General features: G+C 44.0%; 35 protein-coding genes (2 of these 35 only partly in view). 30 read left to right on the plus strand and 5 right to left on the minus strand.

The features are described from left to right. Together aroA and BO18_RS13295 are read right to left on the minus strand one after the other, a co-directional pair. On the minus strand, positions 1-944 hold the 5' portion of the coding sequence (aroA, locus tag BO18_RS13290; RefSeq protein ID WP_034446746.1) for a 3-phosphoshikimate 1-carboxyvinyltransferase. 385 nt of this gene lie to the left of the window's left edge; the window shows 944 of its 1,329 coding nt (coding positions 1-944); the start codon lies at positions 942-944; the stop codon falls past the left edge of the window. 17 nt (positions 945-961) lie between these two features. Further along, positions 962-2,059 carry a prephenate dehydrogenase/arogenate dehydrogenase family protein gene (locus tag BO18_RS13295; RefSeq protein WP_242856559.1) on the minus strand — a complete coding sequence of 366 codons (1,098 nt, stop codon included), beginning with the start codon at positions 2,057-2,059 and terminating at the stop codon, positions 962-964. Positions 2,060-2,267: 208 nt separating this feature from the next. On the opposite strand from BO18_RS13295, the gene BO18_RS13300 reads away from it, so the two are divergent. From BO18_RS13300 to ltrA (BO18_RS13375), 16 genes are all read left to right on the plus strand, one after another. Then, positions 2,268-4,358 carry an elongation factor G gene (locus tag BO18_RS13300; protein ID WP_034446750.1) on the plus strand — a complete coding sequence of 697 codons (2,091 nt, stop codon included), beginning with the start codon at positions 2,268-2,270 and terminating at the stop codon, positions 4,356-4,358. A 136-nt stretch (positions 4,359-4,494) separates the two neighbouring features. Beyond that, complete coding sequence (locus BO18_RS13305) at positions 4,495-6,423, plus strand: EAL domain-containing protein (protein WP_034446751.1); 1,929 nt, start codon at positions 4,495-4,497, stop codon at positions 6,421-6,423. Between the two features lie 150 nt (positions 6,424-6,573). Further along, the gene (locus BO18_RS13310) at positions 6,574-8,007 is read left to right on the plus strand and encodes a 2-isopropylmalate synthase (protein ID WP_034446752.1); all 1,434 of its coding nucleotides are present in this window, start codon (positions 6,574-6,576) and stop codon (positions 8,005-8,007) included. Between the two features lie 12 nt (positions 8,008-8,019). Then, a complete protein-coding gene (locus tag BO18_RS13315) occupies positions 8,020-8,703 on the plus strand; it encodes a GntR family transcriptional regulator (protein WP_034446754.1) in 684 nt (227 codons plus the stop codon). Positions 8,704-8,724: 21 nt separating this feature from the next. Continuing rightward, positions 8,725-9,927 carry an NADP-dependent isocitrate dehydrogenase gene (locus tag BO18_RS13320; RefSeq protein ID WP_034446755.1) on the plus strand — a complete coding sequence of 401 codons (1,203 nt, stop codon included), beginning with the start codon at positions 8,725-8,727 and terminating at the stop codon, positions 9,925-9,927. Between the two features lie 113 nt (positions 9,928-10,040). Further along, a complete protein-coding gene (locus BO18_RS13325) occupies positions 10,041-11,354 on the plus strand; it encodes an MFS transporter (RefSeq protein WP_034446756.1) in 1,314 nt (437 codons plus the stop codon). A 169-nt stretch (positions 11,355-11,523) separates the two neighbouring features. After that, positions 11,524-12,390: a glycerophosphodiester phosphodiesterase family protein gene (locus BO18_RS13330; RefSeq protein ID WP_034446757.1), complete on the plus strand. Its 867-nt coding sequence runs from the start codon at positions 11,524-11,526 to the stop codon at positions 12,388-12,390. 100 nt (positions 12,391-12,490) lie between these two features. Then, on the plus strand, positions 12,491-15,349 hold the full coding sequence (gene ppdK / locus BO18_RS13335; RefSeq protein ID WP_034446759.1) for a pyruvate, phosphate dikinase: 2,859 nt from the start codon (positions 12,491-12,493) through the stop codon (positions 15,347-15,349). Positions 15,350-15,438: 89 nt separating this feature from the next. Continuing rightward, complete coding sequence (locus BO18_RS13340) at positions 15,439-16,299, plus strand: PHP domain-containing protein (protein WP_034446760.1); 861 nt, start codon at positions 15,439-15,441, stop codon at positions 16,297-16,299. Between the two features lie 80 nt (positions 16,300-16,379). Further along, complete coding sequence (locus BO18_RS13345; protein WP_034446762.1) at positions 16,380-17,714, plus strand: GGDEF domain-containing response regulator; 1,335 nt, start codon at positions 16,380-16,382, stop codon at positions 17,712-17,714. A gap of 15 nt (positions 17,715-17,729) precedes the next feature. Beyond that, positions 17,730-19,784 carry a hybrid sensor histidine kinase/response regulator gene (locus BO18_RS13350; protein ID WP_034446763.1) on the plus strand — a complete coding sequence of 685 codons (2,055 nt, stop codon included), beginning with the start codon at positions 17,730-17,732 and terminating at the stop codon, positions 19,782-19,784. Next, complete coding sequence (locus BO18_RS32765; RefSeq protein WP_051688716.1) at positions 19,785-23,228, plus strand: DegV family protein; 3,444 nt, start codon at positions 19,785-19,787, stop codon at positions 23,226-23,228. Positions 23,229-23,253: 25 nt separating this feature from the next. Continuing rightward, on the plus strand, positions 23,254-24,777 hold the full coding sequence (locus tag BO18_RS13360; RefSeq protein ID WP_034446764.1) for an alanine/glycine:cation symporter family protein: 1,524 nt from the start codon (positions 23,254-23,256) through the stop codon (positions 24,775-24,777). A gap of 35 nt (positions 24,778-24,812) precedes the next feature. Then, positions 24,813-25,592, plus strand: a complete 780-nt coding sequence (locus BO18_RS32770; RefSeq protein ID WP_051688717.1) for a response regulator — start codon at positions 24,813-24,815, stop codon at positions 25,590-25,592. 149 nt (positions 25,593-25,741) lie between these two features. Next, positions 25,742-26,116: a hypothetical protein gene (locus BO18_RS35630; RefSeq protein WP_242856505.1), complete on the plus strand. Its 375-nt coding sequence runs from the start codon at positions 25,742-25,744 to the stop codon at positions 26,114-26,116. Beyond that, entirely contained in the window at positions 26,100-27,494 is a 1,395-nt protein-coding gene (gene ltrA, locus BO18_RS13375) for a group II intron reverse transcriptase/maturase (protein WP_034443583.1), read from the plus strand. Before BO18_RS35630 ends, ltrA (BO18_RS13375) begins: the two co-directional genes overlap by 17 nt. A 76-nt stretch (positions 27,495-27,570) precedes the next feature. On the opposite strand, the gene BO18_RS34890 is transcribed toward ltrA (BO18_RS13375), so the two are convergent. The 3 genes from BO18_RS34890 to BO18_RS13385 all read right to left on the minus strand — a co-directional run bounded on the left by BO18_RS34890 (position 27,571) and on the right by BO18_RS13385 (position 30,643). Further along, positions 27,571-27,738, minus strand: a complete 168-nt coding sequence (locus BO18_RS34890; protein WP_185752429.1) for a hypothetical protein — start codon at positions 27,736-27,738, stop codon at positions 27,571-27,573. Positions 27,739-27,873: 135 nt separating this feature from the next. After that, complete coding sequence (locus BO18_RS13380) at positions 27,874-29,439, minus strand: 2-hydroxyacyl-CoA dehydratase family protein (RefSeq protein WP_034446766.1); 1,566 nt, start codon at positions 29,437-29,439, stop codon at positions 27,874-27,876. Then, positions 29,432-30,643 carry a 2-hydroxyacyl-CoA dehydratase family protein gene (locus tag BO18_RS13385; RefSeq protein WP_034446767.1) on the minus strand — a complete coding sequence of 404 codons (1,212 nt, stop codon included), beginning with the start codon at positions 30,641-30,643 and terminating at the stop codon, positions 29,432-29,434. Before BO18_RS13385 ends, BO18_RS13380 begins: the two co-directional genes overlap by 8 nt. Positions 30,644-30,949: 306 nt before the next feature. On the opposite strand from BO18_RS13385, the gene BO18_RS13390 reads away from it, so the two are divergent. The 14 genes from BO18_RS13390 to BO18_RS13455 all read left to right on the plus strand — a co-directional run. Then, positions 30,950-33,466 (plus strand): DUF342 domain-containing protein, encoded by a 2,517-nt coding sequence (locus tag BO18_RS13390; RefSeq protein ID WP_034446768.1) that lies wholly within the window; start codon positions 30,950-30,952, stop codon positions 33,464-33,466. Between the two features lie 143 nt (positions 33,467-33,609). Next, on the plus strand, positions 33,610-34,998 hold the full coding sequence (gene argH, locus BO18_RS13395) for an argininosuccinate lyase (RefSeq protein ID WP_034446770.1): 1,389 nt from the start codon (positions 33,610-33,612) through the stop codon (positions 34,996-34,998). Positions 34,999-35,027: 29 nt separating this feature from the next. Continuing rightward, positions 35,028-36,113: an aspartate-semialdehyde dehydrogenase gene (gene asd / locus BO18_RS13400; RefSeq protein WP_034446772.1), complete on the plus strand. Its 1,086-nt coding sequence runs from the start codon at positions 35,028-35,030 to the stop codon at positions 36,111-36,113. A gap of 9 nt (positions 36,114-36,122) precedes the next feature. Continuing rightward, positions 36,123-37,499 (plus strand): ATP-binding protein, encoded by a 1,377-nt coding sequence (locus tag BO18_RS32775; protein ID WP_051688718.1) that lies wholly within the window; start codon positions 36,123-36,125, stop codon positions 37,497-37,499. A 101-nt stretch (positions 37,500-37,600) separates the two neighbouring features. After that, on the plus strand, positions 37,601-41,092 hold the full coding sequence (locus BO18_RS13410; protein WP_034446774.1) for a DNA topoisomerase III: 3,492 nt from the start codon (positions 37,601-37,603) through the stop codon (positions 41,090-41,092). A gap of 753 nt (positions 41,093-41,845) precedes the next feature. Continuing rightward, on the plus strand, positions 41,846-42,313 hold the full coding sequence (locus BO18_RS13415) for a glycoside hydrolase family 16 protein (protein WP_051688719.1): 468 nt from the start codon (positions 41,846-41,848) through the stop codon (positions 42,311-42,313). Between the two features lie 535 nt (positions 42,314-42,848). Further along, entirely contained in the window at positions 42,849-44,132 is a 1,284-nt protein-coding gene (gene ltrA / locus BO18_RS13420) for a group II intron reverse transcriptase/maturase (protein WP_034445975.1), read from the plus strand. A 191-nt stretch (positions 44,133-44,323) separates the two neighbouring features. Beyond that, positions 44,324-45,355 carry an HD-GYP domain-containing protein gene (locus BO18_RS13425; protein WP_034446775.1) on the plus strand — a complete coding sequence of 344 codons (1,032 nt, stop codon included), beginning with the start codon at positions 44,324-44,326 and terminating at the stop codon, positions 45,353-45,355. 3 nt (positions 45,356-45,358) lie between these two features. Continuing rightward, positions 45,359-46,153: a response regulator gene (locus BO18_RS13430; protein ID WP_034446776.1), complete on the plus strand. Its 795-nt coding sequence runs from the start codon at positions 45,359-45,361 to the stop codon at positions 46,151-46,153. Between the two features lie 48 nt (positions 46,154-46,201). Beyond that, on the plus strand, positions 46,202-49,699 hold the full coding sequence (locus tag BO18_RS32780; protein ID WP_051688720.1) for a response regulator: 3,498 nt from the start codon (positions 46,202-46,204) through the stop codon (positions 49,697-49,699). Between the two features lie 139 nt (positions 49,700-49,838). Next, positions 49,839-50,531: an iron-sulfur cluster assembly scaffold protein gene (locus BO18_RS13440; RefSeq protein ID WP_034446778.1), complete on the plus strand. Its 693-nt coding sequence runs from the start codon at positions 49,839-49,841 to the stop codon at positions 50,529-50,531. Between the two features lie 25 nt (positions 50,532-50,556). Continuing rightward, positions 50,557-51,576 (plus strand): GGGtGRT protein, encoded by a 1,020-nt coding sequence (locus BO18_RS13445; RefSeq protein ID WP_034446779.1) that lies wholly within the window; start codon positions 50,557-50,559, stop codon positions 51,574-51,576. Between the two features lie 235 nt (positions 51,577-51,811). Further along, complete coding sequence (locus tag BO18_RS13450) at positions 51,812-52,651, plus strand: GNAT family N-acetyltransferase (RefSeq protein ID WP_034446781.1); 840 nt, start codon at positions 51,812-51,814, stop codon at positions 52,649-52,651. Between the two features lie 46 nt (positions 52,652-52,697). Further along, positions 52,698-57,671: the 5' portion of a hypothetical protein gene (locus tag BO18_RS13455; protein WP_034446782.1), read on the plus strand. It continues 1,260 nt past the right edge of the window; 4,974 of the gene's 6,234 nt are visible here — the first part of the coding sequence; it begins with the start codon at positions 52,698-52,700; its stop codon lies off the right edge, out of view.

A 57,671-nucleotide genomic window follows, 5' to 3' on the forward strand; every position in this document is an offset into this window, starting at 1 on the left:
TTCTCGTTACCGTGAAGCTCTGAGTACTTAACCAGAATGTCTGCCTTAGGTTCACCTGACTCATCAAGGTTAAGGAGAGTTATGTCTGCCCCCATCTGATTGAGAACTGTAAGGATACCGGCTCTTGTTTTGTTGATTCCTACATTTCTGATAAGGAGCTCTGAACCAGGGACCATCAAAGCTGCGACGATAAAGTAAGCAGCAGAGGAGATATCTCCCGGAACATTTATCTTGTTTCCGTGAAGTGGCATTCCTGGATGAAGGATACATACAGCGCTTCCATCACGGGCTACTTCGTTGTGAATGTCAGCACCAAAGGCTGAGAGCATGATCTCTGTGTGATTCCTGGAAAGGGCCGGTTCATAAACTACGCTGTCCCCTTCGGCATAAAGACCTGCAAGCATGATGCAGCTCTTTACCTGAGCTGAAGCCACAGGATTTCTGTAGGTTATACCACGAAGTGACTTTCCTCCGGTGAATCGCAGAGGTGCACAGTCGTTGCCATATACGGAGATGACATCAGCACCCATCTGGCCAAGAGGCTTCATGATGCGCTTCATAGGCCTTTTTTCAATGGAATTGTCACCGGTGATCATGGAATCAAAGGGCTGAGCAGCTAAAATGCCTGACATGAGCCTGGTTGTGGTTCCACTGTTGCCGGTATAAAGGGTGGAAGTGGGGGCTGAAAAGTTATGCAGACCTCTTCCATGAACAGTTATGGTTGGAACCCCGTTTGTGGGGCTTATGGAATGCTCGATGAGAACTCCCAGTTTTTTGAAGCAGTCAATAGTGGAGAGGCAGTCAGCACTCTCAAGGAAGCCTGTGACCTCAGTTGTTCCCTGAGCAAGGGCTCCAAACATGATACTTCTGTGGGAAATGGATTTATCTCCCGGAACGAAAACGTCTCCTTTCAGGGGACGGGATGCTTTTTCAAGGGCGATCATGGTTTTCCTCCGCAAAATCACTTTACATAGAAACTATAACCTGAAGAAGAGAGTATCTCTTTTGACTTATCAAGCTCTTCCTGACCCGGAAGCTCGATGCGCAGAGTTCCTCTTTCATACTCTCTGTTGTGAACAATGCCCATATTCTTGATGTTGATAAGGTTGTCTGAAAGAAGTGTGGCAACCTTGGCAAGATTACCGGGCTTATCATCAATTTCAACGTGAATGTCGTAGACCTTTTTGATAGGTCCGCTGCCGGCATCAACAAAGGACTCGCGGTATTCTCTGGCTGAAGAAAAGAACTCCAGCACCTTTTTCTCATTATGCTCGTCGATGGCCAGCTTTATGTCACAAAGGGAATCTATATATCTTCCCAAGAGCTCTGAAATATTGAAGGAATTAGTCATGCAGATCTGATCCCACATGACAGGGGAAGAGGAGCTTATTCTGGTGATATCCTTGAAACCACCTGCTGCGATGGTCTTCATAAGCTGATCCTCTGAATCGCTGTTTTTTACAAGATTAACAAGGGAAGCTGAGATCACGTGTGGTACGTGGCTTATGGCAGCTGTGATATAGTCGTGCTGCATGTAGGGCACAACCAGTGGCAGAGCCCCAAGGTTTTTGACCAGTTCCACGTAGTCTGCAAGCCTCTTTTCATCAGTGGCCTCAGTCTTGGTGAGGATGTAGTAGGCATTTTCCAAAAGCTTCGCCTTGGAGTTGCTAAAGCCGATCCTCTCCGTGCCGGCCATCGGGTGTCCTCCGATGAACTGGGATTCCAGCGAAAGCTCTTTTACCACCTCATGGATACAGGTCTTGACGGAGCCAATATCTGTGATGGTGGTCTTTTCGTTAATATAAGGCAAAAGAGCCTTAAGATTCTCGTTATTTATTTCTACCGGGGCGCACAGGAAGATGTAATCGCACTGATTAAAGTCCTGGCCGATCTCGTACAGGGGCTTGTCGATTATCTTCTCCTGAAAAGCAGCATCAACAGTGGAAGCGTGTGGTGTATATGCAATGATCCTGGACTGGGGTGAAAAGAGCTTTATGGCCCTTGCTATGGAACCTCCTATGAGTCCAAGACCGATAAAACCGTAGGTTTTTGGGTCCAATTGTGAAAAACCTCCCATTTAATCAAGAGTGTCGTATCTCACTATATCACTTTAAAGTGCAAAAATCAACAACAATATATTTGTGCAAAACTGCCTATTATACTTGTTTTGGGACATGTTTTTTAGTAAAATGGTTATATGATTTTCTTGGGGGACTGTATCATATCTCATACATTTTACCCAAAATAGCCAAACTGGAGGACTAGATATGAACGTTTACACAACGGACAAGATTCGTAACGTAGTACTGTTGGGGCACGGCGGAGCAGGAAAGACTACTCTCGCAGAAGCAATGGCTTACCTTGCAGGCATAACCTCCCGCATGGGAAAGGTTGAGGACGGAAACACCTTAAGTGACTTTGATAAGGAAGAGCAGAAGAGAGGTTTTTCAATCAGCACAACCACAATCCCTTTGGAGTGGGAAGGCCATAAGATCAACCTGCTTGATACACCCGGTTTCTTCGATTTTGTTGGTGAAGTAGAAGAGGCTATAAGCGTAGCAGACGCAGCCATCATCGTTGTTTCCGGTAAGGCTGGAATAGAAGTTGGAACAGAGAGAGCATGGGACCTTTGCGAAAAGTATAAGCTTCCACGTATGTTCTTTGTAGCAGATATGGATATCGATGACGTTTCCTACAGACAGGTAGTTCAGGATCTTACTGATAAGTACGGTAAGAAGATGGCTCCATTCAATCTGCCTATCCGTGAGAATGAGAAGTTCATCGGTTACGTAAACGTTATTCAGGAGAAGGGCTTTAAGTGGCAGGGCAAGGAAGTTGTTGAGATTCCTGTACCTGATTACAATGAGGCAAACCTTAAGCTCTTTAGAGATACTCTTATCGAGACAGTTGCTGAGACATCAGAGGAGTTCATGGACAGATACTTCAATGGTGATACCTTCTCAGAGGCTGAGATCAGAGCAGCAGCTCGCAGCAACGTTTGTGACGGCTCCATCGTTCCTATCGAGATGGGTTCCTCCACACTTTGCCAGGGCATCTACACACTGCTTGATGATATCGTAAAGTATATGCCAAGCCCAGAGAACCGTAAGATGGCTGGTATCAATACAAATACGAATGAGATCTTCGAAGCTGACTTCGATTTCTCAAAGCCAAAGACAGCTTTCGTATTCAAGACCATGATCGATCCTTTCATCGGTAAGTATTCACTTATCAAGGTTCGTTCAGGTGTCCTTAAGCCCGACGACACAATGTTCGTTGCAAGCAAGGATCTTGAGGTTAAGATCGGTAAGCTCTATGTCCTTCAGGGCAACAAGGCAACTGAAGTTACAGAGCTTCACGCTGGTGATCTTGGCGCTCTTCAGAAGCTTGATATTGCAACAGGCGACACTCTTTCAACAAAGGCTACACCTGTTCAGTATGCTAAGATGGATATCTCACAGCCTTATACATACATGAGATATCACGCTCAGAACAAGGCTGATATTGATAAGATTTCTCAGTCTCTTGCAAAGCTTGCTGCTGAGGATCAGACCATCAAGGTTGTGAACGACGCCGAGAACCGTCAGACACTTCTTTATGGTATGGGCGATATGCACCTGGATGTTATCCAGAGTAAGCTTGCAAACGTATACAAGGTTAACATCGACCTTACAAAGCCAAAGGTTGCCTTCAGAGAGACAATCCGTAAGAAATCTGATGTAGAGTACAAGTATAAGAAGCAGACCGGTGGACACGGCCAGTACGGACACGTTAAGATGCGCTTCGAGCCATCAGGCGATCCACTTACACCATATGTATTTGAGCAGGAGGTTGTAGGCGGAGCAGTTCCTAAGAACTACTTCCCTGCAGTAGAGAAGGGACTTGCAGAGTCTGTTCAGAGAGGACCTCTGGCAGCTTATCCTGTAGTAGGTGTTAAGGCCGTTCTCTATGATGGATCATACCATCCTGTAGATTCTTCCGAAATGGCATTCAAGGTTGCTGCTTCAGGTGCCTTCAAGAAGGGCTTCATGGAAGCTGGCCCTGTTCTCCTTGAGCCAATCGTTTCTCTTAAGGTTACTGTACCTGACAGCTTCACCGGCGATGTAATGGGTGACCTTAACAAGAGAAGAGGACGTGTTCTTGGAATGAATCCTTCACTTACAGGTAAGCAGGTCATCGAGGCTGAGGTTCCTATGATGGAGCTCTTTGGATATTGCACACAGCTTCGTTCCATGACCGGAGGTGCAGGAGACTTCGAGTACGAGTTCGCAAGATATGAGCAGGCTCCTTCAGATGTTCAGGCTAAGGAAGTTGAGGCCAGAGCAGATAAGGTTGCTGCAGCTAACTCAGAAGAATAATAGATTCATATATACATTAGACTCCCTCGGAAACCCATCCGGGGGAGTCTTTTTGTGCGAAAAAATGAAAATTTATATGGTTTTTATGTTCGGGTTGACGGTTTTGTGATAATATTATGTCATGCAGATGAATGCGATGTATATTTACAATTACATAGGTGAATTTGCAAGCTTGCTTTTGGCAGGCCTTTTGGTGTTTGTGATGATATATTCAAAACCCCGGAAGACCTACGTCTACAAGTTTCTTTTTGTTGGAGTAATCTGGTCTATAATCGCCTTAATCCTCCAGATATCTATTCTTTCAATTGCCAATAATCCCGACGATTATAGCAAGGAACTGTTCATGAGCCTGTTGATACTGTTCCTTCTTGCTTATGATGGGGTCCTTTATTTTATCTTTGCTTATGTAAACATGATGTCCATGGTAAGGAGAGGCCAGCGAAAAGAATTTAACGCCATGTCTAGTGTGTTGTCCCTTATGTATGTTACGGGCATTGTTGTTGAGATAGTTGTAACCGGCCTGTATTCCTACACGGTAGATGGAATAGATCTTTCGCACTTTACCAGATTTTACTGTACTGCCGGAATTATATGTGCCATTATTTGTTTTTATGCATCAGTGACTAATAGGGCACAGATTTCCAGAGTAATCTGGCATACGGTCTGCATAATGGTACCTATAGAGATAATAATCCTTGTGGCACAGATGATCGCTATTTCTGTCAACAGGACAGTTTTTTCCGGACTTACGTATGTGCCTACATTTACGCTGGCGTTTCTTTTGTTCCACAATATACCTTACGATGAGGAGTCAGGCTGTCAAAGCAGCAACGCACTGGATGAATTTCTAAAGAAACATACAGGGAAGAGAGATTTCTACCTTATGTATGTTGAGTTCAGGATGCCCTCCAGCGAGAACTTTATCAATGAGTCAAAGGATGTGGAGTACATTGGACTTAACGCCTGCAGAACCATTGAGCGTATCAGCAATAGGATCAACATGTACAGACTCGAATATCAGAAGTTTATAAATGTTATCGATATTTCTGATGAGAAAAAAGCTCTTTTCTATGCGGATCAGATCCGGGCAGTCTTTGACGGGGTAAAGGCAGAGCTTAAGGTGCCGTTTAACTACTACATAATAGTAGAGAAGGTTACTCCTGACCTGGATTCCCCAAAGAAGGTCAGACAGCTTAATGAGTTTGTAGAAAAGAAATTCCTGGATAAGAATGCCTGCTGTTACTATGTTGTACAGCCGGCAGATTATGATAACTTCGCCGAGTTCTTTGAGATCAGTGTTTGCCTCAAGGATATCAGGGATAAGATGGACTATGATGATGACAGAGTAATCGCCTATGCGCAGCCCATCTACAGCGTAGAGCATGGGGGCTTCAGGGTTGCTGAAGCTTTGATGAGACTTAAGGTTGGGGACAGGATCATATCTCCTGAAAAGTTTATTCCGGTGGCTGAGAAGACCGGCTGTGTACATGCCCTTACCTGTATCATTCTGAATAAGGTCTGCAGAGCCATTGAAACCCTTGAAGATTACTACGATTTCGATGCCATTTCCATAAATGTTTCGTCAAAAGAGCTATCTCACGATGAAATGTATCAGGACTTCCTGGATATTATTGAGCGTTATGACATTGATATCTCAAAGATCAGAATGGAGATCACAGAAACGGCCATGTTCGAGGATTCAGATATTGCTGACAGGAACATGAAGATCCTGGACAACGAGGGAATTCAGCTTTATCTTGACGATTTCGGAACAGGTTATTCATCTCTGGAGAGAGTTATCAACTGTCCTGTTAAGACCGTTAAGTTCGACAAGAACCTGCTTTACAAGTCTCTTGATGATAACAGGATGGATGACATCCTTACCTATATGATAGAGGTTCTGAAAAAGAACGGTTTCGTGACTCTTGTAGAAGGTGTAGAAGATGAGAGTCAGAGCCAGTTCTCTGTAGATCGAGGCTTTGATTATATTCAGGGTTATCATTACGCTAAGCCTGCACCTATCGAGGATCTGAAGAAGTTCTTTAACAGGAAGAACCAGTTTTGATAAGCACCTTGGGCTGTCACACTTAGTGTGGCAGCCTTTTTAATTGCCGTAATTTCGCTGCCTTGACAGTGATGGTATGATTGTATACAATTATGCACATAGTACATGCTTTAGTACAATAATTTGTGAATGTGAGGTTTTGCTGCAGTTATGAGTAATCATGATACTTTCCAAAATCGGCCGGTAACTATGAACAACAAGAATAACCTGCTTCAGATCGAGGAGCACATGTATATTCTTGATGACGTAGCAAAGCCAAACGTCTTTAGAAATATGTTCCCCTATGAGGAAGTTCCCAAGATTCCATTCAATGACAGGATCGTTCCCCACAACATGCCAAAGGATATATGGATCACTGATACAACCTTCAGGGATGGTCAGCAGTCAAGAGCACCTTATACTACTGAGCAGATAGTAAGGATTTTTGACTATTTCCATGAGCTTGGCGGCCCTAACGGAATGATCAGACAGAGTGAGTTCTTCCTTTATTCCAAGACTGACAGGGATGCTGTTTATAAATGTATGGAGAGGGGATATGAGTTCCCTGAGGTAACCAGCTGGATCCGTGCCAGTGAAGAGGACTTCAAACTGGTAAAAGAGATAGGTATGAAGGAGACAGGTATCCTGGTAAGCTGCTCTGACTACCATATTTTCTTAAAGCTTAAGATGACCAGAAGACAGGCTCTTGAGCACTACCTCAGCATAGTAAGGTCCTGCCTGGAGGAGGGCATCAGCCCAAGATGCCATCTTGAGGATATTACAAGAGCTGATATTTACGGATTTGTTGTACCTTTCTGTATCGAGCTTATGAAGCTTAAGGATGAGTACCAGATCCCTATAAAGGTTAGAGCCTGTGACACCATGGGCTATGGCGTTAACTTCGCCGGAGCAGTTATTCCAAGAAGTGTACAGGGAATCATATATGCTATCAACACCAACGCCAGTGTGCCTAGTGAACTTATTGAGTGGCATGGACACAATGACTTTTACAAGGCAGTTACCAATTCCACAACAGCCTGGATCTATGGCTGTGCATCAGTTAATACATCACTGTTTGGAATCGGTGAGAGAACAGGAAATACGCCTCTGGAGGCTATGGTATTTGAGTATGCTCAGCTTAAGGGTCACCTTAACGGCATGAACACCCAGGTTATCACAGATCTTGCTGAGTATTATGAGAAGGAGATTGGCTTTACTGTACCTGCCAACACTCCTTTTGTAGGAAAGAATTTCAACGTCACAAGGGCCGGAATCCACGCAGATGGTCTACTAAAGAACGAGGAGATCTACAATATCTTCGATACAGAGAAGTTCCTGCGTCGTCCACCTGTAAGCGCAGTTTCAAATACATCCGGACTTGCAGGAATTGCCCATTGGATCAACATTCATTATAAGCTTAGGGATGAACATGCACTTACCAAGCAGTCTCCACTTGTAGTAAAGCTTAAAGAGTGGGTTGATGGAGAGTATGCCGGCGGAAGAGTGACGGTAATGACCGACAACGAGCTTGTAAAAAAGATCGAGGAAGTTGGAAAAGAGCTTGGAATAGTTGTGAAGGAAGGAGAAGTGGTTACTTCAAAGTAACCCTGGTGAAGTATGGACAATCGGGATTTGAAGCAGGAAGTTACAGACAAATACTCACTAAGAGGCCGCGTTTTCCATAGGATCAGAGAAGATATATTAAACGGTAAATATAAGGATCACGAGGAGCTTAAGGAGGTTGCCATCGGACAGGAACTGGGAGTGTCCAGAACACCTGTAAGAGAGGCCTTCAGACAGCTGGAACTGGAAGGACTTATACAGATTATCCCCAACAGAGGTGCCTATGTTACCGGTATCAAGGTGAAGGATATCCAGGACATCTACATGATCAGATCAAAGCTTGAAGGGCTTTGCGCAAGATGGGCCTGTGAGAATATCACTGACGAGCAGCTGGAGGAAATGGAGGAGATTATTTACCTTGCAGAGTTTCATGCTGCCCGTGGCCATATGGAGCAGATGGCTGAGCTGGACAACAGATTCCACACCATCCTTTATGAAGCTTCTGGCTCTAAGATGCTTGAGCACCTTCTTAAGGACTACCACCAGTACGTTTGGAGAGTAAGGCAAAAGACACTTTCTTCAAATCGTGGTGCTGTCTCAAACGTTGAGCACAAGTACATCATGGAGGCTATCAGGGAAAAAAATCCGGATAAGGCCGAGGAACTTGCAAACCAGCATATGTTAAATGCCTATGAGAATATGATCGATAAAGGCCTTTTAGATATGTTTGAGTCATAAAGAGTAGAAAGGAGCACTACATTGGACAAGATTCAGATGACAACTCCCATCGTTGAGATGGATGGGGATGAGATGACAAGAGTACTCTGGCAGATGATCAAGGATAAGCTTATCCTTCCCTTCATCGACCTTAAGAGTGAGTACTATGACCTGGGACTTAAGCACAGAGATGAGACAGATGATCAGGTAACTGTTGATTCTGCCAAGGCAACACTTAAGTATGGAGTAGCCGTAAAGTGCGCTACCATCACTCCCAATAACGAGCGTGTAGAGGAATACAACCTCAAGAAGATGTGGAAGAGCCCTAACGGAACCATCAGAGCTATTCTTGACGGAACTGTTTTCCGTACTCCTATCATGGTAAAGGGAATCGAGCCTAATGTAAGAACCTGGGCAGAACCGATTACACTGGCAAGACATGCTTATGGTGATGTTTATAAGAATGTGGAGATCAAGGTTCCCGGTCCCGGAAAGGCTGAGCTTGTCTTTACAGGAGCAGACGGAAAAGAGATCCGTGAGACAATCCATGAATTTGACGGCCCCGGCATTATTCAGGGTGTTCACAACCTTGATGCATCTATACAGAGCTTTGCAAGAGCCTGCTTTAAGTATGCTCTTTCTGAGAAAAAAGAGCTTTGGCTTGGAACAAAGGATACCATTTCAAAGACCTATGACAGAAGATTTAGAGAGATTTTTGATGAGGTATATGAGGCTGAGTTCAAGGCTGACTTTGAAAAGGCAGGAATCACCTATTTCTACACACTTATCGATGATGCTGTAGCCCGTGTAATGAAGTCCAAGGGTGGCTTTATCTGGGCCTGCAAGAACTACGACGGCGATGTTATGAGTGATATGGTATCATCAGCCTTTGGTTCACTGGCCATGATGACATCAGTCCTTGTATCTCCAACAGGAGTTTACGAGTACGAGGCAGCTCACGGTACAGTACAGAGGCACTACTACAAGTACCTTAAGGGTGAGCCTACATCTACCAACCCTGTAGCTACAATCTTTGCATGGACAGGGGCTCTTAGAAAGAGAGGAGAGCTGGATGGAATAAAGGGGCTTATGGAATGGGCTGATAAGATGGAGAAAGCAACTCTTTCTGTTATCGAATCCGGTCGCATGACAGGAGATCTTGCCCTTATTACAACCCTTCCAAATCCTGTTAAGCTTGGAAGTGAAGAGTTCCTTGATGCAATTGCAGAGGAATTTGCAAAATAATAGTGTATTAGTATTTAAAAGAGCTTTGGACCACGCGCCGAAGCTCTTTTTTGTCCTATATTCGCATGGTATAATTACTTGGGATAAATCTATGAAAAAAGGGGATTTGGGGAATGAAACTTAACTACAAACGTACTATATTAATCGGATTTGCTTTTCTTTCTATCTGTGCATTCTGGCAGTTCTATGACAATGAGATCCCAAAGATACTGAAATATTCCTTTGGACTGGGTGAAACCGTGACAGGAGCAATAATGGCTCTTGATAACGTGCTGGCTCTTTTCCTGTTGCCACTTTTTGGAGCATTGTCAGACAAGACAGATACCAAGATTGGAAAGAGAACACCGTTTATTTTAGTGGGCACGGCTCTTTCTGTTATTTTCTTTTTTGTACTTATTCAGATTGCTCGCCCTAGTGGAAACATCGGCTTTTTTATTCTTATTCTTTTGCTTCTTTTACTATCTATGGGAATTTACAGATCTCCGGCTGTTTCAATGATGCCTGATCTTACACCGGCGCCTCTTCGAAGTGCAGCTAATGCCGTTATCAATCTTATGGGAGCGCTGGGCGGCGTATTTACTTTGGTTATGACCATGCTTCTTTTAAAGAGCAACGGTGATGAGAGTCAGACAAACTATACACCACTTATGCTCAGTATAGAATTATGCCTTATTATTTCCATAACTATCATGTTCCTTACAGTTAAGGAAAAGAAGATAAAGCAGCAGATAGAGGCTGAGGGAGGACTTCAGTCCCTTGGAGAAGAGATGGACCAGGAGGTAAAGGACGTCCTTTCAAATGTTGGAAAAAAGCTTCCAAAGGACGTGTATAAGAGCCTTGCGTTTCTGCTTATGTCAGTAGCCTTCTGGTTTATGGCCTACAACGCAGTGACAACAGCATTTACCAGATACGTGACAGAAGTATGGCACCTGGAGGGTGGAAGCTACGCAGGAACCATGATGATCGCCACAGTAGCAGCTGTTCTTAGCTATATTCCAATAGGTAAGATCTCCAGCGTATTTGGCAGGAAGAAGGTTATCCTTTCAGGTATAGTTCTCATGAGTATATGCTATATGGCCATCGCCTTCATGAACACCTGCTCAGGAATTATCAACATCTTCTTTGCACTTATCGGTATTGGCTGGGCTGCCATCAATGTAAATTCTTATCCGATGGTGGTTGAGATGAGTAAGTCCGGGAATATAGGAAAGTATACCGGAACCTATTACACCTTCTCCATGGCAGCACAAGTTTTCACACCTATACTGTCAGGCTTCCTGTTAGAGCATGTATCCTACAGGACTCTGTTCCCATACGCCTTTGTGTTCTCTACTCTGGCATTCTTCACAATGCTCATGGTAAAGCATGGAGATTCAAAGCCTGCAGTTAAAAAGAGTGTTCTGGAGCATTTTGATGTGGATGACTAAGGTTTACGTCCGCAGATTTCCCAGGCTATCTGGCCCAGGAAATCTGCGGACGTTATAATTTAACATAATTTTTATCATCTTAAACGACTTTATTTGTTGCGAAATTGAACAAAGCAATGTACAATAATTGGCGGACAAGTTACAAATTTATCAATTGGAAGTGGTTTAGATGCTTATAGTCAAGGTTTTATGCGTAGTTCTGGTGGTTTTATCGTTGCTTTATCTGCTTATGATAATGCCTAGGATGACAGGCAGACCTGACAGGAGACCACATCTTGATGTCCTGTATGCCCACAGAGGTCTTCATGATAATGCTTCAATGGCTCCCGAGAATACCATGGCAGCCTTTAAGAAGGCCGTAGATGCAGGCTTTGGAATCGAGTGTGACGTCCAGCTTTCAAAGGATGGAGTTCCTGTTATATTCCATGATTTCACCCTTCAGCGCTGTGCAAGATGTGCAGATGGAAGTATTCCGGAGGGGAAGGTCATAGATTACACCTATGAGGAGCTCATGAAGTTCCACATCCTGGATTCCGATGAGAAGATACCTAGGTTTGAGGATTTCCTTAAACTGGTGGATGGAAAGGTCCCTCTCATTGTTGAGCTGAAGATTGAGCTTAAAGACTTGTCTGTATGTCCAAAGGTTGATTCACTACTTAGGGATTATAAGGGAGTTTATTGTATTGAATCCTTTAATCCACTTGGAGTTTACTGGTATAGGAAGCACAATCCGGGGGTAATGCGAGGACAGCTTTCTGATGAGTTTCACAAGGATTCACCTGAGGAGTTCAAGGGGATTCTTTACGTTATCTTAACAGGACTGTTGTTAAATTTTATTACCAAACCAGATTTTATTGCATTTAATCGCAAGTACCCTGACAGCTTATCACTTACGCTGTGCAGGAAGCTTTATGGCTGTACCTGTGCTGCCTGGACCATCAAGGATCAGCAGCAGCTCATGGAGGCAAAGGACAAGTTCGATATTTACATTTTCGACAGTTTCCTTCCGGAGCAGAAAGCTCTTTTCACAAGGTAATTTCCACATTCCGGATTGGTCCGGTACTTAAATGTGGTAGTTATAAATAATGTATATATGAAAGGTTACCGGACGAAAAGCCGGTAAGAAAGGTAAAAACATGGCGAACAAATGGGTTTATATGTTTAGCGAAGGCGACATGACAATGCGTAACCTTCTTGGTGGTAAGGGTGCTAACCTTGCTGAGATGACAAGCATTGGCCTTCCAGTACCACAGGGCTTCACAATCACAACTGAGGCTTGCACACAGTATTATGAGGATGGCCGTAAGATTAACGACGAGATCATGGCTCAGGCTATGGAAGGCGTTAAGAAAATGGAAGAGATCAACGGTAAGAAGTTTGGTGATCTTCAGAATCCTCTTCTTGTATCCGTTCGTTCAGGTGCTCGTGCATCTATGCCAGGTATGATGGACACAATCCTTAACCTTGGTCTTAACGACGAAGTTGTAGCAGCTATGATCAAGGGAAATCCTGATCCTGCTTTCGAGCGTTTCGTTTACGATTCATATCGTCGTTTCATCCAGATGTTCTCAGACGTTGTTATGGAAGTTGGTAAGAAGTACTTCGAGCAGCTTATCGATGCAATGAAAGAGAAGAAGGGTGTTAAGTTTGACGTTGACCTTACAGCAGCTGACCTTAAGGAGCTGGCTGAGCAGTTCAAGGCTGAGTACAAGAATCAGCTCGGCAAGGACTTCCCTTCAGATCCTGTAGAGCAGCTTAAGCTCGCTATCGAGGCAGTATTCCGTTCATGGGATAACCCTCGTGCTAACGTATATCGTCGTGATAACGATATCCCTTATTCATGGGGAACAGCTGTTAACGTAATGCCTATGGTATTCGGTAACCTTAACAATGAGTCTGGTACAGGTGTTGCATTCACTCGTGACCCTGCTACTGGTGAGAACAAGCTTATGGGTGAGTTCCTTATCAACGCTCAGGGTGAGGACGTAGTTGCTGGTGTTCGTACACCTATGCCAATCGCTCAGATGGAGAAGGAGTTCCCAGAGGCTTATGCAGAGTTCATTAAGGTATGTGAGACTCTTGAGAATCACTACCATGACATGCAGGACATGGAGTTCACTGTAGAGAACAAGAAGCTCTACATGCTTCAGTGCCGTAACGGTAAGAGAACAGCTCCTGCTGCTCTTAAGATCGCTTGTGACCTTGTTGATGAGGGACACAAGACACCTGAAGAAGCTGTAGCAATGATCGATCCTCGTAACCTTGATACACTTCTTCACCCTCAGTTCGATGCTGCTGCTCTTAAGGCTGCAACACCTATCGGAAAGGGTCTTGGCGCTTCTCCTGGAGCTGCTTGTGGTAAGATCGTATTCACAGCTGATGATGCTGTAGCTTGGGCAGAGAGAGGCGAGAAGGTTGTTCTTGTTCGTCTTGAGACATCACCTGAGGACATCACAGGTATGAAGGCTGCTCAGGGTATCCTTACAGTTCGTGGTGGTATGACATCACACGCTGCCGTAGTTGCTCGTGGTATGGGTGAGTGCTGCGTATCAGGTTGTGGCGACATCAACATGGACGAAGAGAACAAGAAGTTCACACTTGCTGGAAAAGAGTTCCACGAGGGAGACTTCATTTCAATCGATGGTACAACAGGTAACATCTATGATGGTCAGATCGCAACAGTTGATGCTAAGATCGCTGGTGAGTTCGGACGTATCATGGCTTGGGCTGATGAGTTCAGAAAGCTTAAGGTTCGTACAAACGCTGATACACCTGCTGATGCTAAGAAGGCTAGAGAGCTTGGTGCAGAGGGTATTGGTCTTTGCCGTACAGAGCACATGTTCTTCGAGGAAGACAGAATTGCTGCATTCCGTGAGATGATCTGCTCAGATACAGTAGAAGAGAGAGAAGCAGCTCTTGAGAAGATCCTTCCTTATCAGCAGAACGACTTCAAGCAGCTCTATGAGGCTCTTGAGGGATGCCCTGTTACAATCAGATTCCTTGATCCACCTCTTCACGAGTTTGTTCCTACAACTGAGGACGAGATCAAGAAGCTTGCTGATGCTAAGAACAAGAGCGTTGACGAGATCAAGGCTATCATCAACTCACTTCACGAGTTCAACCCTATGATGGGTCACAGAGGATGCCGTCTTGCAGTTACATATCCTGAAATTGCTAAGATGCAGACAAAGGCTGTTATCCGTGCAGCTCTTGAAGTACAGAAGGCTCACTCAGACTGGAACGTTAAGCCTGAGATCATGATCCCTCTTGTATGTGAAGTTAAGGAGCTTAAGTACGTTAAGCAGGTAGTTGTTGAGACTGCTGATGCTGAGATCGCTGCTGCAGGCGCTAAGCTTGAGTACGAAGTTGGTACAATGATCGAGATCCCTAGAGCTGCTCTTACAGCTGATGAGATCGCTAAGGAAGCTGATTTCTTCTGCTTCGGTACAAACGACCTTACACAGATGACATTTGGATTCTCTCGTGATGATGCTGGTAAGTTCCTTAACGCTTACTATGACACAAAGATCTTCGAGAACGATCCATTTGCTAAGCTTGACCAGGCAGGTGTTGGTAAGCTTATGGAGATGTCACTTAAGCTTGGTAAGCCAGTAAATCCTAAGCTTCATGTTGGTATCTGCGGAGAGCACGGTGGAGATCCTTCATCAGTTGAGTTCTGCCACAAGATTGGACTTGACTATGTATCATGCTCACCTTTCCGTGTACCTGTTGCCAGACTTGCTGCTGCTCAGGCTGCAATCGCTGAGAAGGCTGAGAAGGCTGAGAAGAAGGCAAACGCTGGTTCTGAGTCTACATCAAAGTCTTTCGTAGACGAGGAGACAAAGAAGAAGCTCAACGAGTATGCTGAGAAGATCCAGGAGATCGCAAAAGAGCTTGCTGAGCAGTCTGCAGATGTAGCTAAGGCAGGTCTTGAGGGACTTAAGGCTGGTGCTGAGGCTGCTGCTAAGGCTTACAAGGATACAAGAAACAAATAATTAACTCTTTAAAGGAGTGCTATAAGGAACTGTCCTACGGGGCAGTTCCTTTTTTATGGTAGAATGGTGAGTGATAGGGGGAGATAAATATGCGTGCTATAGATTTACATACTCATTCAAACTGCTCTGATGGAACTCTTACGGTAAAAGAGCTAATGGACCTGGCTCATGCAAAGAACCTTGCTGCCATTGCGCTTACTGATCACGATACTGTGGACGGACTTGATGAGGCTATCAGCTACACAAAGGAAAAGTATCCTGATATGGAGCTGGTGCCGGGCATTGAGTTTTCTACAGTAGAGGAGGGGAAGGATGTTCATATCGTAGGTTTGTATATAGATCATCACAATGAGTCCTTTGTATCCAAACTTACTCAGTTTATCGAATCCAGAACCAACAGAAACGTGAAGATGTGCGATAAGCTAAGGAAAGAAGCTGGGATTCCAATAACCTATGAAGAGCTTGTAAGCTCTTTTCCCGGGGCTGTTATCACAAGGGCCCACTATGCCAGATTCATGGTGGAGAGGGGATATGTGAACAGCAGACAGGAGGTCTTCGACAAGTATATAGGCGACAACTGCCCATATTATGTGGAGAGGGAAAAGATATCACCGGAGGAAGCAATCGGATATGTTCTCGAAGCCGGCGGAGTTCCTGTTCTGGCGCACCCAATCCTGTATCATTTTTCTGACAGAAAGCTGGAAGCTCTGGTTAGTAGGCTCAAGAATGCAGGGTTAAAGGGAATAGAAGCCATATATTCCACCTACAGCCCTTCAGAAGAGCGTCAGATAAAAGAACTGGCATCCAAATATGAGCTTCTCATCAGCGGAGGCTCTGACTTCCACGGCGCCAACAAGCCAAAGATAGACTTGGGCTGTGGAATGGGGAAACTCTTCCTTCCGGAAGACCTGTTAGAACCTATCAGAAGAGCTGCTGGTACAGTTAATTAACTTTTCAGATATTAAAACACGAATCTATGATAAAATTAATATGCTCAGCCGTAAATTCTGCTTTGATATGGGAGGGCTGGATGGCATATTGGATTGTAGTAGTAGATGATGATGCTATTGAACTCAGAAACGCAAAAATGCACCTGGAGGGTGCGGACTTGCGTGTTAGTTGTCTGCGCTCAGGTGCGGACCTTTTAAAATTTTTGGATAGTAACACACCGGATCTGGTGCTGCTGGATATCCTCATGCCTGAAATGGATGGATTTGAGACCTTCCATTTACTCAGGGAGCTTGAGGAGAAAAAAGGCAGTAGAACCACTCCGGTTATTTTTTTGTCTGGAGATACTGACAAGGAAACAGAGAGAAGAGTACTTAAGGATGGGGCTTCGGACTTTATCAAAAAGCCCTTTGACAAAGAGGCTCTTATAAGCCGTGTCAAGAAAGCAATTGAGAACCAGAAGACAATTGAAATGCTCACTGAAAAGGCTTCTGTGGATAAGCTGACAGGTTTCCTGAATAAGGCCTCCGGAACAGAAAAGATAAAAAAGATGTGCCTTGACAGCAATGGCGCTCTTATGCTGTTTGACCTTGATAACTTTAAGCTTGTGAACGATATCTATGGTCACGATATGGGAGACCAGGTGCTTATTGCCTTTTCAGAGATACTCCGCCACAGTACCAGGGTGGATGATGTCATCAGCAGGATTGGTGGAGACGAGTTTTTGGCCTTTTTCAGCAATCTTACTTATCAGACTGCTGTTAAGGCTTTGGTAGACAGAGTAAATGATCAGATTATAGGTAAATGCATTGAACTCATGGGGCAGGAGTTCAATATTCCTATAGGTATTTCTGTGGGAGTAGCTTTTGTTCCGGAACACTCCAGGGATTATCAGGCTCTTTTCAGATACGTGGATTCTGCCATGTACAAGGTTAAGCAAAATGGTAAGCATGGAGTCCGTATCCACGATGAGAAGACAGTGGTAATGGGATCAAAAGTTGAAGGCAGCCTTGATGTGGATATGGCCCATATAAATCAGATACTGGAGGAGAGAGGGGATAATGACGGGGCCATGGTTATGGGTAAGGATACCTTTATTCAGGCCTATCGTTTTGCTTTGAGGTTTCTTAGAAGATATGAGAAGGGAGCTGGAAAGGTCCTTCTTTCCTTAGCGGAAGAGGGAACAGGAGGCACCCTTTCTGAATTTGCTCCAAAGTTTATCGAGGTACTTCAGAAAAAACTCCGAAAGAGCGACATCATCATGCAGCTTCGCCTGGATCAGATAGTAGTATTCTTGCCTCTGGTCACTATTGAGGAAGGGGAAATGGTTGCAGGAAGGCTAAAGCAGGCATTTGATGAAATGGGAGCTGAAGGCGTTTCACTTAGGTATGTAACAGATCATATTTCTTTTGAATGAATATGAGGGATTTATATGACTAGTACAAATAATGAGAGATTCATTCTTTTGCTTGTGTCCCTGGGGGGCATTGGACTATCAATAGAGAGCGTTCTTTTACATTGGGAATTCTGGGTGCCGCCAATTATTATCCTTGGAATTATTTCTATCTGGGCAATGAACATTACAGGGAACCCTGAATACAAGGTCCGGAAGGTGGCATATTTTGCTTATACCATGCTTATTATCTTTTATCATGGTGTCCACAGAACATCATACTATGATGTGGCACTGGTGATGGTATTTGCCCTGACAGTCATGTCCTTCATGGATGATGTATATATGATGAATCTGCTTTTGGCAGAGTATTTTATTTTGTTTTTTGTGCAGATCTTTTTCCTGGCCAGAAAAGGAGATTCTGCTATAACACTGGATGTGATCAATATATCCAGGATGCTTCTTTACCTGGTTATTGTTTTTGCTGTGTTTTTCTGCTGCATCAAGGCCATAAACGACAGGGCAGAAAGACGGCTGTCTGAAGAGGAAAAGACCAATCGCATCGAGGCAGTTGATGCAGATATGGAGGATTTCCTTTCCAATATTTCCCATGAGCTGAGAACCCCTGTAAATGTGGTCCTTGGAATGTCAGAAATGCAAATAAAAAAGAAACTGGGAGAAGAGGCTTTTTCTATCAGAAATGCCGGAACCCGTCTGGCTTATCAGATTGAAGATATCCAGGACTATACCGAATGTAAGCGCAATAAGTGCATCCTTGAAGAAGATGAGTACATGAGCACCTCACTTATCAATGATGTGGTCATGAACTTCAGACTTCTTGATAATGACAGGAATCTTGAGCTGATCGTGGATCTGGACCCTAAGGTTCCAACTAAAATGCGAGGTGACGTAAAAAAGCTCCACAAGATATTCCGTCATCTTTTGGAAAATGCCCTGAAGTTTACCAGGAAGGGCGGCATCTACGTAAAGATGTTCGCAGAGGAAAAGGACTATGGAATAAACCTTTGCATAGAGATGACAGATACCGGTATAGGTATGGATGCCAGATCAATTGCAGCTATCTCAGAGGGAATGTATCAGGTTAATAAAAAGAGAAATCGCAGTTCCGGAGGAATCGGACTGGGACTGTTTATTGTTTACGGTTTTGCCCACAGTATGGGCGGCTTTGTTAAGATCGAGAGCGAAAAGAAAATTGGTACTACTGTAAGGGTAACCATACCTCAGAAAGTAGTTGATAAAACTCCATGTCTTTCAATCTCCAGGAGTTTTGTGGGAGATATCATCTTCCATGTTCGTTCTGATAAATACAAGGTTCCAAAGGTTAGGGATTTCTATCGTGCCATGGCCACCAATCTGGCTATTGGTATAGGTGTTCCTCTGTATTCGGCACAGAGCATAAAAGAGATTGAAAACCTTCAGGAGAAAATGAATGTAACTCTTATTTTCATGGGCCAGGAGGAGTACGAGGACAATCCTGCTTACTTCGATGAGCTCAGTAAAGGAGACGTTGTTGTGGCTGTATCAGCTGCTCCGGGATTTAAGCCAAGGCCCGGAAGTGGCGTTCTTGTAATGCCTAAACCTCTTTATGCATATCCTGTCATCAAGGTTATTAACGAGGGCAGAGATGCCAAGGATCTGGCAACTATGAATAATGGTGAAAAGCCAAACTTTGGCGGTATTAAGGCACTTGTAGTTGACGACGAACCAATGAATCTGGTGGTGGCAACAGGTCTTTTGACTGAATATGACATGATAGTAGATACAGCTGATAGCGGAAAAGAATCAATTCTTAAATTCCGAAATGCTGATTATGATGTAGTATTCATGGATCATATGATGCCGGAGATGGACGGCGTGGAAGCCATGAAGCTTATTAAGGCAGCTGCAGCAGAGATGAATAAAAATGTCATAGTGATCGCTCTTACGGCAAATGCTGTATCCGGTGCAAGGGAGATGTTTATAGCCGAGGGCTTTGATGGATTTATTGCGAAACCAATAAATATCGCGGACTTTGAGAGAGTTATGCTCAGGGAACTTACCAAGTCTGGAAAAGGTAAGGGAGGGCAGAAGTAAATGAAGAAAAACGGTATTATTCAAAGTGTAATAAACGCCATATTGGATCCGGAGCGTGATTTTGTAGAAAGAACTTATCTTGTGCTTTCACTGGTTTCTGAGGTGACAGTAACCATAGCCCTTATAGGTGACCTGATCTTAAAAGAAAATCCCTGGGAGATAGCCGTAATTGTTGGAACTCTTATTTTTGTTCCCTCACTGATGATCTTCTGTCTTAAGAAAAATAAGCTGAAGCTGGCTATTAAGATAACAGTTATTGGCCTTGCCTTCATCATACTTCCGGGACTGTATTTCTTTGGAGGCGGAGTACAGGGTGGAGGCGTGCTGTGGATAATCTTTACCTTTACCTATGCAGGACTTGTACTTACCGGGACCTGGCGTGCTGTTATGTTTGCCATAATGTTTGCCATGTCGCTGCTTTGCTATTGTCTGGAGTATTTCTTTCCACAGCTTGTTTATGAGCATTCAAGACCTGTTTTCTTTGTTGATTCCTTCCTGTCCATTATCCTGGTAGGCATCATCTGCTTTATCATGACCTGGATCGAGAACTGGCTTTTTATGGGTGAGAACAAAAGAGCCAGGGAGGCAGCCAAGAAGGCTGAGGAGCTGACTATAGCTCAAAACCGTTTCTTTTCAAGCATGAGCCATGAGATCAGGACTCCCATAAACTCTATTCTGGGTCTTAATGAGTTGATACTCCGTGATCAGAGTGCCTCTGATGAGGTTGTATGGGATGCCCTTGGAATACAGGGGTCAGGAAAGATGCTGCTGGCCCTCATAAACGATATCCTGGATTTTTCCAAGATGGAAGCAGGCAGCATGGATATTGTCCCGGTGGATTATAAAGTAGGGGACTTTTTATCTGAAATAGTAAATATGATCTGGCTTAAGGCCAATGAAAAGGGCCTTCGGTTTGATGTGAGCATAGACCCTAAGGTTCCGTCAGTTCTTTATGGCGATGAAGTAAGGATGAAGCAGATCATTATTAACCTGCTTAACAACGCTGTAAAGTACACAGCTGATGGCACAGTGGAGCTCCATATTGAGAGTGAAGAAAAGGATGAAAAAACTGTCAAGCTGACTATTTCTGTATCAGATACTGGAATGGGAATAAAGAAAGAGGTTATTCCCTATCTTTTCGATGCCTTTAAGAGAGTGGATGAGGAAAAGAACCGCCACATAGAGGGAACCGGCCTTGGCCTTTCCATCGTAAAGCAGCTGGTGGAACTGATGGGCGGAACCATTACTGTGAACAGTGTATATGGCGAGGGTTCAACCTTCACAGTTGTTTTGAATCAGGGAGTGGCTGATGCAGCCCAGATAGGTGAACTTAATATCCACAACCAGAGAATTTCTGACAGAGATGCTTACGAGTCCAACTTCAGGGCCCCTGATGCCAGAATCCTCATCGTTGATGATAACGAGATGAATCTGGAGGTTGAAAGTAAGCTTCTTATTGAGACTCAGATGACCATAGATAAGGCTCTTAGCGGAGCTGAAGCACTTGAGATGGATCTTAAGTACCACTACGACGTTATCCTTATGGATCATCTCATGCCCGAGATGGATGGCATAGAGTGTCTGGAAAAGATCCGCAATCACACAGGCGGTCTTAACAGGACTACTCCTGTTATCATTCTTACAGCTAATGCAGGTAGTGATAACAAGGAATTGTATAACAGAGCCGGATTTGATGGCTATCTTGTTAAGCCTGTTTCGGGAGAAGCTCTGGAGAACGCTCTTATGAGGCATATCTCCAAGGATAAGATGATCCTTAACAGCAACAAGGTTGTTGATATGAAGGGAGATATTGATGCTTCCACAGGTTATTCCGGAAAAATGCCTGTTATCATCACCTCCACAAGTATGTGTGATCTCCCTGACGCGATCATCAAAAAGCTCCATATCCCTATTCTTCCGTTCAATATCATTACGGAAGAGGGCACATTCAAAGATGGTGTTCAGATGGGAGCAGATGAGCTTATACGCTACCTGGTGTCAGGAAGAAACGTGGAATCTTCACCACCTGATGAGGCAACCTATACAGAGTTCTTTGCAAAAGAGCTAAAGAAGGCTCACCACCTTATTCATATAGCCATAACTACCAGCATGAGTAGGGACTATGAAAGAGCCTGTGAAGCAGCAAAGTCATTTGACAACGTGACTGTTATCAATTCCGAGTGCCTTTCATCATCTACAGGTATTCTGGTGCTGATAGCTTATAAGCTAGCCCAGATCAATGACAACGTGGATGAGATCGTGGAAGAGCTTGAGATGGTGAAGCAGCGCTTGAAGTGCAGCTTTGTCATTGATACCACCCAGTATATGACAAGGAGAGGTCTTGTAAGTCCTACTGTGGACAAGATAGCCAGAAGTCTTAACATGCATCCTTGCATGAGAATGAAGGATGACAGGTCCGGAATTGGAGGAATCTGGTTTGGCTATAGGAGAAGGGCCTACAAAAAGTACATTGCAAAGGCATTTCCTGTGGATGTTATTCCTGATCCTGAAGTGGTTTTCATCACCTATGCTGATGTGCCTGTGGATACCCTTTTGTGGATCAAGGAGGAGATAAGCAAGATTGCTTTCTTTGAAAATGTTGTATTTAAGCAGGCTTCCGCGGCTATTTCTTCAAACTGTGGACCGGGAACCTTTGGAATACTGTACTTTGTTAAGTCTAATAAATCCTATAATCTCACATCACTCTTCGAGGGAGAGAATCTTCTTCTGGCTGATACAGAGCAGGAGGAAGAGGAGGAAACAGAAGCTGTAGAAGTTGAAGATGAGGAAATGGAAGCTGGCACAGAGCTTCAAAGCGATGAGACTACAGCTCTGGAAATGCCAGAAGAAAAGAAGTGGTATGATTCTCTTGAGGGAATAGATGGCAGCATTGCTATAAAAAACAGCGGCTCTGAGGATGCCTTCAAGACTGTGCTTAGGATTTTCTATGGCTCCATTGAAAGTAAGTACGAGGAGATCCAAGGCTACTATAAGGAAGGCGACTTTAAGAATTACACCATTAAGGTCCATGCCCTAAAGAGTTCCTGCAAGCTAATAGGAGCTATGGTTACTTCAGAAAAGGCTCAGCTTCTTGAGAATGCCGGAAAAGAAGAGAACATAGACTATATCAGGGAAAATCATGAATCCTTTATGGAAGAATATCTGAAGTATAAGGAAATTCTTGGGCCTGTCTTTGATGAAGGAAGTGAAGGAAAACAGGAGATTATAGATAAGCCTGTGGCTGATGAATTCCTCATGGAAAGTGTCTATGATGGTCTGAAAGAGGCGGCTGATTCCATGGACTGTGATGCAGTAGATGCTGTATTTAAGGAAATTGAAGGATATGCAATTCCTGAGAGCGAAGCAGAAAAGTTTAAGGCTCTTAAGGAGAAGGCAGATATGTTTGATTATGATGGCATGCTGGAGATACTTAATGCCAACTAATTGCGGATGGTTATGGAGGTAATGCATGGAAACTATCATCCGGATAAATGATGCGGTGAATGGATTTGCCTGGGGAACTTTTGGCCTCTCGTTGTTATTGGGAACAGGTATAATTTGCTCCCTTATCACCGGCTTTTTTCAGATAACACATATAAGGCACTGGATGAAGAACACCTTTGGGGTTCTGAACGGAAGAGGACGGATAATAAATGACGCCGGAGCATTGTCGCAGCGAAGAGCTTTTTGGACATCCCTATGTGCCACCATTGGAACCGGAAATATAGCCGGTGTGTCTACTGCCATATGCCTTGGCGGCCCCGGAGCAGTGTTCTGGATGTGGGTTGCTGCCTTCTTTGGAATGATGGTCAAGTATTCCGAGAACCTCCTTGGAATCTATTACAGACGAAGAAATTCAGAAGGTGCCTGGGTAGGCGGACCTATGTATTATCTGGAGGATGGCCTTGGATCCATAAAGCATTGCAAGAGGTTTGGAAAGATACTAGGTATTCTGTTTTGTATTTTTACGGCCCTGGCTTCTTTCGGAATAGGCAATATGGCACAGATAAATAAGATCACCATCAACGTGGGGGCAACTTTTTTAGCTGACAGGGAAATGGGATATTATAAGGGAATATCCAATGTTAACTGGGCAATAGGAATTGTCCTTATGGTGGCTATGGCAGCCATTATCCTTGGTGGTTTCAGAAGAGTTGCCCTGGTTTCCGAGACTCTGGTGCCCTATATGTCCCTGATATATGTTGTCGGATGCTTTCTGGTAATACTTATGAATGTCAAAGGGATACCACAGGTGTTTGAATCCATATTTAAGTTTGCGATGGGACCTGAGGCGATAAAAGGCGGAGCAGCAGGCACAGCTGTTCAGATTGCCTTTAATACAATAAAAAATGGATGTAAGCGAGGAGTCTTTTCAAACGAAGCAGGCCTTGGTTCTTCGGTAATGGTACACAGTACCAGCTGCACCAGAGAACCGGTCAGACAGGGGCTCTGGGGTATAGCAGAGGTCTTTCTGGATACCTTCATCATATGTACCTTTACAGCTGTAGTTATTCTGAATTCAGGAGCTATTGATCTTACTAACGGGCTGACAAAACCCGGTACCAATGATTCTATTCTGGTGGCACAGGCCTTTGGTGCTCATTTTGGAAAGCCTGGAGAATGGTTTGTGGTTGTGGCCATAACTCTGTTTGCGTTTACCACGGTAATGGGATGGTCCTTCTATGGAGCAAAAACTGTAGAGTATCTTTTGGGAGTAACCGTTGCTAAGATTTACAGACTTATTTTTATAGGACTTGTAATATGTGGTGCTGTTATGGAATCCAACCTTGCCTGGGATGTTTCAGATACCTTCAACGGCCTTATGATGATTCCAAATCTCATTGGACTAGTGGCACAGATTCCACTTATAATAAAATTAACACGAAATTACATAGACAGAAGGATCAAGGGAAAAGAGATAACACCAATCCTTTCCTATGATCCGGACATCCAGAGGGATGCCCTTAGGGCAGTTCAAAAGGGAGCAGATTAAGGACAGAGTAAGTATTATTTTAGCGGAGGTCAATAATGGAAATTACGAACCTGAACATTGTAATGCTTATGTTTCAGCCAAGTGTTGTAGCAAAGGGGCTTGAAAAGAAACTGCAGGAGCAGGGGAATACAGTTTCCGCTGTAGTGGGGAATGTGAATCAGATAGATCAGTATATGGACAGCGCTGATCTGTTTATTCTTAATCTGCCTGGAAAGATCACTGACGATACTGTGGAACTCAAAGCTCTAAAGCTGCTTTGCAAAAAAATGGACACCAGTGGCAAAAAGATGATCATGGTGGGAGAAAAAGAAGTCTACCAGGATCTTATCGGGATTTTCAAAGCTGCCGGTAACTTCGAATGGGTATTCAGGCCTGTACAGATGCAGGAACTGGAGATTGCAATTGATAAGGCCTTTACAGGTAAGCCAAAGCCTGAAGGTGCCAGAAAGAGAATTCTTATTGTAGATGACGATCCTGACTACGCAAAAATGGTCAGGGAGTGGATATCGGAGAAATATAAAGTTGATATTGTTACAGCAGGAATGAAGGCTATCGCATTCCTTCTTAAGGTTCCGGAGGATGAAGGTGTGGATCTTATTCTTCTGGATTATGAGATGCCAATTGCCGACGGCCCACAAGTACTTCAGATGCTTAGACAGGAACCTGCAACGGCCCATATTCCAGTGGTATTCCTTACAGGAGTGGGCACCAGGGAAGGCGTTGCCAGAGTAATGGAACTTAAGCCTGATGGATATATCTTGAAGTCAACAACCAGAGATGATCTTTTACAGTTTTTAAGTGGCAAACTGGATTGATAATCAGGGAAGGGATACAATGAAAAATGCCCGGAGCAAAGACTCCGGGCATTAAATATGTGCGCCTAGCGGCGCACGTTTCTAACGGGTTAAAGTCCCGAATCCGCCCGGTAGTGGGAAGGATATAGCCGAAGGCAAGGGTGTCCATCGTGAGGTGGAATCTGAAGGAAGCCGGATGTGAGGAACATACTAACTCACGGGCAAATCTCTGGTCTGACGAACAGAAATCTCATAAGAGGTCATGCATGAGGGTAAGACTGCATATCAAGCCGAAGCCCGATAACTACACGGAATCATGCATGATAGATGAGGCAGACGGATGGAGAGGAAGAAACGTGTGGTACCTAGGGAGGTCTGTGCGAAATGCTCTGAAAGGAGTAACCACTGTACAAGGAAACGAGGCGGTGCTGAACGCACAGAAGTCAGCAGAGGTCATAGTAGCCAAGAGGCGAAGGACCAAATCAATAGGAGTCTTGAGTATGACCGAGAAAGGAGGAATGACCATTTATGGCAGAAAACATTGAAAACAATGGCTGTTCGCAAAGAGATAATGCGGAACATGAAGGGTATGCGAAAGCGCGTAGGTCATTCAATCGGATATGGAAAGAAAGAGACAGTGCACAGCCGAAACTTTTAGAAGCGATACTGTATAAAGACAACTTTAACAGAGCGTACAAGAGAGTAAAGGCAAACAAGGGAGCGGCAGGAATTGATGGCATGACTATCGAAGAGGCACTTCCTTATCTCAAGGAACATCAACAGGAGCTAACCGACCGTATATTTCGTGGAAAGTACACTCCGTCGCCGGTCAGGCGAGTTGAGATCCCAAAACCAGATGGTGGTGTGCGTAAGCTTGGCATACCTACCGTGATAGACCGTACACTCCAGCAGGCAATAACCCAACAGTTAGTGCCTATCTATGAACCACTGTTTGCGGATGGAAGCTATGGTTACCGTCCAAACAGAGATGCAAAAGGAGCCATACTAAAGGTCAAAGAGTACGCAGAGCAAGGATACACATTTGCGGTGGTGCTTGATTTATCCAAGTATTTCGATACTCTGAACCACGAAATCCTTATAAATCTTCTCCGAAAGAATGTGAAGGACGAACGTGTGGTACAGCTCATAAAGCGCTATCTGAAAAGTGGAGTTATGGAAGACGGAGTGGTCATTGATACAGAGGAAGGTTCGCCCCAAGGTGGTAACCTATCGCCACTACTTGCGAACATCTACCTCAATGAGTTCGACCAAGAGTTTCTAAAGAGAGGTGTTCCCTGCATCAGATATGCGGATGACATAGTTCTCCTTGCCAAAAGCAAGCGGGCGTCGGAAAGACTCTTGGAAAGTAGTACGAGATATCTTGAAGAGAAACTAAAACTTACAGTTAACCGAGAGAAAAGCCGTACTGTAAGTGTGTTTGCAATCCGAAATTTTAAATTCCTTGGCTTTGCATTGGGAAGGAACGGAAGTGGCATATATGTCCGAGTTCATCCAAAGTCATGGAAGAAGTTTAAGTCCAAGCTGAAAGACTTATCTTCCCGTAAGTCTGTACAGTCCATCAAGCCAAGCCTAGAGAAAATCAAGGCATATGCTAGAGGGTGGCTTAACTATTATGGGATTGCCAGCATGAAGAACAACTTAGATGACATCAATGGATGGCTCTATCACAGAATACGCATGTGCATATGGATACAATGGAAATTGCCTAAGACTAAGAAGAGAAATCTGATTCGGATGGGTATACCAGAGTACTATGCACACATGGCGGCGAATTGCCGTAAAGGACATTGGTTCTGCTCCAACCTTTCTGCGGTGAAGCGAGCTATGTCAAAAGAAAGACTGATAAGCAGTGGCTTCTATGATTTAGCCACAGCCTATCAGTCTGTGCACGTCAACTATTGAAAGCGCCGTATACCGAACGGTACGTACGGTGTTGTGAGAGGACGGCGGTTAGCCACCGCCTCCTACTCTATTTGGATCAAAGGTGCTGATCTCTCTTTACTTTGTCGTACTGCTTATCAAGCCATGGATAGATAGCTGCTGTGAGCTTCATGTCCAGGTTGAAGAAGTATACGGTAAAGGTGAGAGCGAAGAGGGCTACGATTACGATAGCCACTATTTTTAATACGTGTAAAAAAACGGTCATTTTTGTGTTCTCCTATGTTTCAATAATATGTATGGGATGCTGCACTGGGATGCTGCACTAGACTCGACAGTACCTCGTCAAGTGCACACCCATGGCTCGCACTAGGTTCGTGAAGAACCTCACCAAGTGCTCTGCTCACCAGCTCTTTTCATCAGGAAGTACTTCAAGTGAAGGATCAATAGGCTCTTCCTGCATTACAGTACGCATGAAGGAATTGATCTGATCACGAACGCCCTGACGGGAGATGATACGTGGATCAAACAGGTCGTGGGATACCCATACAAGAGGAATACCTTTTTCACGGGCCTTCTCTTCAAAGAGACCATGCATTCCATCAAGGGCCTTGCAGCTCATGTGCTCCCAAAGGATTACCATGTCTGCGTTGAACATCTCAACAAACTCCCAAAGCTCATCAAGAAGAACCTTGTAACCACCGTGAGTTCTGTTTCTCATGATCATGTTCTCTGTAAGCCATGCCATATCGTAAATGGCCTGTTCTCTGTTTTCAGGAGTGTCCTCTGTAACCAGCATCTTGGTTGATACCATTGAAAGCATATCTGTAAGAGGAACGATACCCCAGCAGTTAAGGAGCCATACCAGGAAGTCCATGTAGAAGTGGGACTGTACACCCCAGACGATGGCACGATGTCTGTATTCCTTAGCCGCCATCTTTTTCTTAGCGTAAGCCTGACGGGCAAGCTTTGTGATCTTACGGTCAGCCTTCTCAAAGGCAGGAACTCGTCCGCAGATAGCCATGTAGTTAGTCTCTGTGTAAAGAGCCAGGTTTGAACCAAATACCTGAGGATAAGGTGTACGGTTCATTTCAAGCCACTCCATACGACACTGGGTAGCATAGTTTACACGCTTAGCACACTCGAAGTATGCCTTCCAGTCCCATTTATGACCTGTGTGCTTCTCTACAAAGGCGATGGCATTTCTGATCTCCTGAGCAGCGTATTCCTGAACATCATCTTCTCTGTGACGAAGAGGAGCAGCCAGCTGGAATACAGGAATTCCGTCCTCGTGCTCAAGACGCTGGGAGATAACACCGTTTCCTAAAAGTGAACCGTCGCAGGTGGTGTTGCACTGGATAGCGCAGGCACCAAGCACCGGTGCATCATCGTCAATTGAAACTCCAGCCTCTGCCTCAGGCATAGGGCAAACATCACCTGCAAGACCATACTCCTGAGCTACGTCAATGTAGTGGCAGGCGGCGTACTGATTAAGAAGAACGGATACATAGGTTGATGGAGTCTCACGGGACAAAACCTTGAGGTTTGGGAAACCCATCATTACAGCTGTCATCTCGTTCTCATCTACAAGAACTACTTTGTCGGAAAACTTCTTGTCATTACCGATCCTGCGATCGCCCCTGAAAAGAGAATCAAGGAGCTTGGCAACGTCATCAATGACCAGATCCTGTTCCTCGTGACAGATACGAAGGTACTCGCCGCGAAGACCCTGTGTATGTCTGTCAACCATCATGGGAACTGCCAGATAGTTGGCCATCCAGCGATAGCGGAACATGGCTTTAACATTTCTTGGCTTCATAACGAACTTGCCAAGGGTCATCATTATCTTAAGCCATCTTGAATAGTCGTACATTGTGTCCACAAGGCCACGCCACTCACGGCGTTTTCTGACCCTGGAACCCTCTTTATAAAAATCACCGAACCTGTCGGCTCCAATCTGCTTAGCCATTTGCTACTCCCTTCTGACCTTTTTGAATATTCTTGATCTCTATGCTCTCCACAAAGGCCTGAACTCTAGTCTGCATCTGGCCTGAAACACCAATGGAGTATGGCCTGTCAACTGCAAGAACAGGATAGCCATATTTATTCCTAAGGATCTGGGAGCCCATCATCTTCTCATAAGCCCATGGATCGCAGAACTTCATCTGCTCGTAAATGATTCCGTCAGCCTTATATTCTTTAGCAAGCTCAGCGACATAAGCCCTTCTGTGATCCATCTTGTCGGTGTTCATGAACCTTGGGCACTCGCCCTTGTTTATGTAAGCACGGCATATCTGGGTAAGAGCATCTTCTTCATCATTGAGATAAATAGGATTTCTTCCGGGAAGAGAGCCGTAGCAGAAACGGTCTGCGCATACGTATGCTCCGCTGTCCTCAATAAGCTTAACGAAATCAGTATCATCAACCTCAGAACCTACAACCATTACACGGGCTCTGAAGCGGCTCTTTTCATCAGGTTCTCTGACCTTTAATTCTTCCAAAGTCTCTTTTAACTTATCAAGTAAAAGATATTTAGGTGCTACATAGGTTGCCAGAGTAATTACATTAAATTCGTAGCCTGTGATCCTTGGGTTATCCTCCTTGCGGAAATCGCCGATGGCACGGATAAGCTCGCAGACCTCGTTGTGCTCAGCAACTGCCTTTCTGATAGCCTGCTCTGAAACGTCGATGCCATAGTTTCTGGAAAGAGGCGTGAGGATGTGGTTCTTACACTGGAGCACATAGAGATTAAGACCGTTGTCATCGGCCTTCATTGGAACTTCCATATACTCGAAGAAGAACTTGTCCTTTCCTTTGCCAAGGGTTTTTAACAGTTCCATATTCTCAATGCATCTGTTCATCATTGAGCATCCGTCGGGAGTAATTATGCAGTCGGCAAAATTGTAACCTCCCTCTATGGCACGCTCAAGGAGAGCACGGGTGTACTCACAAAGGAAACTTGTCATGTAATATGTGGAAATGTCCAGAGATCCTGTTCTGGGCGCTCGAAGACGAGTAGAAAAACAACCCCCAAGATTAAGAAGTGGTTCCGGGGTGTTTTCACAGGTGTAGGCAACACAGACTTTGCCATCAGCCTGAGCCTTCTGAACCAGCTCATTGTTAGCCTCAAGGAGCAGGTTTTCGAAGTAGATGAGGTGTTTTAGATCCTTCAATTGTTAGTTTCTCCTTACCTAAATATTAATACGAAAATCTATAAAATAGTCTAAAGGATTGGGCTCTGATTGTCAATTTTTTGTGCAAATTACATAAAACAAGTAATAAAATAATGTTATAACGTAAGTGGAGAATTACCTTTTTACTTAATAAACTGTTTGACAGTTGTTATCACAATTCCTTTCTACACTGCGTAATCTACAATGGTGTGCAGGTGTTTATAAAAATGTAATAATAAATACACGTTATTTTGTTGTATAATAATATGTAGTATTTGTCGTTACTATGCCTATTTTGAGGTGACTATGTCTGTTTCTGAAATGGAACAAGAGAATAGTACCACCACCTACTCCGGACTTGATGTGTTCGGGGGTAATTCCTATGAGAAGGAACTTCAGCTGCTAAAGGAAGCTGGCGCAGATGTGGAGAAACTCAAGGCTATGAAGTTCAATGCCCTTCAGCTTGCTGAAATAAGGAAGGGCATAGTGGACAAGGTGGATGTCAGTAAATACCTGGACCGTTCTTTGTCCTGGTCTGCAATGGAGGAGATCAGGCTGGAGATGTTTCAGGGTATTGATATGTCCAAATACAGAGCAGCGGGCTTTGATGTTTTGCAGCTATCACAGATCAGACAGGGTATTGCCAGTCAATTGGATGTTTCAGCCTACGCAAAGAAGGAATATTTTGCAGACCAGATGAGGGAACTCAGACTGGGACTTTCTTCAAATGGCAAGGTCCCAATTATCTTTTATCAGGATCCTGCTTTTGATGCTCTTCAGATGAGAGAGATAAGAAAAGGTCTTGAGGCAGAGATCGATGTTTCCCTTTATGCAAAGGTAAATATACCGTCATTGAAAATGAGGGCTGTCCGTAGAAGTGCCCAGGACGGCCTGGTTTTTGATGAAAACACCATAAACAGGTTTAATGCAGGTGTCCTTAACGAGCTTCACAATGCTTATGTGGACAAGGTAGATATAAGGAAATATATAGCTGCCAGATACGATGAGGATCAGCTTGAACAGGTCAGGATTGCTTTAAAGAATGGTATTCCCATTGATCAGTACATCACCGGGGACATGAGGGGCGATGCCATGAAGGAGATCCGCCTGGGGCTTGAAGCAGGCCTTGATGTTAAAAAGTACGCCAACGTGGCTTTCGGCTGGCAGCAGATGCATGAGATGCGCCTGGGTCTTGAGCATCAGATAGACATAACTCCTTACTGCAATGCTTACTATAGGGCCACCCAGATGAGGCAGATCAGGCTTGGTCTGGAGATGGGCCTTGATGTTTCCAGGTATTCCAGCCTGATGTATACGGCAAAGGATATGCGCCGTATCCGCGAGCAGCTTCTGGTTACACAGTTTGAAAACGGCGGTGATGAAGCTGCAGCTGCAGATGTTGTGCCAACAAAGGCAACCACGCTCTCAACAGAGGATGCTTTTGTAAACGATATGATCGTCCACAGGGATACTTATATTGCCTTTGAAGATAATAATATGAAGTGCTTCCTTTCTCTTCCGCAGAGAATGGATGGAAAGAAGTATACCCAGGAGATACTGGAAAAGTTCCTTGATAAGATGAAGGTCAAATTTGGCCTTGATAAGGATACCTTAACTGTTCTGTCCCAGTCGGATAAGCCTGTGATCAGGGCGCTTGTGGCTGAGGGAAGAGAAGTTGTTCACGGAACCAATGGCTATTATGAATACTTCTTTGATACTGAAAGAAAAGAAGAGCCTGAGATAATGAAGGACGGTACGGCAGATCTTTCCAATATCACCAAGATACAACAGGTGAGGGTGGGAGACAGGATCGCGCTGTACCACAAGGCCACTAAAGGAGCAGATGGCTTTGATGTATACGGAAATCTGGTGAAGGCCATTCCGGGAAAAGAGATACCTATCCTTAAGGGAACAGGCTTCATGATAATGAGTGACAGGGTCAGCTATGTCGCTACCTACTCCGGAGCCATTGGTATGGTAGAGGGCAAGGTTGAGATCAAGAAGCTCATGGTCCTGGAAGAGGTCAAGATCACAGATAAGAAGATCAAGTATGACGGTACTTTGTTTGTGGCCGGGGATATTAATTCCGGAAGTGACCTTGAAGTGACCGGAGACGTGATCATTGGTGGACACATGGAAAGCTCCATAATAGTGGCAGGTGGAAATGTCATCATAAAGGGTGGAGTAACCTGTCCGATAAAGGGCGGAGTCAGAGCAGAAGGCGACGTTTCGGCCAAGTACTTTGAGGGCGCTGAAATTGCCGGTAATAATGTCTCAGCCAACTATTTTATCAACTGTAAAGTTGAGGCCAAGGGCCTTGTTAAGACCTACGGAAGAGCTGGCATGATCTACGGAGGAACAGTCAATAGTCTCTATGGAATTGAGACTGCTTCCGTTGGAAATAAGACTGGTGCCAAGACCATCATCAGCCTTGGCGTTAATTCAGCTCTTCTTCAGAAATTCAACAACACCAAAAAGGGACTGGAGCGTGAGCTGGAACAGCTGGAGACCCTTGAAAAGGAGAAGGAAAGACTTAAGGAAGTTGGCGCCGGCGATATGAAGATGATGCAGTGGAAGGTCAAGATCAATGCAGCCGTTGCATCTAAGGAAATAAGGATAAAAGAGCTTAAAGAAACCCTGGGAAAGATGGAAGCGGAGATGGGAAGAGGCAACAGAGCAGAGGCTTCCATTTCAGAGATAGCCTATGCCAATACCATATTTGTTATCTGTGGTGTCATCTTTAAACTTGATCAGGATATGAAGACCTACGATAAGCTCACTGTAAAGCTGGATGCCAACAGGGAAAACGTCATACTCGAATAAAACAGTTGTTAATTAGTTACTGCCGGAGACTCCTCCGGCAGTTTTTTTTGTGAAAAATCGCAGTTGTGTTTGAAGGATTTATATGTTAAGTTGTGATTATAATTTTTGGGACTTTACCACATTACAGTATTGGAGAGATTCAGATGGCACAGTTATGGGGCGGACGATTCGAAGGAACTATCAACGAGCTTGCTTGGAGCTTTAATGCCTCCATCTCATTTGATGCAAGATTTCTTGAGGTGGATGTAAGAGGCAGTAAGGCCCATGCCATGATGCTGGCTAAGCAGGGCATCATTTCTGATTCGGAGAAGGACGGCATTGTAGCAGGCCTTGACTCCATTCTTTCGGATGTTCAATCCGGCAAACTTCAGATTACAGATAAATATGAGGACATCCACAGCTTCCTTGAGGCCAACCTTATTGACAGGATCGGGGATGCAGGAAAGAAGGTCCACACAGGCAGGAGCAGAAACGACCAGGTGGCTCTTGATATGAGGCTCTATGCAAGGGATGAGGTTGTGGAGATGTCTGAGCACCTTAAAAATATGCTCACAGCTCTTTTGACTATGATGAAGGACAACCTTGATACCTATATGCCTGGGTTTACTCATCTGCAGAAGGCTCAGCCTGTAACTCTTGCACATCATCTTGGTGCATACTTTGAGATGTTCAAAAGAGATCTTCTTAGAATGAAGGATATCTACGAGAGGATGAACTATTGTCCCCTTGGAGCAGGAGCTTTGGCAGGAACCACATATCCCCTGGACAGAGAGTATACAGCAAAACTCCTTGATTTTTACGGCCCAACACTTAACAGCATGGATTCTGTGTCCGACAGGGACTACCTTATAGAGTATCTGGCAGCTCTTTCTACTATAATGATGCATCTGTCCAGATTCAGTGAAGAGATAATCATCTGGAACAGCAATGAGTACAGATTTGTAGAGATCGATGATGCCTATTCCACAGGCTCAAGCATAATGCCGCAGAAGAAGAACCCTGATATTGCAGAGCTTGTAAGGGGCAAGACCGGAAGAGTGTACGGAGACCTGATGTCACTTCTTACCACCATGAAGGGAATCCCTCTTGCCTACAACAAGGATATGCAGGAGGACAAGGAAGCGGCCTTTGATGCCATGGATAATGTAAAGAACTGTTTAGCTCTTTTCACAGATATGCTTCGCACCCTTAAGTTCAACAAGGAGCAGATGGAGCGAAGTGCCATGATGGGCTTTACCAACGCTACAGATGCAGCAGATTATCTGGTTAACAAGGGAATGCCTTTCAGAGATGCCCACTCTGTTATAGGAAGGCTGGTGCTTTATTGCATTGATAAAAAGTGTGCCATTGATGATTTAGACCTAAAGGAATTAAAGGGCTTTTCCGATTTATTTGAAAATGATATATTTGATGCAATAAGTTTAAAGACCTGCGTTGAAAAAAGACTGACCATAGGAGCACCCAGCAGCGCAGCCATGAGTAAGGTCATTGGAGCTGGTGAAGAATTTCTTCAGAACTTCAATATCAAATAAGTAATGAAAAAGGAAGAGGAGTAAGTATTATGAGCGAGAAACTTAAAGTTGCAGTACTTGGCGGAACAGGTATGGTAGGTCAGAGATTTATCTCTATCATAAACAACCACCCATGGTTTGAGGTTGCTACAGTAGCAGCCAGCCCAAGAAGTGCTGGTCAGACCTATGAAGAGGCAGTTGCAGGAAGATGGAAGATGGATGAGCCTATTCCTGATTCAGTTAAGAACCTTGTGATCAAGGACGTTACTGATGTTAAGGGCGTTGCTGAGGATGTTGATTTTGTCCTTTCAGCTGTTAACATGTCTAAGGACGAGATCAAGCACATCGAGGAAGAGTATGCTAAGACTGAGACTCCTGTTGTATCCAACAACTCAGCTCACAGATGGACTCCTGATGTTCCTATGATCATCCCTGAGATCAACCCTGAGCACATGGATGTTATTGAGTTCCAGAAAAAGAGACTTGGAACAACAAACGGTTTCATCGCTGTTAAGCCTAACTGCTCAATCCAGAGCTACACACCTGCTCTTACAGCATGGAAGGAATTCGAGCCCTACGAGATGGTAGCTACAACCTATCAGGCTATTTCAGGTGCAGGAAAGAACTTTAACGAGTGGCCAGAGATGGTTGGCAACGTTATCCCATTTATTTCAGGTGAGGAGGAGAAGTCCGAGAAGGAGCCTCTTCGTATCTGGGGTAAGGTAGAGAACGGCGTTATCGTTCCTGCTGATGATGTAAAGATCACATGCCAGTGTATCAGAATCCCTGTTCTTTACGGTCACACAGCTGCTGCATTTGTTAAGTTCAAAAAGAACCCTACTAAGGAACAGCTCATCGAAAAGCTTGAGAGCTTTAGTGGTGTTCCGCAAAAGCTCGGTCTTCCAAGTGCTCCTAAGCAGTTCATTCAGTACATGCAGGAGGAGAACAGACCTCAGGTTACTCTTGATGTTAACTACGAGAACGGTATGGGCGTAAGCATCGGAAGACTTCGCGAGGATACAATCTACGATTGGAAGTTTGTAGGTCTTTCACACAACACACTTAGAGGAGCAGCCGGCGGAGCAGTTGAGTGCGCAGAGCTTCTTAAGGCTAGCGGATACATCAACAAGAAGTGATTCTAACCTATGGATGAACAAAGAAAAATTGATCTGGCTTTTTTAAACAGATATTATGAGAGCAATCGTTCTAACATTCTTGTGGTCTATGGCCACAGGAATGTGGAACAAAACTCACTCTTATTTAAATTCATTGAGAACAGAAGAAGTGTCTTTTACACTGCTAGGTCACTTTCCAGTGCCGAGCAGATTTTATTATGGTCAAAAGAGCTAATGGAGGGCGGATCCGCCTTTCCTGAAAATCCCACCTACACCGATATATTCAATGTGTCCATAAATGCAGCAGGAAGAAATCCTGTTATTTTTGTGATAAAGAACTTTGAGTACATCGTAAAGTCATCAGGGTCCTTTATGAAGGAACTGGTGGATTTTATGGAAAAGAACGGAAAGTTCAGGCAGATACTGGTGCTCCTTGTCAGCAGTGATGTTTCCTGGGTGGAGAACAGCATGGTCCAGACTTTGGGACCCCTTTCTGCAAATATCGCAGGCTTTAGGAAGATAAAGCCCCTGCCTTTCTCAGAACTTAGAAGCTACTATAAGAACATGCCCTACAAGGATGCAGTTTTGACCTATTCTGTGCTGGGTGGACAGACCCTTTTATGGAGATACTTTGATGATTCTCTTTCCTTTAAGGAGAACGTCTGCAAGAATATCCTTGATCCCGGTTCGTTTTTGTATGGCGAGGCTCTAAGGCTTACTGAGTACAGTCTTCGTGAGACAGCTGTTTACCACACTCTTCTTTCCGAGATGGCAAGGGGAGTGAATAAGTTAAACGATCTGTATCATGCCACAGGATTTTCAAGGGCTAAGATCTCAGTTTATTTAAAGACTCTGATACATCATGATTTTGCTTATAAGGCATACTCCTTCGGTAATGCAGGAAGAGAGAATGTCATGAAGGGTGTCTACAAGATTGCAGACCCTCTTATAGATTTTTACTTCAAGTTTATCTTCCCAAATGAGAGTAGTTTACTGCAGATGCCTGCCGATAAGTTCTATGATATTTTTATATCTCCGGGTATCCAGAGCTATGCCAATGATTACTTTAAAGGTGTGTGCCGTGAGTACGTTCTAAGGCTTGAGGAGAGGGGAATACTTCCCTTTGAGATCGGTGATGAGGGCGAGTGGATCGGCAAGGAAGGCACCATTGATATCATCGCTCAGTCTGATATGGGAGACACAGCTTTGGGACTTTGTTCCTGGCAGAAGATGCTCACTCATGAGGATCTTACAAAGCTTGAATATTGTGCTAAAAAAGCAAGGCTTGAGGGAGACCTGATATATCTGTTTTCAACCGCAGGATTTGATGACTGGCTACAGGATGCGGCTCTTAGGCCCGATTCAAAGCTCCGCCTCATCGGGATAGATGAGCTGACCAACGGCTAATATTAATACATGGAAAATTATTGAAAAACAATTATAATCATATAGGTGGTTATAATTGTTTTTCTATGTGACCACAGTTTTTTGAAGGGGAGTAGCAAAAATTGTCAAAACATTTGATCATAACAGAGAAACCCTCGGTTGCAAGGGATTTTGCAAGGGTTTTGAACGTTTCCGGTAAGCAGAACGGATATATAGAAAACGACCAGTACGTCATCTCCTGGTGTGTGGGACACCTGGTAGAGATGCTGTATCCTGAGGCATATGATGAGAAGTATGCCAAGTGGAAGCTGGAGGATCTTCCGTTTCTTCCACAGAATTATAAATATGGTGTTATTCAAAGATCTAAAGATCAATACGATATAGTCAACAGTCTCCTCCACAGGGAGGACATAGATACCGTCTATTGGGCCGGGGACTCAGGAAAAGAAGGACAGACCATCGAGGAGAACATCAGGAATTTTGGCGGTGTTCGAGAAGGAATGAAGGAACTTCGTGTCTGGATCGATTCCCAGACTGATGATGAGATCAGGAGAGGAATCGCAGAAGCGAGGCCTATGTCCGACTATGCCCTTTTGGGCGAGTCCGGCATTATGCGTGCCATAGAGGACTACAGTCTTGGTATCAATTTTTCCAGAGCACTTTCAGTAAAATATGGAAAGCTCCTTAACGATGCAGCAGCAACCAAGTCCTACACTGCCATAGCTGTTGGTCGTGTTATGACCTGCGTTCTTGGCATGGTTGTGCGCAGGGAGCGTGAGATAAGAAATTTCGTGGAGACCCCCTTCTATCGAATAGTCGGGACTTTTTCTGATGCCAATATCCAGGCGGAGTGGAGAGCCGTAGAGGGCACTAAGTATTTTGAGTCACCTCTTTTATATAAGGAGAATGGATTCAGAAAGCAGGAGGATGCCCAGGCTCTTATTGATAGCCTTCAGGGAAAAGAGGCTGTAATCGACAGCATAGAAACCGGCAAGACCTCAAAGAAAGCTCCTATGCTGTTCAATCTGGCAGAACTTCAGGGAGAGTGCTCAAAGCGCTTTAAGATCAGCCCTTCTCAGACTCTGGAAGTGGCTCAGGAACTGTATGAGAAGAAGCTGACTACATATCCCAGAACTGATGCAAGAGTTCTAACAACAGCTGTAGCAAAAGAGATAAGTAAGAATATACGTGGCCTCACATCTCTGGATGAGGTGGGCGGATTTGCAGATAATGTGCTTAAAAACGGAATGTATAAGGGAATTGAGAAGTCTTCCTATACAGATGATTCCAAGGTTACAGATCACTATGCTATCATTCCCACAGGCCAGATCGGAGCACTTGGAACACTTTCTCCTTTGGCTAAAAATGTGTATTTACTGATTGTAAGGCGATTCCTTTCAGTCTTTTATCCTGCAGCTCAGTACAAGACTGCAAAGCTTCAGATCTTAGTAGATGGAGAAAAATTCTTTGCTTCATCTAAGGTTTTGGTATCTCCTGGCTATCTGGAGGTAGCTGGAATGCCCCAGGAAAAGAAAGCTTCCGGCTCAGAAGAAGCATCCGGTACAGATGCTGATCAGGATGAGGAAGACGTTGGAATCTCCAAGGAGGAGTTCCTTGCCTTTGTAGACAGCGCCAAAAAGGGAGACGTTGTTTCAGTTTCTGGTTATGACATCAAGGAGGGAAAGACATCTCCTCCCAAGAGATATACTTCCGGAACTCTTATCCTTGCTATGGAGAATGCAGGAAATCTCATTGAAGATGAGGAACTCAGGGCCCAGATCAAGAAGAGCGGAATCGGAACTGCAGCAACAAGAGCCGGGATAATTGATAAGCTTATTACCAATAAATATCTGAACGTGAGCAAATCTCAGATCATCACTCCGGGAAATATAGGAGAGATGATCTATGAGGTGGTAAACCTTTCTATACCTACACTTCTGAATCCGGAGATGACTGCCAGCTGGGAAAAGGGACTGGAGGGTATATATAACGGTTCTGTAAATGCAGCTGAGTACAGGCAGAAGCTTGAGGATTATATCAGACGTGAGACCAATAAGATGATAGGAGCAGATCTCACGGCAGCTATAGCATCAAATATCAGCCAGTTTACCGGAAAAGAGGCAAAAGGCATAGCTGCAAGAAAGCCTATCGGTGTTAAGTGTCCGGTCTGTGGCGGAGATATGACCACAACCTCTTTTGGCTATGGCTGCAGCAACTACTTCAATGACCAGATAAAGTGTGGCTTCTCTATCGGAGAGATTGCAGGTAAGAGGCTTTCTGAGGAAGATGCTAAAAAGCTCATCATAGAGGGAAAGACTGACGTTATTGATGGCTTTACCAGCAAGAACAAGAAGAAGTTTAAGGCTATCCTGGTTTTGGAAAAGGATGACAGCGGAAAGTACAACATAGGCTTTGATTTTGATGGCGTCCCTGATGAGTACTTAGAGGGAGTTAGTTGCCCGGTTTGCGGAGGGAAGATCGTAAGGACCGGTTTTGGCATCGCTTGCGAAAACCGTGGCAAGGAAGAGAAGGGATGCTATTTCAACATTGGAGAAGTGGCGGGCAAGAAGCTTTCTGACGAGGTGCTTACAGCTCTTTTAACAAATGGAAGCACTGATGTTATCAGGGGATTTAAATCCAAGTCCAAGACAAGCTTTGATGCGAAGCTTGTGATAAAGAAGCAGGAAGATGATAAGCTGGGAGTGTCCTTCGACTTCGAGGGTATAGAGCCCGAATATCTTAAGGACGTGGTTTGTCCCGATTGTGGTGGAAGAATCATCAAGAGGTCTGTGGGCTTTAGCTGCGAGAACTATAGAAAAGATGATCCTGAGTCCTGCAAGTTCTTCATCGGCAAGATTGCACAGAAACAGCTATCGGAGGCAAATGTTACTGAGCTTTTGAAGGAAGGCAAGACTGGTACGATCCGCGGCTTTAAGAATAAAGACAAGAAATCCTTTGATGCATGCCTGGTTCTTAAAAAGAACGAAGAGGGCAAGGCAGAGATTACTTTTGACTTTGAGAATGTTGAAGCCAAGACCGTTAAGGGCGTGGTATGTCCTGTATGCGGTGGCGAGATCGTAAAGACTCCATTCGGCTATGGATGCAGCAACTACAAAAAGGATGATCCTGAGCACAGCTGCAAGTTCAATATCGGGCAGATCGCTGGCAAGAAGCTGAATGATGGGCAGGTGAAGGAACTCCTGACAAACGGTATCACACAGACTATCAGCGGCTTTAAGAGCAAAGCCGGGAAGCCTTTCGATGCAAAGCTTGCCCTTAATAAGGGTGAGGACGGCAAAGCTACCGGGATAAAGTTCGTCTTCGAAAATGAAGACGTAGTCCTTGAAGGGGTGAAGTGTCCTAAATGTGGAAAGCCCATCATCAAGGGCCATTGGGGCTACAGATGTGAAAATAATAAGAGAGGCGAAGAGGGCGGATGCGACTTCTTCATCGGCAAGGTAGCCGGCCTTGAACTTTCCAAGGAAGACGTAACCAAACTCCTTACCGACAAGATCACCGACAAGATCGCAGGCTTCACCAGCAAAGCCGGAAACAGCTTTGAAGCAAGGCTGGCATTTGATGAACAGTATAAGGTTGTATTCAAGTTTGATTGAATATGAATAGATAGACGCGAGAAGCGAGCTCGGAGAACTGACTCCAGGCTCGCTTTTTTAGTTGTGGCTGTAAACGGCATCCTTGATATTAGCAATAGATGATGTCTTGCGCTTAAATGTTCTGGATGTGTCCAGGACAAGCCCTGCCACTGGCAGGGTGGCTGCATTTCCTACCTCCAGCTCCAGATCTATGAGCAGCTGACTTTACTTTTCATGGGTAAAAGCGGAAAAGCCCGATATAGATGAAAAATTGACCTTGAAAGTGCAAGGTTACTGGTGGTTTTTCATAGGTAAATGCTGGAAATGCCTTTTGTAGATGAAAAATCAGCTTTGGAAGAGCCAAATTGCTGGTGATTTTTCATGGGTAAATGCTGAAAAAGCCTGTTGTAGATGAAAAATCGACCTTGGAAGAGCCATGTAGTCAGAGATTTTTCATGGGTAAATCAATAAAACTCTTATTTGGATGAAAAATGCTCCAGAAAGCCGACAAATAGGTTGCCCTGGCGAGAAGATATGGTTACCTGAACAGCCCCATTATGCTATAATACCGCCACCTTGGGGGAAGGCATGAAATTGATAACTTTGGCAGATTGATGCCAGTGCTCATGAAAATGATATTTTGCGTCATCAATATATAATTAATTGATGAAATATTATATAAAAATGACATTTTAATGTTTATGATTGTCCTTGCAATTACATTTGATTAAAGTGCGATTCAATATAATCAGCAAATTAGTAAGGAGATATCAGATGAGGAAATCTATTCTTAACAAAGCGCTTGTAACAGCTATGTCAGCAGCTTTGGCTGCTGGTGCGCTGGCAGGATGTGGTAAGACAGTTAATGAAAGCCCTGATGTTCCGGCTTCAGCAGTTGAAGAGGAAAGTCTTGAAGCAAGCGCGGAGTCAGGCGCAGTTGGAGATGGCGCTGAAGGAGCAGAACAGAGCGAGACCCAAGATCAGGCAGCATCTTCAGAGAAATCTGACTATGAGCTGGTGTGGGCTGATGAGTTTGATGGAGACTCACTTAATACAGATGACTGGAATGTTGAGACTCATGAGCCTGGCTGGGTAAACGCTGAGCTACAAAGATACACTGCTCTTGAGGAAGGCAACATCGAGGTCAGTGACGGCACACTGAAGATAAAGCCACACATTGAGAAAGGTGAGACTGAGGAAATCACCTCAGGTCGTATCACAACACAGAAAGGTGTGACATAAAGCGATCACCAAGGGTCAGCAGGTAATCCCCTGTTGACCTTTTTCTGTTTGCGCGCCATGGGCGCGCTCTAACGGGTGCAAGTCCCGAACACGCCCAGATAGTGGGAAGTGTATAGCCGAACAGCAAGGGTGTCCATTGTGAGGTGGAATCTGAAGGAAGCTGTAAGCAAATCTCTGGTCCGACGGACAGAAATCACATATAAGGCTAGGCTACGAGAGATAAGTTGGCAGAAAGCAACGAAGTCTAATAACTATCACATTTGTAGTAGCAGAGTAAATGTGGCGGATATATGGAGAGAAAGAGCGTGCACCTTAAGCGTGGAGATCTCACAGAGGTTTCATTAGCCTAGTAACAACGAACTGTGAGAAGTCAGCCGAACCCATAGTAGCGAGGAAGTCTCTGTAATGGAGATGGAGTGAAGGGGTGAACAATCAATAAGTTTGAGTATGTCTCGTGTTGCAGAAATGACAACACCTGCCGTAACCAATCGGGATAAAGGTGGTCAAATCAAGCGAGGCGGAAAGGAAAGAACGCATGGACACAAGTAGTCTAATGGAGCAGATACTATCTAGTGATAATCTCAACAGAGCATATCTGCAAGTCGTACGAAACAAAGGTGCAGAGGGAGTGGACGGAATGAAGTACACAGAACTCAAGGAACATCTTGCAAAGAACGGCGAAATCATCAAGGAACAGTTGAGGACAAGAAAGTATAAACCTCAGCCAGTACGAAGAGTGGAGATACCAAAGCCTGATGGCGGTGTCAGAAACCTAGGAGTACCAACAGTAACAGACAGATTCATACAACAAGCCATAGCACAAGTTTTAACACCAATCTATGAGGAACAATTTCATGACCACAGTTATGGATTCAGACCTAATAGATGTGCACAGCAAGCAATCCTAACAGCGCTCGACATGATGAATGACGGTAATGATTGGATTGTAGATATTGACTTGGAAAAGTTCTTCGACACAGTTAATCACGATAAACTTATGACTATCATAGGTAGAACCATAAAAGATGGAGATGTTATTTCTATTGTTAGAAAATACCTAGTCAGTGGAATCATGATTGATGATGAGTACGAGGAATCTATTGTGGGAACACCACAAGGAGGGAATCTCTCGCCATTATTGGCGAATATCATGTTGAATGAACTTGATAAGGAGATGGAAAAGCGTGGGCTTAACTTTGTAAGATACGCAGATGATTGTATCATCATGGTTGGTAGTGAAATGTCTGCTAATAGAGTTATGAGAAATATCTCCCGATTCATTGAGGAGAAACTAGGTCTCAAGGTCAACATGACCAAGAGTAAAGTGGACAAGCCGCAAGGACTTAAATACCTTGGATTCGGATTCTACTTTGATTTCAGGGCGCATCAGTTTAAGGCAAAGCCACATGCAAAATCAGTAGCAAAGTTTAAGAAGAGAATGAAAGAACTAACTAGCCGTAGTTGGGGCGTTAGCAACAGTTACAAGGTGGAAAAGCTCAATCAGCTCATCAGAGGTTGGATAAATTACTTCAAGATAGGTAGTATGAAAACACTTTGCAAGGAAATGGACTCAAGAATTCGTTTTAGATTGCGTATGTGTATTTGGAAACATTGGAAAACTCCACAGAATCGTATAAAGAATTTGATGAAGCTTGGAGTTGATAAAGACACGGCTTGGAGTACAGCCTATACGGGCAAGAGGATAGCCTATGTATGTCAGCTAAGAGTAATGAACTTTGCGATAAACAAAGAAAGACTAACCCGCTTTGGATTAGTCTCAATGTTAGATTACTACACCGAAAGATATGTTACTTGTTAAGTTGATTGAACCGCCGTATACGGAACCGTACGTACGGTGGTGTGAGAGGTCGGGAAAATTTATTTAATTTTCCCTCCTACTCGATTTGCCCAAATCTCCAAAATGAAATGAGCCATCATCCAGTATTTGGTTGATAAGTGTACGTTTTTGAGATACGATTAATTAGACAAATTATGCTCTTGGAGGCGAAAATGAATCCACAGATTATAGTTGTAGACGATGACCCAATGATCTTAAAACGCGCATGGAACATACTTTCAGAAGCAGACATGAAGGTGGTGGCACTTAAATCAGGTGAACAGCTCCTTAAGCACATCGCGGATAATCCGGCACCGGACCTGATACTTCTTGATATCAGAATGCCCGAGATGGACGGCTTTGAAACCCTGGAAAAACTCCGTGCGATACAGAAAAAAGGCCAGGAGACTCCCGTAATCTTCCTTACAGCCAGTGAGGACGACGGAGCAGAAGAAAAGGGCCTTTCCATGGGAGCCATGGACTTTATCAAAAAGCCCTTCATTCCCGGTGTACTTAAGATAAGAGTCAGCCACGCAGTTGAGCTCATAAGGCTTCAAAGAAACCTTGAGCAGGAGGTTGGCGAAAAGACTAAGGAAAATGAACAGCTCTTTTTGGATGTGGTCGCATCCCTTGCAGATGCCATAGACGCCAAGGATACCTATACAAACGGTCATTCCAGAAGAGTTGCGGAATATTCAAAAGAGATTGCAAAAAGATATGGCTATGACGAGAAGAACCAGGACAACATTTACATGATGGGACTTCTCCACGATGTAGGAAAGATCGGTGTTCCGGACGAAGTGATAAATAAGCCCGGGCGTCTTACCGATGAAGAATTCGCAGCCATCAAAAAGCACCCGGCCATTGGCGCCAAAATCCTCGAGAACATAAAAGGCATGCCAGCCCTTGCTTCGGGAGCAAGATGGCATCATGAGAGGTTTGATGGCAGAGGCTATCCTGAAGGCATTAAAGGAAAAGAAATCCCGGAGCAGGCAAGGATCATTGCTGTAGCAGATGCCTATGATGCCATGACCAGTAACAGAAGCTACAGAGGAGCCCTTTCCCAGGAAAAGGTGAGAGAGCAGATAGAAAATGGTAAGGAATCCCAGTTCGATCCTGTCTTTGCAGATATCATGATCGCCATGATCGACGAGGATAAGGACTACAAAATGCATGATTCAAAGATTCATGGAACGGAGAGTTAATATATGAGATGCAAGATTCTAATCGTAAATAACGGAAAATCATTTCTTATAGACTCCATTCTTCAGGAGCTGGAGACCCCTACAATAACCTGCGTATGCACCGGATATGATGTGAAATCCATTGAGGCCCAGAAGGACTCCGTGGATATAGTTCTTTTGTTCGTGGGAGAATTCACTTCCGAGCTGGTGAAGACCATGGTATTCATAAAAGATATCTGTGCAGATGACTCCAAGACTCTTTACCTTGCAGGCTATGAGAATGAGATAGCCAAGGCAAAAGAGATAGTTCCTGCGAATCTTGTAAAGAAGGAGTTCTTCCGTCCCTTTGATACGAAGATCATAGTAAATGAGATGATCCTGGAAGCAAAGGAAGTCAACAGAAGACACCAGATGAAGGAAATCCTTCTGGTGGATGACGATGTAACTTTCCTTAAGATGGTGAAAAAATGGCTCTCTCACAAATACAATGTCACCGTAGTGAAATCCGGAATGCAGGCCATAAAGTACATAACCACCCACAGACCGGACCTCATCCTTATGGACTATGATATGCCCATAACTGACGGCTCCAAGGTCATGGAAATGATAAAGAGTGAGCCGGATTCTTCAGACATTCCGGTTATCTTCCTGACGGGCAAATCCGATAAAGAGACCGTCATGCAGGTCATGAGCCTTAAGCCCCAGGGGTACCTGTTAAAGACCATGGACAGAGAGAAAATCATTGAAGCCATCGATAAATACTTTGAAACTTCAAAATGGCAGAACGCGGTCAATGCATCGGAGCTTCGACTTTACTGACAAGTGTCTCAGGGAAAAGAGCTATTGGAACTATGAAGGAGAAACCCGATGAATGTCAGGAAACATTGTAAGAGCTTTGGCTTAAGCATGCTTATCTTGTGCGCCTGCCTTTTCTTTTCCGGCTTCATTGGCACTATAAAGGCTTATGCCACAACCGGCCATGAAAATGTTAAGGTGGGGTATTTTGAAAATGAGATCTTTCAGGAGGGCGCTGAGGAAGGCGCCGTCCGAAAAGGTTATGCCTACGAGTACTATCTGAAACTGTCCGAGTATACCGGATGGGAATATGAGTATGTGTTCGGCAGTTTTTCTGAGCTCTATCAGATGCTGCTGGACGGAGAAATAGATCTTTTGGCAGGTCTTGCCTATACTGACGAGAGGAAGGATATTGTGGGTTATCCCAAGCTCCCAATGGGAAGCGAAACCTACAATATGGTCAAACACGCCTCCGATGACAGTATCACCACATCCCCCGCATCTCTTGAAAATAAGAAGATCGCTGTCCTTGATAGCGCCATGGTCGGAGTCCTGAATGAATTTCTGGAAGACCATGACATAACTGCTATCGTAGAAAAATACCCATCCTATAAGGAAATGCTTGAGGACTTTGACAAGGGTAATACCGATGCCTTTGTGGCAGAAAGCGATGGCTCAGCCGACAGGCCAAATGCAGAGCTTTTGTATGCCTTTGGCTCTAATGACTACTATCTCTGCGTCAACGTAAAAAGACAGGATCTTCTTAAGGAGCTGGACGTGGCTCAGGAACAGCTCATGATCGAGGAGCCCAACTACATCAACTCCCTGAAGATCAAGTACTATCCTTCAAGCATTTCAAGCAGGTCTTTTTCTGATGATGAGAAGGAGTGGCTGTCAAAGCACAACGAATTAAGAATAGGATATCTTAGCAACTACCTTCCCTACAGCGATGTTGACGATGAGGGCCAGGCGACAGGTCTGGTAAAAGAGCTTGTTCCGCTGATGCTGGATGAGCTGGGAATCCAGGATCTTTCCGTCAACTACATGGCTTATGACAACTACGATGACATGATCAAGGCAATAGGGGCTGAGGAGATCGATGTGGCATTCCCTGTGGGCGGCGGACTATATTATTCCGAAGAGAACGATATATACCAGTCAAGCCCCGTTGTTTCTTCAAATACCATGATCATCTATGGGGGCGAATACAGCGCTGAGAAGCTGAAAAGCTTTGCGCTTAACGAAAACAACAGGATGCAGTACTACTTTGTAAAGTCCAATTATCCTGACGCTGAGACAACATATTACAAATCTATTTATGAATGTTTGGACGCAGTTCTTACCGGAAAGGTGGGCTGTACCACATTAAATGGCCTTCAGGCAAATGATATGTTGAAAAACCGCAGGTACAGAAACCTCAATATCAAGCAGCAAAGTGTCATGGATGACAGATGCTTTGGAGTTCATCTGGGAGATGCCGGGCTTTTAAAGCTCCTTAACAGGGCCCTGAACATTATTGGGACTGAGCAGACCCAGAACATGGCCTACAAATATGTGGATGGACTCTACAAGGATTCTTTCCTGGATAACCTTCAGGACAACATGTGGTTCGTGGTACTTATTATACTGGTGTTCCTGTTTGTTGTAGTTCTTTTCCTGCTTCGTGAGAACAGTGTATCAAGGAAAAGAGCTATTGAAAGGGAAGAGGCAGGAAAGGTTCTTGAGGAGAAAAACGCTCAGCTTGCTGAGGCGGTAAAAGAGGCTGAGGAAGCAAGTAAGGCTAAAGACTATTTCCTGTCCACCATGTCCCATGACATCAGAACTCCCATGAATTCTATTCTTAGCATGAACGAGATGGTAATGAGGGAGTGCGATAATGAAAACGTGCTGGAGTACTCTGGCCATATCAAGTCCTCCGGAAAGACCCTTCTTGGGCTTATCAATGATATCCTTGATTTTTCCAAGATCCAGGCGGGCAAGCTTGATATCATCCCGGTGGAATATGAAATGTCTTCCGTGCTCAATGACCTGGTGACTATGGCATCCGCCATGGCGGAGGAAAAAGGTCTTTTGTTTGAACTGAATGTAGACAGTGACCTTCCCAATTACCTTAAGGGCGATGAGACCCGTATCAAGCAGGCTGTGACCAACATCATCACCAATGCAGTCAAGTATACCAAGGAAGGAACCGTTACCTTTACCCTTGGATATGATAAGATTCCTGATGAACCAAACGCCGTAATCCTGAAGGTCAGCGTAAAAGACACGGGAGTTGGAATCAAGGAAGAGGAGATAGGAAAGCTCTTTGACGCCTTTGAGAGACTGGATAAAAAGAACAACAGAAACGTAGAAGGCACCGGACTTGGAATCACCATTACCCAAAGACTCCTTAATCTCATGGGAAGCTCTATGGAGGTAGAAAGTACCTACGGCGTAGGCTCAACCTTCAGCTTTGACCTAAAGCAGGAAGTCATTAAGTGGGACGGCGTTGGAGACTTCGAGGCAGCCTTTAGGAAGTCCATTACCGACAGAAAGAAATATAAGGAGAGATTCACTGCTCCCGATGCAAAGATCCTTGTAGTGGACGACACGCTAGTCAACCTTAAGGTGTTTTGCAACCTTCTTAAGCGCACAAATATGCAGATAGATGCGGCAGAGAGTGCTGATGAAGGTCTTGAGTTTACGCGGCAGAAAAAGTACGACCTCATTTTCTTTGACCACATGATGCCCTATAAGGACGGCATAGAGGCCCTTCAGGAGCTTAAGGCCGAAAAGGAAAATCCAAACCGCGAGACACCGATCATCTGCCTTACAGCCAATGCCATCAGCGGAATGCGGGAGATGTACTTAAATGCCGGCTTTGACGACTATGTTACAAAGCCCATTGATCCGGCAATCCTGGAAGAAGCCATAATCAAATATCTACCCAAGGATATTATCCTTTCACAAGAATCTTTTGAGGAAACCCGGGAAGAAGCGCAAGAACCAATAATTCCTGAATTTATGTACCAGATAGAGGGCCTGGACGTAGACGGCGCAGTTGGAAGACTTGGCAGTGAAGAGATATATCTTGAAACTGCTAAGACCTACCAGGAGACGGTGGATAAGACTGCTTCAGATATAGAAAAGTACTGGGAAAAGAAGAATATTCCAAATCTCACCACCAAGGTCCACGCCATAAAGAGTACATCAAGGATCATCGGTGCCATGGAGCTTGGAGATTTTGCCGAGGTTATGGAGGATGCAGGAAGAAATAATGATGAATCCTTCCTTTCTAAGAATATTCAGACTCTTTTAAATGATTATCGAAAGCTTGGAAAGAACTTAGAATCTCTGACGCTTGAACAAAGCAGCAGCGATAACGCAAGGCAGCTTTCCATAGAGGAGCTTCAGGGAATATATGAGCAGCTTCGAAAGGCCGTCGATAACGCTGATTACAACGTCATGGACGAATTGGCCGAAGCACTTTCGAATTGCAACGTTCCCGAGAGTGAGGCAGGCAGGGTAAAAGAGATAGTAAGAGCAATTTCAGACTTCGATTACGACGACGTTCTTTCCTATGTAAAATAAGTGTTAAATTTATATCTAACTTGTTGAAAAGTCAGTAGATTTATGCAAGAATAGGTAGTGGCACGGCGGCTAACGTGCTAAATATCCGTGAGTGAGTAATTTTATCCAATTACTTTACAATACGAAAGGAGATTTTCACATGATTTACTCAACAGAGGTAAAAAATATGTGTCCCGTAACACAAGGGGTACATCATGGCGCTGCTCCCATTCCTGAAGAGGCAAAGTGGGTTCAGTCCAAAGAAGTAAAGGACATTTCCGGCTATACACATGGTATCGGCTGGTGTGCTCCTCAGCAGGGTTGCTGTAAGCTTTCACTTAACGTTAAGGATGGAATCATTCAGGAGGCACTGGTTGAGACAATCGGATGTTCAGGAATGACTCATTCAGCTGCTATGGCAGCAGAAATCCTTCCAGGTCTTACAGTTCTTGAAGCTCTGAACACTGACCTTGTGTGTGACGCTATCAACACAGCTATGAGAGAGCTTTTCCTTCAGATTGCATATGGTAGAACACAGTCTGCATTCTCAGAGGGTGGACTTCAGATCGGTGCAGGTCTTGAGGATCTTGGTAAGGGCGCTCGTTCAATGGTTGGTACAACCTATGGAACACTTGACAAGGGACCTCGTTATCTTGAGCTTACTGATGGTTACATCACAGACGTTGCTCTTGATGAGAACGATGAGATCATTGGATATAAGTATGTTAACTTCGGCAAGATGATGGACTTCATCAAGGCTGGTGACGATGCTAACACAGCATTTGATAAGGCTAAGGGACAGTATGGTCGTGTAGCAGACGCTGCAAGATGCATCGATCCTAGAAAACAGTAATTAAGGTGAGAAGGAGGAAATAATAATGGCTTTATTTGAATCATATGAAAGAAGAGAGCCCCAGATCCTGGCTTGCCTTAAGGAATATGGGATTTCTTCTATCGAAGAGTGTAAAGATATTACAATGGCAGCAGGCATTGATGTATACAGCCTCATCGAGGGCATTCAGCCTATCTGCTTTGAGAATGCTAAGTGGGCTTACACAGTAGGTGCTGCTATCGCGATCAAGAAGAACTGCAGAAAGGCTTCTGAGGCAGCTGCAGCTATCGGTATCGGACTTCAGGCTTTCTGTATCCCTGGATCAGTTGCTGATCGTCGTAAGGTTGGTCTTGGCCATGGTAACCTTGGCAAGATGCTTCTTGAAGAGGACACAGAGTGCTTCGCATTCCTTGCTGGTCACGAGTCATTCGCAGCAGCCGAGGGTGCTATCGGTATCGCAGAGAAGGCTAACAAGGTTCGTCAGAAACCTCTTAGAGTTATCCTTAACGGTCTTGGAAAAGACGCTGCTCAGATCATTTCCCGTATCAACGGTTTCACTTTCGTAGAGACAGAGTACGACTACTTCACAGGTGAAGTTAAGGAAGTTTCAAGAAAGTGCTATTCAAAGGATGCAAATTCACCTCGTGCAAAGGTTAACTGCTACGGCGCTAACGATGTACAGGAAGGTGTTGCTATCATGTGGAAGGAGAACGTTGACGTATCTATCACAGGTAACTCAACCAATCCTACAAGATTCCAGCATCCTGTAGCTGGTACTTACAAGAAGGAGCGTACTGAGGCTGGTAAGAAGTACTTCTCAGTTGCTTCAGGTGGTGGTACAGGTCGTACACTTCATCCAGATAACATGGCAGCAGGCCCAGCTTCTTATGGTATGACAGATACTATGGGACGTATGCACTCAGATGCTCAGTTCGCTGGTTCTTCATCAGTTCCTGCTCACGTTGAGATGATGGGTCTTATCGGCGCTGGTAACAACCCTATGGTTGGTATGACTGTTTCTACAGCCGTTTCAATCGAAGAGGCTGCAAAGGCTGGTAAGTTTTGACCTTGATCACTTGACGAGGTAATGTCGAGTCTAGTGAGCAAGGCCGTTCGGGCGAGCACCTGTGGTGCGAGAGCCGAACTTCCTTGATCAACTGGTATACACATCATATAATAGGCTGTCACGATTGTGGCAGCCTTATTTTTTATGTTTTTTTAACACATAAAAATTCGGAATTGTGTGATAATTGATAGTGAGGCAGTGTAAATATTCCACAATTTTATGGAAGGAGATCAGCATGAAGATTACCCCAATCACAAAGGAAAACCTGGATATGTTTCAGGGCTTTATCACGGATATTGATGCGCAGCTGATACAGGAGGATATGGAAATCCTGCCCCTGGGACTTGTGGCAGATGACCTTCAGGAGGGGAAAAATCTGGCTGCCGGGGCAATATGTCTCAGGCCCGATGACTATGAGCTTAAGATTACTTCCTTCTACGTTTCTAAGGACTATAGGGGGAAAGGCGGTGGAAAATTCCTTTTAGATGAAGCTAAGCGCCTCTTTGGAAACGAGGGTATGGAATTTGATATAGAGTTCCTTATATATGGAAAAGAGGAAGAGGGGCTTGCCCTGTTCCTTGAGAAATATGGCTTTGCTTATGCGGATCCTGAGTACGAGGTTGCCTGTGTGACAGTGGCTGACCTGGAAAAAACAAAGCTATATGACAAGCCTGGAAAAGGTGAGAAGTTCTCTAACATCCCGGAAAAGCTCTTTAACATTTCTCAGAGCGAAGCAGCTAAAAACGGAGCAATCCTGCCGGTGGACGGACTTAAGTCTGAAAGAATAGAAAAGGATATCAGCGTTGGCATTGTGAATGGTGATATCATTGAAGCCTTTGTAGTCTTTGAGAAGCTTTCAGATAAGGTGCTTCTCCTATCTTCATTCTATACTAAGGACGATAATAGTATAGCGTTACTGCATGTTTTGGAGAAGAGCGCAAACCTGATTTTGGATAAATATTCCGGCGTGGCTAGAATTTTAATTCAGCCGGTCAATGATATTGGAATTAAACTTACAGAAAGCGTGTTTGAAGATGCAAATATCATTTCCTGCCGATACAGTTACTTCGTATAAAGGTTTGGAGAGAGTTGTGTATGAGCATTAGAAAGGAGCTTATCAGATGAGCGATTATCTTAGCCCGGAACAGAAAATGAAGGTCATTGAGAGTCTTGAGAAGAAGCAGGCCACAAAAGAGACAATTGATAAGAAAATTTTAGATAAGAGTAAAGAGGTACAGGACTCCTGGGATAAAAATACCTATGAATTTCATAAGAAGACCTTTGAAGAGGGGTATTATTCCAAGTGGAAAGCTAATGGAAAATACGACTATAAGACTCTTCTTAAAAGAATAGACGATGTAAAGATAGATGAGGCATTAAAGGGACAATTTGAAAACCAGCTCCAGCCCGGAGAGAGGTTCTTCTGGAAATCCAGACACAATGAGCGCAAAAAGATCGAGGAATATAAAAGATTAAACGGAACGGAGGAGGTTAATTTTAATAAGAACACCGTCCGTGAAATGGCAGCTCTGGATAAGTATAGCGAATATCATAATGACTACTTCATAACAAGAAATCACCAGAAAAGGCACTATAATGATTACGTAAAATGTGACATTGATGCCGCTGGTACTTTTCAGGAAAAATGGATCAGCAATATCAACGTACAGAGTAAAAAGTTTGGAAAATTCTTTGGCTCTATCACAGGTTCTTTGGCTGCCATAAAGAGCTCTGTAATTGACGGGCTTTTTGGCGCAGGTGAAAAGCACAAAGTGCTTTCCAGAAAGAACGAGCTGGATATCGGACTTCGTCCTTTCTTTTCCATGACTAAAAAGACTCTTTTCTGGAAGAGACAGGTAGGGCGCCTTGGAACAGAGACTCAGGAAGAGAAAGATGATGGTTCTGAGTACAACAAGAGGATCTTAAAGCAATATACAGAAGGTAATGCTAACCAAAGAAAAGATGTAATGGATGAGCTGTCTCAGAAACTCATTACTTTTAATATTGAGCCCAATATGCTTACAAATAAGTACATGGCCAAGAACATGCTTAAGATGCAAAGGTATACTGACATGCTCACAGGCTTTGTTGAGCTTATCAAGTATAACCCTGAGTATCTGGATACTACAAATTCAGAGGCTGCTCATACTTCCCCTGAGAGAGCTGCTCTTATAAAGAGCCGCATTATTCTCATGCAACCCATAATGACTAATTTCATGGCAAGGCATGCCAAGTATTTTGGTTACAAGAAGGAAGACGGGATTAAGGGTCTTAATCACGTAAACGGGTTGAAGTCCGGCTTTAAAAATGAAGATGAATATAATGCTTTTGTAAAGGAAACCTGGTCTCAGATAAAACAGGCATATAATTCAACCGCTGATTTCTTTGATGACATGGCAGACTATAAGATGGCTTCTGCGCTGAAGGTTCAGGAGCAGCTTGCTGAGCAAAACAGGCGACTTAGAAATGAAAATCTTCATGATAAGACCAAGGACGACAGCGTATATAAGATCAAATACGATGCGGACGGAGAATTATCGAAAAAGCTAATGGCCCTTCGCCACAAGATTTCTTCAAATCCATATATTTATGAGATATATGGTAGTGACCTTGAGAGGTTGTTTGGAAAGTACGATGAGATGATAAGGCGTCTTGATGAAGTTAAGGCCAGAGCATCATCAATAGGCGGACTTAAAGAAACTGCTCTTTCTGTCAAATTCAAAGGCGTTGAAAACTTTGGAGAGATGTGGAATACATATCTTGAAAAAGAAATTGTCAGAATGGATTCTGAGCAGAAGATCCTTGATCAGCAGATGGAAAACTATGAGAAGGCCATAGATTACCTTGTCGGACAGAAGCTCGATGAAAAGAACTTCAATCTTTCCGAACCTAATGAGGTAGTACTTAATGTGTTTAAGTTTGAAGGCATGAATCATATCCTGGAGCTGAAAAAAGCCTTTGAGTACAATGATCTTTTCTATAAGAATCTGGAATACTATGACTTCGATAAGTATACAGATCTTACCGATAAGGAAGGCAAAAAGATTGAGATCAAGGACCTCTGGACTCAGTACAATTTCACAATTCTTAAGCGTGGAATGGATAGAGCACGTCTTGTTAACAGGCTTGTGGATGGCAAGACTGTTGTTGATATAAACGATCCATCCAAGCTTAATAATATAGAAAAGCGCCAGCTGTGCAAGGACAAGTTTCAGGAAGCAGCTAAGAAGAAAGAAGATTATAAGGTTAGTATTGATACTATTCTTTCAACTGATATTGGAGAGCTGACAGAAAAGTATAAGCTGGTCAACGAGATGGATATTACAAAGGATATTACTTATCAGCTTTACTTTGAAGTAGAGAGTATAGCTAATATAGCTAAAGCTCTTGATGAAGATCCATCAGGTGCTACAGTGGAAGGATATGATAAGTTAAAGCTCAGCCAGAAGGATGAGCTGAAGATTCGCTGCAGCCTTTTCAGGGACTACTTCAATCGCTGGCAAGGACAGATATACTATACCATGTCTGAGGCCTACGAATACCTCGGTGATATCCCTAATATGCAGGGTAACAATGAAATCATTGAGGGAATAGGCAAGCAGTACCGTAAGAAGAAACTTGAAGAGATAAGCGATAAGATCTATCAGAAATATGAAGACCTGGAAAGTCAGGAGGAAAAACAGCAGGAGAATCAGGGGGAAAACCAGCAGGAGAATCAGCAGGGAAACCAGGCCGACCAAAAGAAAAATGTAAAAATAGACGAGGAAATGAAGAGAAAGATTGGTGAACTGTCTGACTTCTTCTATGGCATGGCCATTGCAAATGACTACGATGCCAAAGCTATAGAGATGTTTGGCAAGGACGCTTATGAAGCATATAAGGCCAAATACAATGCCTTGAAACTCAGGCAGCAGATCATGAAGGTTTATGCTGCGGACTTTGATGAGATGGTGGAGAAAGGCTACATAAAGGGCACCGAGGAAGAGAGAAAGGCATATTTAAACCGTGTTGAAACAGCTATTTCCTTAAAGAGTGAAGTTGAAAAGTACTACAATAAGCAGCTTAAGGATCCTAATAAGCCTGCACTGAATCCAAAGGCAGGTGATGAAGAAAAGGCAAAATACGTATACACTCATTACCAGAGGGCCATGGATATTATCAGTAAGTTCAAGGGCGATTATCTGGATGAAAAGAACCTTTTGGCAAATATGGGAAGTATTCTTTCAGACTTGGATTACTGCCTGGATACCTTTAACATGGGAAATAAAAATGATGGTGAGGGCTGGTATCTCGTGCAAAAGTACGGATATCTTAAGGAAGAAAATAGAAAGGATGTAGAAAGAGCTACTCTCATCCTTACCTCTATGACTGATCTTGTTCATGCTACTCTTGCTGATTATGGAATTAACAATATATCATCCTATGTTGGCATTACCTTCAGAGATACATGCAAGAAAACCCGTCTGCGCAATAATCCAAAATATAAGGAGGAGTTCCTGGAGGCTGACAGGAAGAAAGCGGAGTTCCTCAAGGAAGAGAATAAAAAGAATAAGGAAGATGATAAGCTGGAAGAAGAGCTGAAGGTTATTGAGAAGCTCTACAAGGAAGAAGAGAAGAAGAACCTTGAACTTCAGAGAAAGGAAGGTTCTTTCGAGAGTTTGAGCGAAGAACAGAAGAAGAACTATGTGATCAAGGGCAGAGATGTTGAAGGAAAGGTCTTTATTGCCAAGCGTAAGAATAAATATGAGGAACAGTATGCAAGACTTCTTAGTATGAGAAGGACCTTTAAGGATACTATACATTCTGTAAATGTTATGTATGATCTGACCATTGGCGTGGCAGAGAGTAAGCTTGAACTTGAGGAAAAACTTGAGGATGGAGCAAAGATTGACTACATCATCAAGGAAAAACAGGAAGCCCGCCAGAAGATTGAAGAAGCTAATACTGTTGAACCTGCTACGCAGTACAGAAACTTTGTGGAAGAGCTGTTCAGGTATCTTCATAAAAAGTATAGTGACGCAGAACTCATGGATCCAAATAAAGTAAAGAAAGCTCTTAAAGGAGCATCAGATGCATGGTTCTTCCAGCTTTCAGCAGGTGCAAGAAGAGAGGCTCTGGTTCGCCTTAATGAGTATAAAAAGGATAAGGGTTCCATGAACGACTACTTTATCTGGAAGAATACTCAGGAAACTAACGAGAATCTGGCAGAGAGAGCTAAACCATTTGGACAGGATAATTTCATTAAGAACAATATAACCACCATCAGAAAGATCATGGACACAATTGCCGAGGCAAATGCATGTGTCAATGATATGCAGACACCGGAATTTTTGGATATCCTCAAGGAAGACCTGGAAGTCAAAGGTATTGATGAAAGACAGTTCATGTTCCTGCTTCGGAAACATAACGTGGGTATATCCGGTCTTGGCAACAACGTTAAGGATGCATTTAAGGCTCATATGAATAAAGTAGATGTTCACAAGTACATGAAAGTGGACACTAAGATGGACTTCCTTGTGGGAGCTGCCAGGGATGTTCTGGCTGAGCGTAAGGAGCTTGATCCATTTAATATCAATGAGAAATACATCCTGGAGCATTTTGAAGAATGCTATTTTACTGCTAACAAGATGGTTGCTTTCCAGCAGCTTTACTATGGCGAGTATGAGAGCTTCAAGGAGATGATAAAGTCCGGCGGAGAAAATGCTAAGCTGGCTAAGCAGGTACAGACATTATTTGACAAGGGACACGGAGAAGCCTATGCCCTTTACTATAATACTGTCATGGCTGTGGCGAATAAGTACGGTGTTTCTGCAAACGGAGCTCTTAACTTCGGACTTAAAGTTGAGGATGTTGAGAAACTAGGTGTTGAAGGCAAGAGTGATCCTGAGATAACCAAGAAAGTAGCTGCTAACCTTAAGGATGCAGACAAGAGAACAGAAGACAGCATAAAAGCCATTAATAATTCCTATAAGATTAACAAGATGGCTATGATAATTGAAGATGCCATGGCCAATTCTCTTGCAGGCATTGAGATCGACGAGAAAAAGGATGATGAGAAACTTGGAGATGACCTCAAGAAGTTCTATGAGGAGCAC

The organism is Butyrivibrio sp. AE2032, from assembly GCF_000702965.1.

Coding starts and splice junctions, on each gene's coding strand:
- BO18_RS13300 (WP_034446750.1), top strand. CDS start 2,268: ATGAACGTTTACACAACGGACAAGATTCGTAACGTAGTACTGTTGGGG.
- BO18_RS13305 (WP_034446751.1), top strand. CDS start 4,495: ATGTATATTTACAATTACATAGGTGAATTTGCAAGCTTGCTTTTGGCA.
- BO18_RS13310 (WP_034446752.1), top strand. CDS start 6,574: ATGAGTAATCATGATACTTTCCAAAATCGGCCGGTAACTATGAACAAC.
- BO18_RS13315 (WP_034446754.1), top strand. CDS start 8,020: ATGGACAATCGGGATTTGAAGCAGGAAGTTACAGACAAATACTCACTA.
- BO18_RS13325 (WP_034446756.1), top strand. CDS start 10,041: ATGAAACTTAACTACAAACGTACTATATTAATCGGATTTGCTTTTCTT.
- BO18_RS13330 (WP_034446757.1), top strand. CDS start 11,524: ATGCTTATAGTCAAGGTTTTATGCGTAGTTCTGGTGGTTTTATCGTTG.
- ppdK (WP_034446759.1), top strand. CDS start 12,491: ATGGCGAACAAATGGGTTTATATGTTTAGCGAAGGCGACATGACAATG.
- BO18_RS13340 (WP_034446760.1), top strand. CDS start 15,439: ATGCGTGCTATAGATTTACATACTCATTCAAACTGCTCTGATGGAACT.
- BO18_RS13345 (WP_034446762.1), top strand. CDS start 16,380: ATGGCATATTGGATTGTAGTAGTAGATGATGATGCTATTGAACTCAGA.
- BO18_RS13350 (WP_034446763.1), top strand. CDS start 17,730: ATGACTAGTACAAATAATGAGAGATTCATTCTTTTGCTTGTGTCCCTG.
- BO18_RS32765 (WP_051688716.1), top strand. CDS start 19,785: ATGAAGAAAAACGGTATTATTCAAAGTGTAATAAACGCCATATTGGAT.
- BO18_RS13360 (WP_034446764.1), top strand. CDS start 23,254: ATGGAAACTATCATCCGGATAAATGATGCGGTGAATGGATTTGCCTGG.
- BO18_RS32770 (WP_051688717.1), top strand. CDS start 24,813: ATGGAAATTACGAACCTGAACATTGTAATGCTTATGTTTCAGCCAAGT.
- ltrA (WP_034443583.1), top strand. CDS start 26,100: ATGGCAGAAAACATTGAAAACAATGGCTGTTCGCAAAGAGATAATGCG.
- BO18_RS34890 (WP_185752429.1), bottom strand. CDS start 27,738: ATGACCGTTTTTTTACACGTATTAAAAATAGTGGCTATCGTAATCGTA.
- BO18_RS13380 (WP_034446766.1), bottom strand. CDS start 29,439: ATGGCTAAGCAGATTGGAGCCGACAGGTTCGGTGATTTTTATAAAGAG.
- BO18_RS13390 (WP_034446768.1), top strand. CDS start 30,950: ATGTCTGTTTCTGAAATGGAACAAGAGAATAGTACCACCACCTACTCC.
- argH (WP_034446770.1), top strand. CDS start 33,610: ATGGCACAGTTATGGGGCGGACGATTCGAAGGAACTATCAACGAGCTT.
- asd (WP_034446772.1), top strand. CDS start 35,028: ATGAGCGAGAAACTTAAAGTTGCAGTACTTGGCGGAACAGGTATGGTA.
- BO18_RS32775 (WP_051688718.1), top strand. CDS start 36,123: ATGGATGAACAAAGAAAAATTGATCTGGCTTTTTTAAACAGATATTAT.
- BO18_RS13415 (WP_051688719.1), top strand. CDS start 41,846: ATGAGGAAATCTATTCTTAACAAAGCGCTTGTAACAGCTATGTCAGCA.
- ltrA (WP_034445975.1), top strand. CDS start 42,849: ATGGACACAAGTAGTCTAATGGAGCAGATACTATCTAGTGATAATCTC.
- BO18_RS13425 (WP_034446775.1), top strand. CDS start 44,324: ATGAATCCACAGATTATAGTTGTAGACGATGACCCAATGATCTTAAAA.
- BO18_RS13430 (WP_034446776.1), top strand. CDS start 45,359: ATGAGATGCAAGATTCTAATCGTAAATAACGGAAAATCATTTCTTATA.
- BO18_RS32780 (WP_051688720.1), top strand. CDS start 46,202: ATGAATGTCAGGAAACATTGTAAGAGCTTTGGCTTAAGCATGCTTATC.
- BO18_RS13440 (WP_034446778.1), top strand. CDS start 49,839: ATGATTTACTCAACAGAGGTAAAAAATATGTGTCCCGTAACACAAGGG.
- BO18_RS13445 (WP_034446779.1), top strand. CDS start 50,557: ATGGCTTTATTTGAATCATATGAAAGAAGAGAGCCCCAGATCCTGGCT.
- BO18_RS13450 (WP_034446781.1), top strand. CDS start 51,812: ATGAAGATTACCCCAATCACAAAGGAAAACCTGGATATGTTTCAGGGC.